At 42.3% G+C, this 57,671-nt stretch carries 49 protein-coding genes (1 of these 49 cut by a window edge); 36 read left to right on the top strand and 13 right to left on the bottom strand.

Going from position 1 to position 57,671, the window contains the following annotated elements:
* Nucleotides 1–84: 84 nt before the first annotated feature.
* Entirely contained in the window at nucleotides 85–837 is a 753-nt protein-coding gene (gene mlaA, locus ABWP91_RS10420; protein WP_353243214.1) for a phospholipid-binding lipoprotein MlaA, read from the top strand.
* 546 nt (nucleotides 838–1,383) lie between these two features.
* Here the strand turns inward: mlaA and fadL are convergent.
* Nucleotides 1,384–2,673, bottom strand: coding sequence for a long-chain fatty acid transporter FadL (gene fadL, locus ABWP91_RS10415; protein ID WP_353243213.1), 1,290 nt, complete (start codon nucleotides 2,671–2,673; stop codon nucleotides 1,384–1,386).
* A gap of 353 nt (nucleotides 2,674–3,026) precedes the next feature.
* On the opposite strand from fadL, the gene ABWP91_RS10410 reads away from it, so the two are divergent.
* From ABWP91_RS10410 to sixA, 4 genes are all read left to right on the top strand, one after another.
* Nucleotides 3,027–3,323 carry a YfcZ/YiiS family protein gene (locus ABWP91_RS10410; protein ID WP_353243212.1) on the top strand — a complete coding sequence of 99 codons (297 nt, stop codon included), beginning with the start codon at nucleotides 3,027–3,029 and terminating at the stop codon, nucleotides 3,321–3,323.
* A gap of 273 nt (nucleotides 3,324–3,596) precedes the next feature.
* Nucleotides 3,597–4,916, top strand: a complete 1,320-nt coding sequence (gene fadI, locus ABWP91_RS10405; RefSeq protein WP_353243211.1) for an acetyl-CoA C-acyltransferase FadI — start codon at nucleotides 3,597–3,599, stop codon at nucleotides 4,914–4,916.
* Nucleotides 4,916–7,105, top strand: coding sequence for a fatty acid oxidation complex subunit alpha FadJ (fadJ, locus tag ABWP91_RS10400; protein ID WP_353243210.1), 2,190 nt, complete (start codon nucleotides 4,916–4,918; stop codon nucleotides 7,103–7,105). The genes fadI and fadJ overlap by 1 nt, the downstream gene beginning before the upstream one ends.
* 312 nt (nucleotides 7,106–7,417) lie before the next feature.
* Nucleotides 7,418–7,900, top strand: coding sequence for a phosphohistidine phosphatase SixA (sixA, locus tag ABWP91_RS10395; protein ID WP_353243209.1), 483 nt, complete (start codon nucleotides 7,418–7,420; stop codon nucleotides 7,898–7,900).
* A gap of 21 nt (nucleotides 7,901–7,921) precedes the next feature.
* Here the strand turns inward: sixA and smrB are convergent, their stop codons facing one another.
* Nucleotides 7,922–8,467, bottom strand: coding sequence for an endonuclease SmrB (smrB, locus tag ABWP91_RS10390; RefSeq protein ID WP_353243208.1), 546 nt, complete (start codon nucleotides 8,465–8,467; stop codon nucleotides 7,922–7,924).
* Nucleotides 8,468–8,686: 219 nt separating this feature from the next.
* Between smrB and hutI the strand changes: the two genes are divergently transcribed.
* From hutI to ABWP91_RS10335, 11 genes are all read left to right on the top strand, one after another.
* Nucleotides 8,687–9,925 carry an imidazolonepropionase gene (gene hutI / locus ABWP91_RS10385; RefSeq protein ID WP_353243207.1) on the top strand — a complete coding sequence of 413 codons (1,239 nt, stop codon included), beginning with the start codon at nucleotides 8,687–8,689 and terminating at the stop codon, nucleotides 9,923–9,925.
* Between the two features lie 302 nt (nucleotides 9,926–10,227).
* A complete protein-coding gene (gene hutC / locus ABWP91_RS10380; protein ID WP_353243206.1) occupies nucleotides 10,228–10,959 on the top strand; it encodes a histidine utilization transcriptional repressor HutC in 732 nt (243 codons plus the stop codon).
* A 336-nt stretch (nucleotides 10,960–11,295) separates the two neighbouring features.
* Nucleotides 11,296–12,966, top strand: a complete 1,671-nt coding sequence (hutU, locus tag ABWP91_RS10375; protein ID WP_502935806.1) for a urocanate hydratase — start codon at nucleotides 11,296–11,298, stop codon at nucleotides 12,964–12,966.
* A 12-nt stretch (nucleotides 12,967–12,978) separates the two neighbouring features.
* Complete coding sequence (gene hutH, locus ABWP91_RS10370) at nucleotides 12,979–14,511, top strand: histidine ammonia-lyase (protein ID WP_353243204.1); 1,533 nt, start codon at nucleotides 12,979–12,981, stop codon at nucleotides 14,509–14,511.
* A gap of 90 nt (nucleotides 14,512–14,601) precedes the next feature.
* Nucleotides 14,602–15,993, top strand: a complete 1,392-nt coding sequence (locus ABWP91_RS10365; RefSeq protein ID WP_353243203.1) for an L-histidine transporter HutT — start codon at nucleotides 14,602–14,604, stop codon at nucleotides 15,991–15,993.
* A 212-nt stretch (nucleotides 15,994–16,205) separates the two neighbouring features.
* Entirely contained in the window at nucleotides 16,206–17,138 is a 933-nt protein-coding gene (prmB, locus tag ABWP91_RS10360) for a 50S ribosomal protein L3 N(5)-glutamine methyltransferase (protein WP_353243202.1), read from the top strand.
* A gap of 113 nt (nucleotides 17,139–17,251) precedes the next feature.
* Entirely contained in the window at nucleotides 17,252–18,340 is a 1,089-nt protein-coding gene (gene aroC / locus ABWP91_RS10355) for a chorismate synthase (protein WP_353243201.1), read from the top strand.
* A 173-nt stretch (nucleotides 18,341–18,513) separates the two neighbouring features.
* A complete protein-coding gene (locus ABWP91_RS10350) occupies nucleotides 18,514–19,317 on the top strand; it encodes a TSUP family transporter (protein ID WP_353243200.1) in 804 nt (267 codons plus the stop codon).
* Between the two features lie 17 nt (nucleotides 19,318–19,334).
* Complete coding sequence (locus ABWP91_RS10345) at nucleotides 19,335–19,883, top strand: elongation factor P hydroxylase (protein WP_353243199.1); 549 nt, start codon at nucleotides 19,335–19,337, stop codon at nucleotides 19,881–19,883.
* 27 nt (nucleotides 19,884–19,910) lie between these two features.
* Nucleotides 19,911–20,183, top strand: coding sequence for a YfcL family protein (locus ABWP91_RS10340; protein ID WP_353243198.1), 273 nt, complete (start codon nucleotides 19,911–19,913; stop codon nucleotides 20,181–20,183).
* 69 nt (nucleotides 20,184–20,252) lie between these two features.
* Nucleotides 20,253–20,771, top strand: a complete 519-nt coding sequence (locus ABWP91_RS10335; RefSeq protein WP_353243197.1) for a GNAT family N-acetyltransferase — start codon at nucleotides 20,253–20,255, stop codon at nucleotides 20,769–20,771.
* A 35-nt stretch (nucleotides 20,772–20,806) separates the two neighbouring features.
* Here the strand turns inward: ABWP91_RS10335 and mnmC are convergent, their stop codons facing one another.
* Entirely contained in the window at nucleotides 20,807–22,846 is a 2,040-nt protein-coding gene (mnmC, locus tag ABWP91_RS10330; RefSeq protein WP_353243196.1) for a bifunctional tRNA (5-methylaminomethyl-2-thiouridine)(34)-methyltransferase MnmC2/FAD-dependent 5-carboxymethylaminomethyl-2-thiouridine(34) oxidoreductase MnmC1, read from the bottom strand.
* Nucleotides 22,847–23,048: 202 nt separating this feature from the next.
* Between mnmC and fabB the strand changes: the two genes are divergently transcribed.
* On the top strand, nucleotides 23,049–24,263 hold the full coding sequence (gene fabB / locus ABWP91_RS10325) for a beta-ketoacyl-ACP synthase I (protein WP_353243195.1): 1,215 nt from the start codon (nucleotides 23,049–23,051) through the stop codon (nucleotides 24,261–24,263).
* Nucleotides 24,264–24,453: 190 nt separating this feature from the next.
* Entirely contained in the window at nucleotides 24,454–25,296 is an 843-nt protein-coding gene (locus ABWP91_RS10320) for a hypothetical protein (protein ID WP_353243194.1), read from the top strand.
* A 46-nt stretch (nucleotides 25,297–25,342) separates the two neighbouring features.
* On the opposite strand, the gene ABWP91_RS10315 is transcribed toward ABWP91_RS10320, so the two are convergent.
* The gene (locus tag ABWP91_RS10315) at nucleotides 25,343–25,804 is read right to left on the bottom strand and encodes a hypothetical protein (RefSeq protein ID WP_353243193.1); all 462 of its coding nucleotides are present in this window, start codon (nucleotides 25,802–25,804) and stop codon (nucleotides 25,343–25,345) included.
* Between the two features lie 185 nt (nucleotides 25,805–25,989).
* On the opposite strand from ABWP91_RS10315, the gene ABWP91_RS10310 reads away from it, so the two are divergent.
* Nucleotides 25,990–26,250, top strand: coding sequence for a hypothetical protein (locus tag ABWP91_RS10310; RefSeq protein WP_353243192.1), 261 nt, complete (start codon nucleotides 25,990–25,992; stop codon nucleotides 26,248–26,250).
* A 64-nt stretch (nucleotides 26,251–26,314) separates the two neighbouring features.
* Here ABWP91_RS10310 and ABWP91_RS10305 read toward each other — a convergent pair whose 3' ends face one another.
* From ABWP91_RS10305 to ABWP91_RS10295, 3 genes are read right to left on the bottom strand one after another with little or no spacing between them, the layout of a single operon-like run.
* Nucleotides 26,315–27,823, bottom strand: a complete 1,509-nt coding sequence (locus tag ABWP91_RS10305) for a tripartite tricarboxylate transporter permease (RefSeq protein ID WP_353243191.1) — start codon at nucleotides 27,821–27,823, stop codon at nucleotides 26,315–26,317.
* A gap of 11 nt (nucleotides 27,824–27,834) precedes the next feature.
* On the bottom strand, nucleotides 27,835–28,266 hold the full coding sequence (locus ABWP91_RS10300) for a tripartite tricarboxylate transporter TctB family protein (protein ID WP_353243190.1): 432 nt from the start codon (nucleotides 28,264–28,266) through the stop codon (nucleotides 27,835–27,837).
* Between the two features lie 11 nt (nucleotides 28,267–28,277).
* On the bottom strand, nucleotides 28,278–29,252 hold the full coding sequence (locus ABWP91_RS10295) for a Bug family tripartite tricarboxylate transporter substrate binding protein (RefSeq protein WP_219247153.1): 975 nt from the start codon (nucleotides 29,250–29,252) through the stop codon (nucleotides 28,278–28,280).
* Nucleotides 29,253–29,564: 312 nt separating this feature from the next.
* Here ABWP91_RS10295 and tctD point away from each other — a divergent pair, with 312 nt between their 5' ends.
* Both tctD and ABWP91_RS10285 read left to right on the top strand, forming a co-directional pair.
* Nucleotides 29,565–30,233, top strand: a complete 669-nt coding sequence (tctD, locus tag ABWP91_RS10290; RefSeq protein ID WP_353243232.1) for a transcriptional regulator TctD — start codon at nucleotides 29,565–29,567, stop codon at nucleotides 30,231–30,233.
* Nucleotides 30,230–31,660, top strand: a complete 1,431-nt coding sequence (locus ABWP91_RS10285) for a sensor histidine kinase (RefSeq protein WP_353243189.1) — start codon at nucleotides 30,230–30,232, stop codon at nucleotides 31,658–31,660. The genes tctD and ABWP91_RS10285 overlap by 4 nt, the downstream gene beginning before the upstream one ends.
* A gap of 41 nt (nucleotides 31,661–31,701) precedes the next feature.
* Here the strand turns inward: ABWP91_RS10285 and ABWP91_RS10280 are convergent, their stop codons facing one another.
* Together ABWP91_RS10280 and ABWP91_RS10275 are read right to left on the bottom strand one after the other, a co-directional pair.
* Nucleotides 31,702–36,369 carry a tetratricopeptide repeat protein gene (locus ABWP91_RS10280; protein ID WP_353243188.1) on the bottom strand — a complete coding sequence of 1,556 codons (4,668 nt, stop codon included), beginning with the start codon at nucleotides 36,367–36,369 and terminating at the stop codon, nucleotides 31,702–31,704.
* Nucleotides 36,370–36,734: 365 nt separating this feature from the next.
* On the bottom strand, nucleotides 36,735–37,655 hold the full coding sequence (locus ABWP91_RS10275; RefSeq protein WP_353243187.1) for a DMT family transporter: 921 nt from the start codon (nucleotides 37,653–37,655) through the stop codon (nucleotides 36,735–36,737).
* 101 nt (nucleotides 37,656–37,756) lie between these two features.
* Here ABWP91_RS10275 and ABWP91_RS10270 point away from each other — a divergent pair, with 101 nt between their 5' ends.
* The 11 genes from ABWP91_RS10270 (at nucleotide 37,757) to ABWP91_RS10220 (ending at nucleotide 48,564) form a co-directional block, all read left to right on the top strand.
* Nucleotides 37,757–38,578, top strand: coding sequence for a helix-turn-helix transcriptional regulator (locus tag ABWP91_RS10270; protein ID WP_353243186.1), 822 nt, complete (start codon nucleotides 37,757–37,759; stop codon nucleotides 38,576–38,578).
* A gap of 78 nt (nucleotides 38,579–38,656) precedes the next feature.
* Nucleotides 38,657–39,793 carry a 4-phosphoerythronate dehydrogenase PdxB gene (pdxB, locus tag ABWP91_RS10265; protein WP_353243185.1) on the top strand — a complete coding sequence of 379 codons (1,137 nt, stop codon included), beginning with the start codon at nucleotides 38,657–38,659 and terminating at the stop codon, nucleotides 39,791–39,793.
* A 79-nt stretch (nucleotides 39,794–39,872) separates the two neighbouring features.
* Nucleotides 39,873–40,883 (top strand): aspartate-semialdehyde dehydrogenase, encoded by a 1,011-nt coding sequence (locus tag ABWP91_RS10260; RefSeq protein WP_353243184.1) that lies wholly within the window; start codon nucleotides 39,873–39,875, stop codon nucleotides 40,881–40,883.
* Nucleotides 40,883–41,698, top strand: coding sequence for a tRNA pseudouridine(38-40) synthase TruA (gene truA / locus ABWP91_RS10255; RefSeq protein WP_353243183.1), 816 nt, complete (start codon nucleotides 40,883–40,885; stop codon nucleotides 41,696–41,698). The genes ABWP91_RS10260 and truA overlap by 1 nt, the downstream gene beginning before the upstream one ends.
* Nucleotides 41,699–41,763: 65 nt before the next feature.
* Nucleotides 41,764–42,450, top strand: a complete 687-nt coding sequence (locus ABWP91_RS10250) for a DedA family protein (protein ID WP_273839202.1) — start codon at nucleotides 41,764–41,766, stop codon at nucleotides 42,448–42,450.
* A gap of 104 nt (nucleotides 42,451–42,554) precedes the next feature.
* Entirely contained in the window at nucleotides 42,555–43,526 is a 972-nt protein-coding gene (gene accD / locus ABWP91_RS10245; protein ID WP_353243182.1) for an acetyl-CoA carboxylase, carboxyltransferase subunit beta, read from the top strand.
* Nucleotides 43,516–44,805, top strand: coding sequence for a bifunctional tetrahydrofolate synthase/dihydrofolate synthase (gene folC / locus ABWP91_RS10240; RefSeq protein ID WP_353243181.1), 1,290 nt, complete (start codon nucleotides 43,516–43,518; stop codon nucleotides 44,803–44,805). Before accD ends, folC begins: the two co-directional genes overlap by 11 nt.
* A 5-nt stretch (nucleotides 44,806–44,810) precedes the next feature.
* Nucleotides 44,811–45,458 (top strand): cell division protein DedD, encoded by a 648-nt coding sequence (dedD, locus tag ABWP91_RS10235; RefSeq protein WP_353243180.1) that lies wholly within the window; start codon nucleotides 44,811–44,813, stop codon nucleotides 45,456–45,458.
* A gap of 178 nt (nucleotides 45,459–45,636) precedes the next feature.
* Entirely contained in the window at nucleotides 45,637–46,140 is a 504-nt protein-coding gene (gene cvpA, locus ABWP91_RS10230) for a colicin V production protein (protein WP_206082374.1), read from the top strand.
* 14 nt (nucleotides 46,141–46,154) lie between these two features.
* Nucleotides 46,155–47,672 carry an amidophosphoribosyltransferase gene (purF, locus tag ABWP91_RS10225; protein ID WP_219247176.1) on the top strand — a complete coding sequence of 506 codons (1,518 nt, stop codon included), beginning with the start codon at nucleotides 46,155–46,157 and terminating at the stop codon, nucleotides 47,670–47,672.
* A gap of 319 nt (nucleotides 47,673–47,991) precedes the next feature.
* The gene (locus tag ABWP91_RS10220) at nucleotides 47,992–48,564 is read left to right on the top strand and encodes a UbiX family flavin prenyltransferase (protein ID WP_353243179.1); all 573 of its coding nucleotides are present in this window, start codon (nucleotides 47,992–47,994) and stop codon (nucleotides 48,562–48,564) included.
* Between the two features lie 13 nt (nucleotides 48,565–48,577).
* On the opposite strand, the gene ABWP91_RS10215 is transcribed toward ABWP91_RS10220, so the two are convergent.
* Both ABWP91_RS10215 and ABWP91_RS10210 read right to left on the bottom strand, forming a co-directional pair.
* Entirely contained in the window at nucleotides 48,578–50,101 is a 1,524-nt protein-coding gene (locus tag ABWP91_RS10215; RefSeq protein ID WP_353243178.1) for a hypothetical protein, read from the bottom strand.
* Between the two features lie 213 nt (nucleotides 50,102–50,314).
* A complete protein-coding gene (locus tag ABWP91_RS10210; protein ID WP_353243177.1) occupies nucleotides 50,315–51,223 on the bottom strand; it encodes a TIGR01777 family oxidoreductase in 909 nt (302 codons plus the stop codon).
* A gap of 344 nt (nucleotides 51,224–51,567) precedes the next feature.
* Between ABWP91_RS10210 and yfcD the strand changes: the two genes are divergently transcribed.
* The 4 genes from yfcD to ABWP91_RS10190 all read left to right on the top strand — a co-directional run bounded on the left by yfcD (nucleotide 51,568) and on the right by ABWP91_RS10190 (nucleotide 55,238).
* A complete protein-coding gene (gene yfcD / locus ABWP91_RS10205; RefSeq protein ID WP_353243176.1) occupies nucleotides 51,568–52,110 on the top strand; it encodes an NUDIX hydrolase YfcD in 543 nt (180 codons plus the stop codon).
* 237 nt (nucleotides 52,111–52,347) lie between these two features.
* Nucleotides 52,348–53,583, top strand: coding sequence for a M24 family metallopeptidase (locus ABWP91_RS10200; RefSeq protein ID WP_353243175.1), 1,236 nt, complete (start codon nucleotides 52,348–52,350; stop codon nucleotides 53,581–53,583).
* A gap of 18 nt (nucleotides 53,584–53,601) precedes the next feature.
* The gene (locus tag ABWP91_RS10195; protein WP_219247190.1) at nucleotides 53,602–53,799 is read left to right on the top strand and encodes a DUF3311 domain-containing protein; all 198 of its coding nucleotides are present in this window, start codon (nucleotides 53,602–53,604) and stop codon (nucleotides 53,797–53,799) included.
* The gene (locus ABWP91_RS10190) at nucleotides 53,796–55,238 is read left to right on the top strand and encodes a sodium:solute symporter family protein (RefSeq protein WP_353243174.1); all 1,443 of its coding nucleotides are present in this window, start codon (nucleotides 53,796–53,798) and stop codon (nucleotides 55,236–55,238) included. Before ABWP91_RS10195 ends, ABWP91_RS10190 begins: the two co-directional genes overlap by 4 nt.
* A gap of 47 nt (nucleotides 55,239–55,285) precedes the next feature.
* Here ABWP91_RS10190 and ABWP91_RS10185 read toward each other — a convergent pair whose 3' ends face one another.
* The gene (locus tag ABWP91_RS10185) at nucleotides 55,286–55,936 is read right to left on the bottom strand and encodes a DUF3313 domain-containing protein (protein ID WP_353243173.1); all 651 of its coding nucleotides are present in this window, start codon (nucleotides 55,934–55,936) and stop codon (nucleotides 55,286–55,288) included.
* 191 nt (nucleotides 55,937–56,127) lie between these two features.
* Nucleotides 56,128–57,671, bottom strand: the 3' portion of a protein-coding gene (pta, locus tag ABWP91_RS10180; RefSeq protein WP_353243172.1) for a phosphate acetyltransferase. 601 nt of this gene lie beyond the right edge of the window; 1,544 of the gene's 2,145 nt are visible here — the last part of the coding sequence; the start codon falls outside the window, past its right edge; it ends in the stop codon at nucleotides 56,128–56,130.

Raw genomic sequence — 57,671 nt, 5'->3', positions numbered from 1 at the left:
ATTTTTTTCGCCTTATTATTATCAAATTCGTGAATATTGTGGAAAGTGCCATAGCAGGACGGTGCAGGGAATGGAGAGGGTGTTATGAAGTTTCGCATGACTAGCGTTTTTCTAGCGGGTGTATTAATTGCAGGTTGTGCAAGTAATATTGACCCAGATACGCAAGAACGTTCAGACCCATTAGAGGGTTTTAACCGAGCAATGTTTAATTTCAACTACAATGTTTTAGACCCTTATGTCTTAAGACCTGTTGCTGTTGCTTGGAATGATTATGTTCCTATGCCTGCGCGTAATGGCTTATCGAACTTCTTTGTTAACCTTGAAGAGCCCGCAAGTATGCTGAATAGTTTCTTGCGTGGGGAAGTGACTCAAGGTTTTAAACACTTTAACCGCTTCTTCCTCAATACAGTCTTTGGCATGGGGGGCTTGATTGATGTGGCAACAATGGCTAACCCACAGCTAGCGAAAGATGATCCTAAACGTTTCGGTAATACGCTTGGTTATTATGATGTCGGCTATGGCCCGTATGTCGTTTTACCCGGATATGGGAGTGCGACACCACGCGAGGAAGGTGGGGATTTAGCGGATGGTTTATACCCAATGCTGAGTTACCTGACATTCTGGATGTCCGCCGGTAAATGGGCGCTTGAAGGGATAGAAACAAGGGCACGATTGCTGGATTCCGATGGATTACTTAAAAACTCGTCAGACCCGTACCTGATGATGCGTGAAGCTTACTTCCAACGGAATGATTTCTTATCAAATGGCGGCGTATTGAAAGCAACTGAAAACCCAAATGCGGCTGCGATTGAAGGGGATCTTGACTCGATTGATTAATTTAGTGAATTGACTCAGGAAGGTTTATCACTCTCTTGTTTGTATTAAAACGTGAGAGTGATAAATTAACAGCTAGTCATTATCTCGCTTTCCTCGTTGGGTAACGGTGTCAATCAAGGCTATCACCCCTAACACTCCAATAAATCCGACTGTAAATAATGTCCCCATAAAACCCCCTACGTTTTTGTCATTGTGGCCTCTTTTGTACTTTTACTGCGAATGTATCGCACTAATAATACAGTTTGATGAATGGATACGTATTTTTTGTGTATCTGTATTCTAAAATACGTGTATAGATTGTGCTTGCAAATAAGAACATTCAGAGAAAGAAAGGTAATCTAATGAAATATAAAAGGAATTATCTTAAAAGAAGCTTATAAGGCTAATTTTCAACGTGAAAACAGCTATTAGAATGTAAATTATTCAGTTAACAATTAATTTACATATGTGAATGGTAATGTGTCAAGATAAATTTATGATAGGGCTGTTTTTTGATTAGTAGAGCTATCAGGGAGTTGCCTCCCCGATAGCTAAGTATTCGGTTTATTAGAATGCGTAGTTAAAGTTCACGCCATATAACCAAGCAGAGCCTTCAGATTTGAAGTGAGTCATTGTTCTAGGATCTTGTTCTACCAATCTCTCATTTATGTTCACTTTTTTACCATGCATGTAAGCAATACCAACGTCAACAGATGCATTTTCATTAAATGCATAAGTTGTACCCGCACTTAACCAATAGCGGTCTTGGTCGGGAATTGAGATTGAACGATATTTAGCAGGCACAGGGCTCTCATCATATGCAATACCTGTACGGAAAGTCCAGTTATCATCATAGAAATAGGTTGTACCAATCGCTAGGCGCCATGCATCATCAAAGTTTTCTGCTTTATGAAAGAGCTCTTTCCCGTCACTTTTACGATAAGCAGTAAGGTCTTTAAATTCACTCCAACCTGTGTAAGCAACGCTATAATGCAATGCCCATTTTGGTGCAACTTTATGATAACCTGAAAATTCCCAGATATCAGGAAGATTAAGGTCTAATTTACCTTTTTCAGTTGCTCCGCCAGTACCACCTGCCATTAGAGGGAGGTCATTAGAGAATTTCCCTTCTTCGAATTTAACTTTAACTTTTGAACGATAAGTTAAACTTAAGCGGTTGTCTTGGTTGAATTCATATAAGACTCCTGCATTCCAGCCATATCCCCAATCATCACCTTTTAGTTTTGCTACAGTTGAGCGATTACTGATACCAGGAATATTTGACAATGGAGGGTTTTGAGATAAAACCCCCGCATGACGAGTGATTTCTGCATCTGCGTAGACTGCATTGGCACCAAGTCCAAAGCTAAAGTTGTCATTTAAACGGTATGCACCACTTAAATTCAAATTAACTGTTTTTAAGTCTGTTTTACCACCAACAGATCCTGCTGCGTAATCTTTTGGAAAATCCGTTGCTAAACCGAAGTTAGTCGTCATAGACGTACCAACGGCCCATTTATCGTTGATTGGGAAAATAAAATGCGCATTAGGAACGAGCGCATTAGGCGCAATATTGTTTGAAGTAAACATATCACTATCACGCCCTTTAATATCAACCGTCGGGTCAATATACACCGCGCCTACAGACAGAGATGGTCGGTCAAATAGCATCATCGCAGCAGGGTTACGGCTCCCTTCACTTGCGTTGTCGCCCATCGCACCGGCACCCGAAAATGCGCGTCCCAGTGCGGATGTAGAATATTCATTTAGTAAGAAACCCGCCGCGCCGGCGTTAGAAGATACAATTGCCACTGCTATTGCTAAAGCTGATTTCGAAAACAGGTTTTTCTGGCTCATGACCAAAACCCTCTTATGTTTTATTTTAAATAAAGCGACTTCTATCGCAAGAAGCGCAGAATTGTAGGGTCCATTGCCGTCATGACAAATCAGACCAGTTACTAGAGTATAGGTCTGACCACCTGATATGTTGCAAGCTTGTTTTGTATTTATTGTGACTTCGTTTTCAAAAATGGGATGTATTTAACAAAATGGCAACATGAAGTGACTATTTTGGAGCAATAAATAATCAAATACGGGGTAAGATCAAACTTATGTTTAATTATTAGCAATAAGTTTTGATACATACTGGTTTTTACCACTTTTTCAGCGTTATGATAGCCACTTAACAGTTTGTTTATTTGGAGAGTAAAATGACTGATGCGATTAACCGTTGTAGTGCGGATGAAACAGCAGCTTGCTGTTGTGTGGATGTAGGCACGGTGCTGGACAATAAAGACTGTACTGCGTCGTATCAGCATGTTTTTGCCACCCAAGGTGAAGCGGAATCCATGTTGAAGATGCTCACAGAAAAAGCGAAGTCTGTTGAGTCAGATCCTTGTGTGATTAACCATACTTTTAAACAAGTTGATGGTGGTGTTGAACTGAGCGCAGAATTTAGTTTTAGCTGTGAAGCAGAAAGTCTGATTTTTCAGTTAGGCCTTCGTTAATCAAACGTTTGAATTCATTAAGTGAACCCTTTTATTGTGATAGCCCCTTTTATTGGGCTACTAAGTAATAGAAGGGTTTTTTATATTCGTTAGAACCTTCCCTTTCTTTTTAGCACTATTTTTATGCCAACTTGCGTGCGCGCTCCCATTTTTTAGTCAATGCAATTGATAATTGTGAAAGTTATGTTAACAATCATTACAGGTCAGACCTCTTCCGGCCCATCATGAAAAAATTAACAATAATTTTTTATTTATGCTTTTGCAGGAGCGACCATGAATCAATATTCCCACCATGGTGATAGTACATATTCAACAAAAGAACGCATTGCCATTGTCAGTGGTTTACGTTTACCGTTTGCAAAGCAATCAACTGCGTATCAAGGCATAGCAGCTGTGGATTTAGGCAAAGCGGTTGTCGCTGAATTATTAGTTCGTAGCGATTTAGATAATCAGTTGATTGAGCAACTTGTTTTTGGCCAAGTGGTTCAAATGCCTGAAGCGCCCAATATTGCCCGAGAAATTGTGCTTGGTACTGGGATGAGTGTTTCAACAGATGCTTACAGTGTGTCAAGGGCGTGTGCGACAAGTTTTCAAGCCATTGTGAATGTGGCTCAAAGTATGATGGTTGGGGATATTTCTGTTGGGGTTGCGGGCGGGGCAGACTCTTCTTCGGTTTTACCGATTGGCGTTTCAAAAAAATTAGCGGCAACGTTACTTGCACTGAGTAAGGCAAAGTCGGTTGGGCAAAAATTATCGCTTATTACAAAACTACGGTTAAAAGACTTAATGCCAGTTGCGCCTGGCGTTGCTGAATACTCGACAGGGCTTCGCATGGGGGATACTGCGGAGCAAATGGCAAAAAGCTACCATATTACGAGAGAACAACAAGATGAGTTAGCTCATCGCTCGCACGTCCTTGCTGCGAAAGCGTGGGAAGGTGGCTTATTAAACAATGAAGTGATGACGGCGTATATGCCACCTTTTAAGCAATCCTTTTTGCAAGATAACAATGTACGGGGTAATTCCGTTTTATCTTCTTATGCTAAATTAAAACCTGCATTTGACCGCAAGCATGGCAGTGTAACTGCGGCGAATAGTACGCCTTTAACAGACGGTGCAGCTGCTGTGTTGATGATGACAGAATCAAGGGCAAAAGCATTAGGTTATACCCCACTAGGTTACATTCGTAGCTATGCTTTTAGCGCAATTGATGTATGGGAAGACATGTTATTGGGACCATCTTATGCAACGCCTATCGCATTAAAACGTGCAGGGTTATCTTTACAGGATCTCACACTAATTGATATGCATGAAGCCTTCGCAGCTCAAACATTGGCTAACGTTAAAATGTTTGGCAGTCGCCAATTTGCACAAGACAAATTAGGTTTAAAAAATGCCATTGGAGAGATAGACATGGACAAATTTAATGTCCTCGGCGGTTCTATCGCTTATGGACACCCGTTTGCAGCTACTGGTGCAAGGATGGTGACACAAACATTGAATGAACTGCGCCGTCGTGGTGGTGGCTTTGGTTTAACAACTGCTTGTGCTGCGGGTGGTTTAGGTGCAGCTATAATTTTAGAGGTGGAATAATGACACAAAATTCTACTACGGAATTGGTGATGGATAAGGCACCGCAAGCTTTCTCATTAGAAATTTATGATGAAAATGTAGGGGTGATTTTCATTGATGTTCCAAATGAAAAGGTCAATACACTGAAAGCTGAATTTGCTGAACAATTTCTTGCCATCTTACAAAAAGCGCAATCCACTTCGGGGTTAAAGGGGTTAGTGATTGCCTCGGGTAAAAAAGATAATTTTATTGCAGGTGCCGATATCACCATGATTGCGCATTGCGAATCAAAAGCGCAAGCCAGTGAATTATCAAAAGCAGGGCATATATTATTTGATAAAATCGATAATTACCCATTACCGATTATTGCTGCTATTCATGGGGCATGTTTGGGTGGCGGTTTAGAGTTGACATTAGCTTGTCATGCAAGGGTTTGCTCAAATGATGATAAAACACGCTTAGGCTTACCTGAGGTTCAGTTAGGCTTATTACCTGGCTCTGGTGGTACGCAACGCTTGCCTCGCTTAATCGGTATTCCCCATGCACTGGACTTGATGTTAACGGGGCGTCAGTTAAAAGCTAAACAAGCGCTTAAATTGGGTCTTGTTGATGATGTTGTCCCTGAGTCAATTTTATTAGATGTTGCCGTTAAAATGGTTAAAAAAGGTGGTATTCAGAGGCCAGCTATTCATTGGCAGCAACGCTTATTGAGCAGTAAATTACTTCGCAACCAAGTATTTAATGGTGCAAAACAAAAAGTATTGAGTAAAACCAAAGGCCATTACCCTGCGCCAGAAAAAATTATTTATGCAGTAAAAACGGGGATGAACCAAGGGTTATCTGCAGGGTTTGCAGAAGAGGCCAAAGCATTTGGTGAGTTAGCGATGTCCCCAGAGTCAGCTGCATTACGCAATTTATTCTTTGCTGTTACTGCATTGAAGAATGAAACTGGTGCACAGGCTAAGCCACTGAATGTTAACCAAGTCGGAGTATTAGGCGGAGGGTTAATGGGCGGGGGGATTGCCTATGTGAGCGCAACGCAAGGAAAAGCGTCTGTTCGAATTAAGGATATATCAGAAAAAGGCATTGCTCAGGCCTTGAAATATAGCTGGGACTTATTAACCCAACGCGTCAGCAAACGGCGGTTATTGGCACGCGAACGTGCCGCAATAATGGCTAAAATATCAGGCACGTTGAATTACCAAGGGTTAGAAACTGCCGATCTTATCATTGAGGCTGTTTTTGAGGATTTAGCCCTGAAAAGAAAAATGGTTTCTGACGTTGAAAAAATGACGAGAAAGGATGTTATTTTTGCATCAAATACATCTTCGTTACCTATTCACCAAATAGCTGATAATGCCCAACATCCGGAACGTGTCATTGGTTTACATTATTTTAGTCCCGTCGATAAAATGCCATTGGTTGAAGTTATTCCACATAAACAAACGGATGAAACAACGATTGCTACAGTAGTCGCATTCGCTAAGCGGCAAGGTAAAACGGCTATTGTGGTAGGTGATGATGCAGGTTTCTATGTTAATCGAATTCTTGCCCCTTTTTTATGTGAAGCCGCGCAATGCCTGATTGAAGGTGAGTCAATTGATCATATTGACAGTGCATTAGTTGAATTCGGTTTCCCAGTCGGACCATTTAATTTACTCGATGAAGTTGGTATTGATGTCGGGACCAAAATTTTACCTATCTTAGTTGAACGGTTTGGCGAAAGGTTCAAAGCGCCAGATATCCTAGATAAAGTGGTTAAAGATGACCGTAAAGGTAAGAAAAACAGTAAAGGTTTTTATGAGTATGGTCATTCCTCTCCTAAGTTACTGTTTTGGAAAAAATCCAAAAAACGCCAAGTGGATAAAGCAATTTATTCCCTCATAGGTATCACGCCGGACAATAAGTTAAGTAAAACGGATATTGCTCAGCGTTGTGTGATGATGATGCTAAATGAAGCGGCTCGTTGCCTTGATGAGAAAATTATTCGCAGCGCAAGGGATGGTGATGTTGGCGCCGTCTTTGGTATTGGTTTCCCACCATTTTTTGGCGGTCCGTTCAGGTATATGGATAATTTTGGCATCACAAAAATGGTCGAGACACTAAAAGCGCTTGCAACACGCCATGGTGATAAATTTCAACCGTGTGATTTATTGTGTCAAATGGCAGAGAACAACCAAACGTTTTATTCAGCTGGCCAGCAAGAATAGTGATAGAGGGTTAGGTTAAAGGGAATTACATGATAAGCTAACGATACAATTGAATTTAAAAGAAAATTAAGCCTGAGCTGAATACGAGCCTATTCAGTTATCAGGCTTTTTTAATCGGTCAATTTAATTAACTGGAGTTATGTTTTGATAAAAGCACGTTAAAATATCAATAAAAAGTCATTTAAATCATTTTAATTGTCGACCATTTAATGCAGAATCATTTTTCACCCCAACTGATGGTTACTTTTACAACAATTATCTTAACAAAAAGAATAGCCACTTTACGTAAGTAGGCTACTCAGATGGTGGATTATGCAAGTTTATATTATGCGTCACGGTGATGCGGCGTTACATGCACCAAGCGATGCCGAAAGGCCATTAACACAAAAGGGAATAGATGAGTCAATATTAATGGCTGAGTGGTTGAAAAACCACAGTATTGAGATTGACACGGTATTAGTGAGCCCTTATCTAAGAGCCTTACAAACTGAAAAAACGGTAGGTGAACACCTTAGACTTCCATTGCAAAATGAAGTTTTAGCGCAATTAACGCCAGGTGGAAATGCGGCATTCGTTGCTGATCATATACGTGATTTAGCCGTGACAGGTGCAAAGGCAATCTTGGTGGTATCCCATTTGCCTCTAGTGGGCTACTTGGTGTCAGAACTTTGCCCGCAGAAAGAACCGCCGATGTTTACAACATCAACGATTGCATGCATTGAATTAGATTTGGCTCATCTAAAAAGTAATGTTGAATGGATGCTAAGTCCATCTCAGTTATTATTTGCTAAATAAATTATTCAGTAAACAGAGCACTTAACGGCGAGTGCTCTCTTCAGTTTCAATCAAAAGTAGTAAAGCTGCATTGCCACCCCATTCTTTAGGCGCTTGATGGAATGCAATAATATCAGGGTGTTGTGCGAGCCATAGTGGTGTTTGTTGCTTCAATATGTGTTTACCATGCCCATGCATGATGCATGCACAATAGACATTTTCACGTTTACAAGCGGCTATCAGCGCGCCAATTTCTTGCTTAGCTTCCATTTGAGTCAAACCATGTAAATCAAGGAACAGCTCAGGTGTATAGTCCCCTCGGCGTAATTTTTTTAGCTCATAAGGGTTAGAATCAGGTTTTAAATAGCGAGTTGGACCTTCATTGTCGAGCTGTGGCTGAAATTCATCCGAAAAGTAGAAAGATGCATCAACTTGTTCTTGTTTTATTTTTTTATCAGAAGGTTGCGTGACTTTCACTCGCACGGGAGCATGCAGGACTTGATCCTGATTAATTTTTTTTGCACCACGAATTGCTTCTTTAAATAGATGAATTTCATCATCTTTTAGTCCAAATTTATTTTTTGTCATTTTAGTAATATATGCACAGTCATTTTTGCTGGTCTCTAGTGTAACCTATTTTAAAGAGGGATGGAGACAAAAGCATTTTTTAGCGTGACATAACAAAATTGTCACCTTTTGAGTCACAGAGATTGACAAATGGGGGATAACTAGTCTAATTGTATATACATATCTATACCATTATTTTTCAAACTAATAAATCAACCTGCCACGACAATAGGAAAACTGATGTTATTTAAAACGCTACCACAAGATGTGATCTGGCGTCATGGTCGTATTGCGACAATGGATTCAGATCGGATTGAGCCTTATGGGCTCATTGAAAATCATGACCTTGTCGTTCGCGATAATCAAATTATTGCGATTTTACCGTCAGAGAAAATTGAACAAAATCAATGTCAGATTATTGATTTAAAAGGAAAACTAATTACTCCTGGTTTGATTGATTGCCATACCCACTTAGTCTTTGGTGGTGACCGTGCCTCTGAATGGGAACAGCGTATGAATGGTGTTTCATACGAAACGATTAGTGCGCAGGGTGGTGGAATTAATTCAACTGTTCGTGCCACAAGGCAAATGAGTGAAACAGAATTATTTGAAAAAGCACAGCCAAGGTTAGATGCACTGATCCGCGAAGGTGTGACAAGCATTGAAATGAAATCAGGTTATGGCCTTGATTATCAAAACGAAGAAAAACAATTGCGAGTCGCAAAAAAATTGCTTGCAGAATATCCTATTTCCATCTCTTCAACGCTGTTATCTGCTCATACGGTTCCGCCAGAATTTAAAGGTAAGCCAGACGAATATATTGACCTTATTTGCCAAAAAATCATGCCCGAATTATGGAATAAGGGGCTATTTGATGCTGTTGATGTGTTTTGTGAAAGTGTTGGCTTTTCTCTTAAACAAAGTGAAAAATTATTTGCTGCTGCCCAGCAATTAGGCATACCGGTGAAAGGGCATGTTGAGCAATTATCTAATCTCGGCGGTAGTGAGTTAGTTGCACGTTATCATGGTCTATCGGTTGACCATATCGAGTACCTAGATTTAGCTGGAATTAAGGCTCTCAAAGAAAGTGGAACAGTCGCTGTATTGTTACCTGGTGCATTTTATTTCTTGCGAGAAACTAAGCTGCCACCGATTGACTTATTACGTGAACACCAAGTACCAATGGCGATATCGACAGATTTTAATCCAGGAACTAGCCCATTTGCATCCTTACGCCTGATCATGAATATGGCGGCGGTATTATTTAAATTAACACCAGAGGAAATCTGGGCTGGAGTGACCCTCCATGCAGCAAAAGCCTTAGGTAAAGAATACACTCATGGTCAGTTAAAAGCTGGTTTTGCCGCAGATTTTATTGTTTGGGATGCTAAAGAGCCTGTAGAAATGATTTACGAGCAGGGGAGTAATCCGATGTACATGCGAGTCTATCAAGGGCGTATTACACACCATAACCAATAATATTGATAACCGTTAGCATAAAAAAAGACATTTAAATTGGCGTGATAATCGCCATAATTAATTAATAAAGTTCTTATTGCCGTATATAGTGTAAGTGGTCACTATATACAGGCAGTATTTTGTTTTTTATTTTTTATTAAGCATTATTGTTTAATCACACAACGAACGTGTTTTAAAAATGATGAATTTTATTCGCGACTGTCAGGATGACGATATCCGATAGCACTAAGGCCGTGTTGCGTAATGATGATTAAAATAGCATGCGCACATTCAAGATTTTAATGACTAATTTGGAATGAACAGTGACAGCCGAACAAAAAAATAAACTAGGAACGCCAGTTCCACTCTATTTGCAAGTTAAGCAATCAATTATTGAAAAAATACATACCGCGGAGTGGCGTACGAATGATCGTATTCCCTCTGAGTCTGAACTTGTTTCTCAATTTCAATGTAGCCGAATGACGGCTAATCGTGCTTTAAGAGAATTAACAGCGGAAGGGTTGCTTGTTCGTTTACAAGGCGTCGGGACGTTTGTTGCTGAGCCGAAAGGGCAATCAGCATTATTTGAAATTCACAGTATTGAAGCTGAAATTATTGCAAGGAATCACAAATATAGCTGTCGAATTATTAAACTCGAAGAAATTCAAGCATCTGCTGCGCTAGCAAGTGAGCTTAATATTCCCACTGAAACCCCTGTTTTTCATTCGGTCATTATCCATATGGAAAATGATGTACCAGTCCAAATTGAAGACCGTTATGTGAACGCGTTAGCTGCTCCTGATTACCTTAAGCAAAATTTCTTGTCGATCACACCTCACGACTATTTATCACAAGTGGCACCATTGACTCAAGGTGAACACATAGTTGAAGCTATTGAGGCCGATGAGCGCTCAGCAAGGTTGCTACAAATAAATGTTGGTGCTTCGTGCTTATTGATTACTCGACGTACATGGTCACAAGCTTATATTGTGACAAGCACGAAATTATTGTTTCCTGGGAATCGGTATAAGCTTAAAGGCAGTTTTTCCTCTTAACCCATTTATTTATAAACGGAATTTTGTTTAAGGCAAATTTCCGTTTTACCCTCCACTAAACACAATTCATCATTTTTAATCCTCTACTCACTAAGTGTGAATTTGTTGTGAAATAAATGTGATCGCATAGGCAAATTTAGAAGAAAAAAATAGCGATTATAAAAAAAACAAAATCCTTATCAGTATGTTTTATCAAATAAAAAATCATTTTTATATCAAATTTTTTTAATTTTTATGTTAAAAAATGGATTGATCGTACATGTATATACAACTATATCTATATAAACATGAATGGTATCCAATGATTCGATGAAAGAGGGTATACAAGTGACAGCAATGAATAATAAATACAGAAATATCGAAATTAGAGCGCCGCACGGAAATACATTAACGGCAAAAAGTTGGCTGACGGAAGCGCCAATGCGAATGTTAATGAATAACCTTGATCCTGATGTTGCTGAAAACCCCCATGAGTTAGTGGTATATGGCGGAATTGGCCGCGCAGCACGTAATTGGCAATGCTATGACCAAATCATTGAATCACTAAAACAACTTGAAAATGACGAAACGCTGCTTGTGCAATCAGGCAAACCTGTTGGTGTATTTAAAACGCATTCGAATGCTCCACGCGTATTAATTGCTAACTCAAACTTAGTTCCGCACTGGGCCAACTGGGAGCATTTCAATGAGCTCGATGCGAAAGGTTTAGCAATGTACGGGCAAATGACGGCGGGGAGTTGGATTTACATCGGCAGCCAAGGAATTGTGCAAGGGACATATGAAACGTTTGTCGAAGCTGCTCGTCAGCATTTTAATGGTGATTTAACAGGGCGCTGGGTGTTAACTGCAGGCTTAGGTGGAATGGGGGGAGCTCAGCCATTAGCTGCTACATTAGCAGGGGCTTGTTCACTTAATATTGAATGCCAACAAAGCCGTATCGATTTTCGTTTAAGAACTCACTACATTGACGAACAAGCAACTGATCTTGATGATGCACTCGCACGTATCGAAAAATACACCTCACAAGGTAAAGCCATTTCTATTGCACTGTGTGCAAATGCTGCAGAAGTTCTGCCTGAACTGGTTAAACGCGGAGTAAAACCCGATATGGTGACTGATCAAACCAGTGCTCATGACCCACTAAATGGCTATTTACCGATTGGAATGACATGGGATGAATATCGGGAGCAAAGCGTAACAGACCCTCAAGGCACTGCACTTGCTGCGAAAAAATCCATGGCTGAACACGTCAAAGCGATGTTAGCGTTTAAAAAACAAGGTATTCCAACGTTTGATTATGGCAATAATATTCGCCAAATGGCATTGGAAATGGGCGTCGAAAATGCATTTGATTTCCCAGGCTTTGTTCCTGCATATATCCGTCCGTTATTTTGCCGTGGAATTGGTCCATTCCGTTGGGTGGCTTTATCTGGTGACCCTGAGGATATTTATAAAACCGATGAGAAAGTTAAAGAATTATTAGCAGATGACAAGCACTTACATCGCTGGTTGGACATGGCACGTGAGCGTATTAGCTTCCAAGGGTTACCTGCACGTATTTGCTGGGTAGGGCTAGGCGATAGAGCAAAACTCGGCTTAGCATTTAATGAGATGGTTAGAAGTGGTGAAGTTTCAGCACCCATTGTGATTGGGCGTGACCATTTAGACTCAGGTTCTGTCGCCAGTCCAAACCGTGAAACAGAATCGATGAAAGATGGCTCTGATGCCGTATCAGATTGGCCATTACTCAATGCATTATTGAATACAGCAAGTGGTGCTACGTGGGTTTCACTACACCATGGTGGTGGCGTTGGTATGGGCTTTTCACAACATTCTGGTGTCGTCATTGTGTGTGACGGAACAGATGAAGCGGCTGAGCGAATTGCGCGTGTACTTCACAATGACCCTGCAACAGGGGTTATGCGCCATGCGGATGCAGGGTATGAGATTGCAATTGATTGTGCTAAAGAAAAAAACCTTAATTTACCTATGATTAAAACTCGCTAAGGAGTGCCATTAATGACTAAATTAACTATCCATCCAGGAAAAATGACACTCGATGAGTTACGTATTGTTTTCCAACAAACAGTGACCGTTTCCCTCGATAAACGCGCACAGGCTGCGATTGAAAAAAGCGTTGCAACCGTTAATAAAATTATCGCGGAAGATAAAACTGCATATGGTATCAATACCGGTTTTGGCCTACTTGCAAACACCCGCATAGCCACGAAAGATTTACAGTCATTACAACGTTCTATAGTGATGTCCCATGCGGCAGGTGTTGGTGACCCACTTGATGATGAGCTGGTTCGCTTGATTATGGTTCTAAAGATCAACAGCTTAGCAAGAGGGTTTTCGGGGATCCGCCTTGAAGTTATTAATGCGCTAATCGCATTAGTGAATGCACAAGTTTATCCGTTCATTCCAGCCAAAGGCTCTGTTGGTGCATCGGGGGATTTAGCGCCTTTAGCCCATATGAGTTTGATTTTATTAGGGGAAGGTAAAGCACGTTTTGAAGGTAAATGGATTTCTGCGAAGAAAGCACTGGAAAAAGCAGGCCTGTCGCCATTGAAATTAGAGGCTAAAGAAGGTTTAGCGTTATTAAATGGCACACAGACTTCAACGGCGTTTGCGCTTAAAGGGTTATTTGAAGCAGAAAAATTACTGCTTTCAGGCATTGTTTGCGGTGCATTAAGTGTTGAAGCTACTTTAGGTTCACGTAAGCCATTTGACCCACGCGTACAAGAAGTTCGCGGGCAAAAAGGTCAAATCGATGTGGCTGCCATGTTCCGTGAAATTTTATCGCCAACGAGTGAGTTAGCTAAATCCCACGAAAACTGCATAAAAGTGCAAGACCCATATTCGCTGCGCTGCCAACCGCAAGTGATGGGGGCATGTTTAACACAAATTCGCCAAGCGGCAGAAGTCATTTTAATTGAGTCGAATGCGGTGTCAGATAACCCGCTGGTCTTTACTGATAATGGTGACATTATTTCAGGCGGGAACTTCCACGCAGAGCCTGTCGCGATGGCGTCAGATAATATTGCTCTTGCGCTGGCTGAAATTGGTGCATTGTCAGAACGCCGGATTGCATTATTAATGGACACGCATATGTCTCAATTACCACCATTCCTAGTCAATAATGGTGGAGTGAATTCAGGCTTTATGATTGCACAAGTAACTGCTGCTGCATTAGCAAGCGAAAACAAAGCGTTAGCGCACCCATCTAGTGTTGATAGCTTACCAACCTCTGCAAATCAGGAAGATCACGTATCAATGGCACCTGCGGCGGGTCGTCGTTTATGGGAAATGGCAAAAAACGTTACGGGTATCTTGGCAATAGAGTGGTTATCTGCTTGTCAGGGCATGGATTTCCGTGAAGGGTTAAAATCCAGTGAGGCACTTGAAACAGCACGTAAAACACTGCGTGACCAAGTCGCTTACTATGATAAAGACCGCTATTTTGCTCCTGATATTGAAGCGGCAATTAATCTCATTAATCAACATAAACTTTCAACATTGTTTACGATAGGGACCGTCTTCCCTAAATAGCACATCAAGCAAATAAAAGGTGGCCGGCAATGTATCGGCCGCCTGAAGTATTTATCTGCACGACTAATAAAATAATACGAAGGATAAATCATGCAAAGCACATCACAACTTGCGCGAGGGCTTTCTGCGCGCCACATCCGATTTATGGCTCTCGGTTCTGCGATTGGTACAGGGCTATTTTACGGTTCAGCAAAAGCGATAGAAACTGCAGGCCCGGCGGTCCTGCTGGCTTATATCATTGGTGGCGCAGCCGTATTTATGGTGATGCGTGCACTCGGTGAAATGGCCGTTCACCGCCCACTGGCGGGGTCTTTTTCCCAGTATGCAAGCCACTATTTAGGCGCTAGAGCTGGCTTTTTTGCTGGATGGACTTATGTATTTGAAATGCTAATTGTTTGTCTCGCTGATGTCACGGCGTTTGGCGTGTATATGAAACTGTGGTTCCCAGAAGTTGAACAATGGATTTGGGTGCTCAGCATTATATTTTTTATCGGGGCGATTAACTTATGCCACGTAAAAACCTTTGGTGAAATGGAGTTTTGGCTCTCCATCATCAAAGTAGTGGCCATTATCGCTATGATAGTGGGCGGTGCAGCAATTATGTTGTTTGGTTTTGGTCAGGCAGCAGATCACGCAGTGGGTGTATCTAACTTATTTATTCATGATGGGTTTATGCCAAATGGAATAGGTGGGGTGATTGCATCATTTGCCGTGGTGATGTTTGCGTTCGGTGGGATTGAGGTTATTGGTATTACAGCAAGTGAAGCGAAAAACCCCGAAACGACAATCCCAAGGGCCATTAACGCCGTACCAATTCGTATCTTACTCTTTTATGTCCTGACGTTATTTGTGTTGATGTGTATTTACCCATGGAACCAAATTGGCCAACAAGGTAGCCCATTCGTCCAGATTTTCGATAGCTTAGGGATACAGTCCGCTGCAAATATTTTGAATGTGGTGGTGATCACCGCGGCGATATCAGCGATCAATAGCGATATTTTTGGTGCAGGGCGCATGATGTACGGGATGGCGCATGAAGGGCAAGCCCCGAAAGCCTTTACTAAACTGACAAAAAATGGTGTGCCATGGATGACAGTGCTTGTAATGGTGGGCGTTCTGTTAGTGGGTGTCGTCTTGAACTATGTTATTCCTGATGATGTGTTTGTTGTGATCGCATCCATTGCGACATTCGCCACCATTTGGGTGTGGTTGATGATTCTGCTGTCACAATTTGCGATGCGCAAAAAAATGTCGCCAGAAGAAATAAGTCAATTGAAATTCCCTGTGCCGATGTGGCCTGTGGCACCCATTCTCGCGATCGCTTTTATGGTATTTATCTTTGGCGTGCTTGGCTATTTCGAAAGTACTCGAATTGCCTTGTATGTTGGTATCGGTTGGTTAGTACTATTAACTATCGCTTATGCGTTATGGGTTAAAAAGCCTGCAAAAGAAACTAAAGCGCTCGTCCAGAGTGAAAGTTAATCTCGCCATTTTTCTCTGATTGTTTTGGTCTTTTCATTCATGCCCTTTAGCGTCTTAAAGGGCATTTTTGTATCAAATCGCTATTCAATGGTACGATTTAGCCATTTTGTTAATTATTTTATTGCATTAATCTGCTGATTTGTCTTTCACTTCGTGGCAAACTTTAGCTATTCGAATTTTCCCTTTCAAAAATCACGCTGGAGAAACCCTTCTTGGAAAAGATCTTCGTTGATGAAGCTGTTGCAGAACTTCATACCATTCAGGATATTTTACGTTGGACGATGAGTCGTTTTAATGCCGCCAATGTATATTATGGCCACGGAACCGATAACCCGTGGGATGAGGCGCTGCAATTAGTGTTGCCAACGCTTTATTTACCTCTAGATCTGCCGGATGAACTTCTCTCATCGCGCTTAACACCCACTGAACGTCACCGTATTATTGAGCGTGTTTTGCGCCGCATTAATGACCGTATTCCCGTGGCCTACTTGACCAACCGTTCATGGTTCTGCGGCCATGAGTTTTATGTGGATGAGCGCGTGCTGATCCCGCGTTCACCAATTGGTGAGCTAATTAATAACCACTTTGTTGGGTTATTAGCAGATGAACCACAGACTATTTTAGATTTATGCACCGGCAGCGGCTGTATTGCTATTGCGTGTGCTTATGAATTTCCTGATGCAGAAGTGGATGCGGTTGATATTTCTAGTGATGTTCTTGCTGTTGCCGAGGAAAATATTGCTAATCATGGTTTAGATCACCGTGTGATACCAATCCGTTCAGATTTATTCCGTGATATGCCAGAGGTAAAATATGACCTCATTGTCACCAACCCGCCATATGTAGATGCCGAGGACATGGATGACTTACCAGAGGAATTCCGTGTTGAACCTGAACTTGCACTTGCTGCGGGCAGTGATGGTTTAAAACTTGTTCGCCGAATTCTGGCAAATGCGCCACGTTTCCTTACTGAAGAGGGGATTTTGGTGTGTGAAGTCGGTAACAGTATGGTGCATCTCATTGAACAATACCCTGAGATCCCATTTATTTGGTTAGATTTCGAATACGGTGGTGATGGCGTATTTATGTTAACGCGTGAACAGCTGGTTGAGCACCATGCGCATTTTGCTTTATATATTGACTAATCAATAGTTGCACGATGGATTAGTATAGGGTAATCAATAAGAACAACATAACAACATCATCATTCATAACCACATTCTTGGTATTCAAGAACGGCTTAAAATAGGAAACTCCGATGGCTGGAAATTCAATTGGGCAACTGTTTCGTGTGACAACATTTGGTGAGTCACACGGCGTGGCATTAGGTTGCATCGTCGATGGCGTACCTCCGGGGTTAGCACTGACAGAAGCTGATTTACAAATCGATTTAGACCGTCGTCGTCCTGGCACATCGCGCTATACAACAGCGCGCCGTGAACCTGATCAGGTCAAAATTCTTTCAGGTGTGTTTAATGGTATCACCACAGGGACAAGTATTGGTTTATTGATTGAAAATACCGACCAACGTTCACAAGACTATGGTGCAATCAAAGATGTCTTCAGACCGGGGCATGCGGATTACACCTATGAGCAGAAATATGGCCAACGGGATTACCGTGGTGGTGGGCGTTCATCAGCACGTGAAACTGCAATGCGTGTTGCCGCTGGTGCGATTGCAAAAAAATACCTGCAAGAAAAATTAGGCATTCAAATTCGCGGTTGCTTAACCCAAATGGGCCCTGTTGAGTGTGAAATTAAAGATTGGTCAATCGTTGAAGAAAACCCATTCTTTTGTCCTGATCCCAGCAAATTAGATGCCCTTGATGAATTGCTGCGTGGGTTGAAAAAAGAAGGCGATTCGATTGGTGCGAAAATTACCGTTGTTGCTGAGCATGTTCCTGCTGGATTGGGCGAACCTGTATTTGACCGATTAGATGCGGATATTGCCCATGCACTAATGAGTATTAATGCGGTTAAAGGGGTAGAAATTGGCGATGGCTTTGGCGTTATTGGCCTGAAAGGCAGTGAAAACCGCGATGAAATTACCCGCGCAGGTTTTACGTCAAACCATGCTGGGGGAATTTTAGGCGGGATTAGCAGCAGCCAACCTATTATTGCCCATATTGCTTTAAAACCGACCTCAAGCATTACAGTTTCAGGTAAAACATTAAATCGAGATGGTGAAGAAGTGGATATGATCACCAAAGGCCGCCATGACCCTTGTGTGGGGATCCGCGCGGTGCCAATTGCCGAAGCGATGCTGGCGATTGTATTAATGGATCATTACTTGCGTCATCGAGGCCAGTGTGCTGATGTGACTCCGGCAATGCAACCGTTTGAATAAAAATAAAAAATAGCTACTGTTATAAGGGGAGCGGATCAGTTAGTCGCTCTTCCAATATGAAGGTTTGGATGATGCCTCCTTAAACATACCTCATCTGGGCTGTGATATCGCAATGCAAATTTGCGATAGATTGCGCATTAACATCATGATATTTCTCATTTTTGGATTGAAAAATGGATTGGCTAACCGCCGTTGCACCTGAAGTTTATGCCTTGCTTTTCTTTGTTGCACTTTTTGCCGGTTTTATCGATTCCATCGCAGGCGGTGGCGGGTTATTAACGATACCTGCGCTGTTGTCTGTTGGTATCACACCTGTTGAAGCGTTAGCGACCAATAAACTCCAAGCCGTTGGGGGCTCATTTTCTTCCACCTTATATTTTGTTAGGCGTAAAGCGATTGACTTGCGAGAGCAAATTTTCCCCTTCATTATGACAATGTTTGGTGCGATGCTCGGGGCGATTGTTATTCAAATGATTGATACCGCCTTTCTTAAGCAGTTGCTTCCCGTATTGGTTATCTGTGTTGGCCTCTATTTTTTATTAACACCATCAATCGGTGTGCAAGATAGACAGCAACGTGTGAGCATGCCATTTTTTGGCATTGCTATTGGTATGACTCTGGGCTTCTATGATGGCGCATTTGGGCCGGGTACAGGTTCATTTTTGGCATTAGGTTATGTGTTACTGCTCGGTTATAATCTGGCAAAAGCCACTGCTCATGCAAAATTACTCAACTTTGCCTCCAATTTCGGCTCTTTAGTGTTTTTTATTATCGGAGGTCATGTTCTTTGGATGCTCGGTTTTGTTATGCTGGCGGGCCAAATGATTGGCGCACGATTAGGCGCTCGTTTGGTGTTAACTAAAGGACAAAAACTGATCAGGCCGATGATTGTGGTGATTTCGTTATTGATGAGTATTAAATTACTCCACGATAGCCATGGTGATGTGATTAAAGCTTGGTTCCTCTCATTATTTTAAGATGATTTAAATTATTCATGAGTAAACATAATTATCAGGATTTGATTGATATTTTTGATGGATGTTTTGGTGAAACCTATAACACCAAGCTGGTAAAAGGGGATGATGAACCCATTTATTTACCCGCCGATGAGGCCGTTCCTTATCACCGTATTGTGTTTGCCCATGGCTTTTTTACCAGTGGGTTACATGAAATTTCTCACTGGTGTATTGCGGGTGAAGCCAGACGCCAGCAAGTGGATTATGGTTACTGGTATTGCCCTGATGGGCGTGATGAAAAAACGCAATGTGAGTTTGAAGTCGTTGAAATAAAACCTCAAGCCCTTGATTGGCTATTTTGTGTTGCGGTAGGTATTCCTTTTAATGTCAGTTGCGATAATTTGGAAGGGGATTTTGAACCCGATCGCATCGCATTTATGCGCAAAGTTCATGCACAAGTGATGACTTATTTGCAAAATGGTATTCCTGAGCGCCCATTATGCTTTATTAATGCGTTACAATCGTTTTACAATACGCCTCCACTTTGTGCAGAAGACTTTCCTTATCCGGAAGACATTTTTGCCTGATTGACACATTTAAAGTAAGGATTAAGCATGCTTGCGGATTTAGAAACACGCATACTGACAAAAATTGATGATATGGTTGAACACGCTAGCGACGATGAATTATTCGCAGGCGGTTATCTGCGTGGTCACTTAACCCTTGCTGTGGCTGAACTGGAAGAAGAAAACGAAACCAGCTCAGAAGCGTTGTATCAACGCGTTGAAGAAAGCATTCAAACTGCCATTAAAGCGGGTGAGTTAACCCCCCCTGACCAAATTTTGGTTTTAGGTATGTGGAAAAGTTTATTAAATAACGCAATTTAATTTTCTGTATTATCAATTGAAAGCGGGGAAACCCGCTTTTTTGTTGGCCAAGTTTTGTGATGAGTAAACATGATGGTGCATATTCGTTTAGCTACATCGGCAGATGCCAAAGACCTCCCTGCGGTTGAAGCCTCCGCTGGGCAGGCATTCACGAGTATCGAAAAATATAAATGGCTTGCTGAAGGTGATGGGCAAACAGAGCAAGATCACCTTGATTTTATTGCCAAGCAATTAGAATGGGTGGCGGTGAATGATAGTGGTAGACCCATTGGTTTTATTAATGCTGAATACCATCATGATAGCCTGTTTATTTGTGAGGTTTCGGTTTGCCAACAATGGCAAGGGCAGGGGCTGGGTAAACAACTGATCAAGCAGGTTTTGGATGCGGCGTTGGCGCGTAATATAGCGACTGTAACGTTGACCACTTGTTGCGATGTACCTTGGAATGCACCTTATTACCAACGCTTAGGCTTTGAAATAATTGATGAAAGCCAACTAACTGACGCACTGCGTGATATTTTACAAGCTGAAATCGACTCAGGGTTCAAAGCAACAGACCGCTGCGCGATGGCAATTCAATTAACTTAAAGCAGGCTTAAATTTATAGGCCTGCCAGTTGGTTGTTAGTAAGGTATTTTGACGGGGCGGCCTACTCGCAATTTTTTTACCCAAAAACGATTTGGGTTCAATTCCCCCAACGTTTCATCATCTAATGGTAGAGGCTGTCCAAAAATCTGCGAAGCAAGAATTTCCGCACACAGTGGGGCTGTGGATAGCCCCCTAGAGCCCAGTGCACCAAAGATAAACAAGTTTGGGTAAACGGGCGCTTCCTCAATAGACTGGTTTTTTGCAATTTTTGCCTGCAAATTATGATAAGCGGCTAAATGCTGCTCATAATTTGGCACATTTCCCAAAAGTGGAAAATGGTCACGTATGACACAACGAATGCCTTGGCGCGATTGTTGCTGTGAAATGTCAATTTCATGAGGCCATGAAACATCGGGTAAATTATCAATCAGCTTTTGGTGGTTAGCTTGCTGTTCAGCTTCATTGTAGTCTAAATCGAGGTAGTCACGTTGATAGCTGGCGCCTAAACAATGTTGCTTGCCTGTATTGTCCGCAGGGGTTAAATAGCCCTCAAAACACAGCACATTTTTAAGCTTTTGCAGCGTTGGGTTGGTCGGAATATGGCTAACTTGCCCCCGTACCGCGTTAATAGGTAAATTAATAGTTTGAGAATATTGGCGCAGTTTATGGCCATTTGCAATAATCACCGTTGAGTGTACACGTGTTAGCTCGTTTTGTTCTGGTGTTATTATCTTCAATTGCCAGTCGCGTTCGTTTTGCACTAATGCCGTGACATCATGATTGAAATAGAACTGAACACCTTGGTGTTGCAGATAATGAGATAAGCCCTCGCACAGCTCAGCAGGGCACAGCCAGCCACCAGATGGATAATGAATACCATCGTAATTGACATCGACGCCACAAATATCATTCAGTTGCTGGTGATTTTTACCCACAGCAAAATCGTCAGGCCAATCCGTATCTAGCATTCCTGCAATTTTACGGGCGATTTTTTCGTTATAGGCTAACTGGGTAACGCCACACCATTGACCATCAAAGGGAATTTCCAAGGTGGCAAGCTGGTGGTAAAAGCGTTTAGCAAATGGGAAAGCACTGACAAAAAAACGTTCGAGAGGGTCATTCGCGCCTGTTAATAAAGGGTAAATAGCGCCTTGGCGGTTACCCGATGCATTTTGGGCAACATTGTCATCTTTACAATACAGTGTGACGTTGGCACCGCGTTTCATAAGAAAGTAGGCGGCAGTTAAACTGGCAAGCCCACCACCAATAATGGCAATATCATGCGGGTTATCAGCAGGTTGCCTTTTATTCCACGGCATTGAATTCTGGTGAGTGTTCTCAGTTAATGTGCCTGTTAACATTTCTCGTTTTTGCCCAAAGCCTTTGGCTTTTTGCAGTGTAAACCCTGCTTGTTGCAATCTACGTTTGACAAAACCAGCCACGGTAAATGTGGAAAAAGTTGCACCTTTTCGTGCCAGTTTTGCCATTGTAGCGAACAGGTGTTCACTCCACATTTGTGGGTTTTTAGAAGGTGCGAAACCATCCAAAAACCAAGCATCTATCTTATTGTTTAAATTGTCTTTAATAAGCGATATTTGCTCATTAACATCCCCAAACCATAAATCTAATGTGACACCACCATTTTCCAAAATAATTCTTTGGTTACCCGCTAATGCAGGTGGCCAGTTCTCACATAATTCGGTTGATAGCGCTGAAAGTTCAGGCCAGCAGTGATGCGCAGCAATTAAGTCCGCTTTAGTTAGGGGGAATTGTTCAAAACTGATGAAATGTAACCGCTTAAGGGGGGATTGTAGATTCTGAGCTTTAAACTGCACAAATGACTGCCATAAAACGAGGAAATTCAAACCTGTACCAAACCCGGTTTCAGCAACCACACAGGTTTCACCAGAATGTGTCTTAAAACGCTCAGGGAAATGATTTCCGTGCAAAAAGACATGGCGGGACTCTTCTAACCCATTTTGGTTAGAGAAATAGATATCTGCAAATTGCTCAGACATGGGAGTGCCTTCATCATTCCAGCTAAGGCGTGCGGTTTGTACTGCGCTCTTTTTCACGATAAAGCCTATGATCACCAAATAATCGCTAAATTTTACCGCTGATAGTCGTGTAAGGCTACTGTCATAAAAAAGTGTTATTACTGCCGTAGAGAAAAAAATACAAAAATTTACCCTGATCGGACTTGTTCAGCGTACAAGTGTAAGCTAAAGTGACACCCTGTAATCCCGCAATCATATAATTATAGACATGAGGTAACGAATGAAGCGTGCAGTCATCACTGGTCTAGGTATTGTTTCCAGCCTTGGTAATAACCAGGAAGAAGTACTGGCTTCTCTGAAGGAAGGTCGTTCCGGGATCACTTTCTCAGAAGAATTCAAAGAGGCAGGGCTTCGTAGCCATGTCTGGGGTAATGTCAAAAATTTAGATCCCAAAGACCTGATCGACCGTAAAATGTACCGTTTTATGAGTGATTGTTCCGCGTATGCTTACTTGTCTATGGAACAGGCGATTGCGGATTCAGGTTTAGCTGAAGAACAAGTTTCGAATTTACGTACGGGTATTGTTGTTGGTTCAGGCGGTGGTTCTCCACGTAACCAAGTCGCAGGTTCAGACGGTATGCGTGCTAAAGGTCTACGCGGTGTAGGTCCATATATGGTAACTCGCGCAATGGCATCCGGTATTTCTGCTTGTTTAGCAACACCGTTTAAAATTAAGGGTGTTAATTACTCAATCAGTTCTGCTTGCTCCACATCTGCGCACTGTATCGGCCATGCGGTTGAATTAATTCAACTGGGTAAACAAGATGTGATTTTCGCCGGTGGTGGTGAAGAGCTGAGCTGGGAAATGACCTGTGAGTTCGATGCCATGGGCGCACTGTCAACTAAGTACAATGAAACGCCAGATAAAGCATCAAGAACGTACGATAAAGACCGTGATGGTTTCGTTATCGCAGGCGGCGGCGGCATTGTTGTCGTTGAAGAGTTAGAACATGCATTAGCACGTGGTGCGCACATCTACGCTGAAATCGTGGGTTACGGTGCAACATCTGACGGTGCTGACATGGTTGCTCCATCTGGTGAAGGCGCTGTGCGTTGTATGCAAATGGCAATGCAAGGTATTGATAAAATTGATTATATCAATACGCACGGTACATCAACACCTGTCGGTGATACGAAAGAGTTAGAGGCCATCCAAGAAGTATTTGGTGATAACTCTCCAGCTATCTCTGCAACGAAAGCAATGAGTGGCCATTCACTGGGTGCTGCGGGTGTACACGAAGCTATCTACAGCTTATTAATGTTAGAACACGGCTTTATTGCGCCAAGTATCAACGTTGAAAACTTAGATGAGAAAGCAGCTGGTTTGAATATCGTGACTAAACCAACGGAACAAGCGTTGAATACAGTGATGTCAAACAGCTTCGGCTTTGGTGGTACTAACGCCACATTAGTGATGAGCAAATATAAAGCGTAATAGCAAATAGTTTACTCAACCTAATAATAAAAACGAGAACAGTAGTTCTCGTTTTTATTTGTGTCTAAAATAATATTTTTTATATCATAAGTATGATTTTCATTGATTAAGTAAATAATCGGAAATTTAAATATAAAAAAATAAATTTATGTCATTCTGTTTTTTTATAAAATAGGGATGTAAAATATAAATGGGAATTAGCTCTTATTTTTCAAATGTAAATTATCGGGTAATGCAGGTTCTAAATGAAAGTTCGTCGCGAGCAGTAAATCAGTATAATAAAAAGCCAAGTGAAAAAGGATTAATTGATACAATCAAATTTGTTAATAATAAAATTCATTTTTATAGAATATATGATGACTCCTATTCAACAAGCCCCGATGTGAAATTGAAACTAGATAGAAAAGCACGATTTTTAAAACAATTGCATGCGGTTTATTCGGATAGAGATATTACAAAAGATACAGACCGTACCAATATATTAAAAACGTTTAATGTTAATTATGAAAGTGCCAAAAATTGGAATGCAGCCCATTATGACTGTACGAAAAAAGAACTAACGCAAGAAGTGCTTGAGAGTACAATTTTTGATAAAACCAAGAATAAACTATTTAACATCACTAGCATTAATGCTGACTTTTCAGACTCAGTATTAGATGGAGTTCAATTATCTTTAGCAACTAATACTAATTTACTCCATGGTAAGTTTGAAAATACACAGTTTAAAAATTGTGAAATTGAGATGCCATTTGATGAGAAAGCAAATTTTTATTTTAAGAATAGTACATTTGATAATTCAACATTAAAAATTAAATTTGATGTGGATAACGCGATAAAAAATTATCTTAAGTTTGGGAATCAATGGGATGAGTTTGAAAAGGAAAGTCAAATACTCAAAATTATTAATTCAATAAGTGATGAAGAAATAAAAATTGATTTAATTAATCAATTTAATACTTATAATAAGTTAGTTAAAAAAGGGATAAATAGTGCAATTCAAAATAATTTGAGAAGTAATGTAAAATATTGTTAACCACTTTTTATTCGAAATGGCAGTATGATTTGCTGCCATTTTTTCATTAATCACCCCCGCCGCCATCACCCCCGCCAGAATCTGATGAAGAACAGTCTGAACTTGAGCTCTCTGTCGAGCAGAAATTGCTACTAGTACGGTGGTTATCATCATTGGATGAATTATCATAATAGGGAGGAGTATAGCTTGAGTTGGCGTGGCTGGAGTTTGCTTTTTTCGTTGTGTCCTTTACATTTTTACGCACTTCAAAAATTTGGCTTTTTCCCTTTGCCCAGCCAATGGTCACCAAACTGGTGTTTTTTCTTACACTAACATGCAGCATTTTTCCGCAGAAAATATACATTTTACCAACGGATTTTATTTGAATATAACCGCTATCTTTTTCCGTGATAATGACAGGGTGTTGGCTGTGGATCACGTAGTTATCACCGTGAATATCAACTGTGCAGGTATGGGCTAACGGTTTAGGTTGAACATTAAAAAGAACAAAAAACAATCTATCAAGCATAGCGTTTATTATTTTGATGAGTGAGCTTTATACGCTAATTGATTGATGTGATAGTGCCAATCGTCTTTATCTGATTAAACATTTACAGTCGTCAATTCGAATAATAAAACATCATTTTATGAAATTATTGCTATCACGTTAGTGCGATGATATTAGCGTAAATAATGTTAACCAGAGGCACTAAGATGAACTTCACAAGATGCAAAATTTGGAAAAATGACTTAAAAATTTTAGGTGGCGCTTTAATTAACAGTATTAAAAGCCTATTCGCAGTCAAAATTAAATGTGTATCTAATAATAACACGCTGTTTCCGCCACTTGTTAAACACCCTAAAACACCATTTCCTATGCCAATGCCAGAATCAAAGTATGTCTATTACGGCGAAATCGCACACAATAAAAAAGTTGTATTGCTGAATTACACACAGCTTCCTATTGATAGATAAACAAAAAAATGCCCCGAAAGCAACCTGGGGCAAAGTTTTACAGAGAAGGTACTCGCAGGGCGAGCTAAGAGAGTGTGTGTTGCAGTTTACGTTTGCGAATGCGTTTAATAATCGGTGGTAGCACCAGTACCAATACCGCTAGAACTAATAAGCTTTGTGAAATGGTGCTGCTCCATAGGATATTGAAATCACCATTACTAATAGACAGCGAGCGGCGCAGGTTTTGCTCCAACATTTCGCCTAATACAAAACCTAAAATTAACGGGGAAAGGGGGAAGTTCATTTTCCGTAAAATAAAGCCAAATACCCCCAGCCCCATCATCAATAACAAGTCAAATGTCGTGCTGTGAACCGCATAGACGCCTACGGCTGAAATACAGGCGATAGCAGGGACTAAAAACCACAGCGGCACAGTCAACATACGGGTGAATAAGCCAATTAACGGGATATTCATGATAAGCAACACCACGTTGGCAATCAGCAAAGCAGCAATCAGCCCCCACACGATGTCCGGTTGCTCGGTGAACATTCCTGGCCCCGGCGTGATGTTATATAGGGTTAATGCCCCCATCATGACTGCCGTTGTCCCCGAACCCGGCACGCCAAGAGTTAGCATCGGAATAAATGACCCACATGCAGAGGCGTTATTAGCCGCTTCTGGTGCAGCAACACCGCGCACATCACCGTTACCAAAGTCACCTTTTTCACCACTGATTTTTTTCTCCGTCATGTAGGTGATGGCGCTGGCAATTGTCGCGCCTGCCCCTGGTAATACCCCGACGAAGAAGCCAATAAATGATGAACGTAAAGTAGGCCCCGCACAGGCTTTGGCTTCTTTGCGGTTAAACAACATGCGGCCTGTTTTACGGATTAAACCTTGCCCTGTCGTCGTACTTTCTAGCATCAGCAGAATTTCGCTGACGGAAAACAAACCAATCACGACCACGATAAATTGCACGCCATCTGATAAGTGCACGCTATCGAATGTAAAACGGTATTCCCCTGAGTTGGCATCTACCCCGACAGTGGCAAGAGACAACCCAATTAACGCCGCAAGTAGCGATTTAATTGGGTTTTGGCTCATCATGCTACCAAGGCAGGCGATGGCAAATACCATCAGTGCAAAGTATTCAGCAGGCCCAAAGGCGAGTGACCACTGGGCAAGTAATGGTGCGAACAGAATAATACCGACGATAGCGATGGTTGAACCAATAAAGGAACTTACCGCTGAAATTGACAGCGCTACGCCACCTCGGCCTTGTTTTGCCATCGGGTAGCCATCTAACGTGGTCATTATCGCGGCGGCATCACCGGGCACATTCAGTAAAATAGAGGAAATACGCCCGCCATATTCACAGCCCAAATACACGGTGGCGAGTAAAATCAGTGCGGATTCAGCAGGCAGTTTTAAGGCAAAGGCAAGTGGCAGCAAAATCGCTACACCGTTAATGGGGCCTAACCCCGGTAACATGCCCACGACAGTGCCAATAAAGCAGCCGATTAAGGCAATCAAGATATTTTGAGGAACAAGGGCGACCTCAAAACCTTGCGATAGATACATCCAAGTTTCCATATTGTCGCTCCTTAACTCAGCAGGCTGCCAATGGGCAGAGTCACGTCCAACAGCTTATCAAAGGCATAGAAGAGGAAAATGCCAAGGACAGGCCCCGAAATCACCGCAGCGATGGGGGTTGCGCCAAATAACAGCGCGACGCTGATGGTCAATAAACTGGTGGCGATGGGAAAGCCCAACCACTCAAATGCCCATGCATAAATCACTAAGGATAAAATCAATAATGCAAGGCGGCGCAGTACATAAGGTTTTGGCCACTCAACGGCTTCTTGCTTACCAAACAGCAGGGCAAGCGCACACATCGCCATTAAGGAGAGTATGGCAACCGGAAAAGGGCGGGGGCCTAGTGGTTCATAAGAGAACTCGCTTTGGATCCCCCAGCCAATATAAATTCCGATGACACACAATATCAGCCAGACTAGGGCAAATATGCGTTGGCTCATCGTCGGCTCCGTTATTTGGCTAAACCAAATGCACGGGCTTGCTCACGATATTGCTCGATTTCTTTTTTCACATAGCTATCGAGCTCTTGCCCCGTTAAGTTGTATTCAAATAACCCACGCAGTTCGCGTTGTTTTTTGAATTCGTCGGTTTGTTGCAGTTTTTGGAAGGCTTCAACCCATTGGTTATAATCCGCATCAGAGACTTTGGGCCCCATATAGAACCCGCGAATAATCGGCCAAACAATGTCATAGCCTTGTTCTTTGGCAGTTGGAATATCCGCTAAACCATCACCTAGGCGTTTGTCTGCGTACACGGCAAGAATGCGAATTTTGCCTTCATTGATATACGGGGTCATTTCGCTGATATCCCCCGATAACACTTGAATATGGTTGCCCAATAATGCGGTTAAGGTTTCCCCGCCGCCTTCAAAGGCAACATAGCGCATTTTGCGTGGGTCGATATCAATGGCTTTGGCAAGTAATGCAGTCTTCATCCAGTCTTGGCTACCAATAGACCCCCCCGCGCCGAAGACAATGCTATTAGGGTCTTTTTTAAAGGTATCCATTAAATCTTTGAGGGATTTATACGGGGAGTCAGCCCGTACCGCTATCATGCCGTAATCGCTCCCCACACTGGCGAGCCAACGCACATCGTTTTCGTTATAACGGCCAAATTTACCTTGGGCTAAATTAAGTAGCGAGCCACCCGAAAAGGCGACAATGGTGCCGGGTTCAGCAGGGCGCTGTGCCACGATGGCATTGTAGGCAACTGCACCAATTCCACCCGGCATGTAGGTCACTCGCATCGGCTTTTCAATTTCTTTGGTTTCCAACATGGAAACTTGGACTAACTTACAAGTTAAATCAAATCCACCCCCCGGTTTGGCAGGGGCGATACATTCAGTCCGCTCAGGAAGCGCAACTGCGGAGTTTATACCAACTAAAAATATTGCTGTTGCTAAGGTGTTTAAGGTGAACTTTTTCATTCTTTATTTCCTTACTAAGCCAATAATTAGAGGAACAAATTGTGGATTTCTTATTGTGTTTGCGAGCTCATCATTGGCTGAGGAAGCTTTCATTTACCTTTCATTAACAAATAATATTATTTTTATGTGATATATATCAGATTGTTTTATATTTTCGCTTCTTTGTTATGTTAATTTAATGTTAATTTAACGCTATTAACGTACTTGTAACGTGATAGTTGTGATGAACACAGTAAAAATGATGACAACTGCTTTTCATTCATGATGGGTGATGCCAACGTATACCAATAAGTAATAATAATGAGTGTGCGTATGCGAATTTTATTGGTTGAAGATCATGATGAATTATCGTTGTGGTTACAAAAAGCGTTAACGTCGTCAGGGTTTGCCGTGGATGTTGCACCTGATGGTGCGATCGCGGACCAGCTGCTACAGACAGAAAATTACACCCTAGTCGTTCTGGATGTATCACTTCCGCGAATGAACGGGCTTGAAGTATTGGCGCAAATGCGAAAACGTCACCAAGAAATGCCAGTTTTATTGTTAACAGCGAACTCCGACGTGGCAGACCGCGTGCAAGGGTTGAACGCAGGGGCGGATGATTACCTCACCAAACCATTTGATATTGCGGAGTTAGAAGCGCGAATTCGTGCACTGTTAAGGCGTAGCCAAGGGCAGGTGAATGAACCTCAGCGTTTTGGTTCGCTGTGTTATCACGAAGAAGGTTATTTTTTATTATGCCAAGAGCCATTAGGGCTTACGCCTAGGGAATATGCGGTATTAAATACCTTATTTCATCGGCGAGGACGACCTGTTTCAAAAACACAATTATTTGAGCAGGTTTTTTCGTTGTCAGATGAAGCCAATTTACAAAGTATTGAATTATATGTGCACCGCGTGAGAAAAAAATTAGCGGGCTCAGACATTAATATCAATACGTTACGCGGATTGGGATACCGATTAGAGCAGTGTAGTGTATGAAATTAGTCTCTCATCCACGCTCTCTCTTTCATCAGTTGCTGCTTTTTTTCGGTATCCCGCTCATTTTATTGGGCAGCGTTTCCGTGTATACCCACTATTACAGTGCGAAATATGCGTCTAATTTGGCCTATGACCGCACACTTCTAGCTTCTGCACGTACGGTTGCAGAAAGGTTGCAAGTTACCGATGGTCACTTATCGGTTAATGTACCCTACGTGGTGCTTGATAGTTTTGAATTGAATAATAACGATAGAATTTTTTACCAAGTTATTTCCCCTGAGGGGGAAACCATTTCGGGTTATGATGACCTGCCTCCCATCCCCCCTTATTGGATGCGTTCCCAGCACTATACGGCGCTGGTTTACTTTTATGACGCGGAATACAAAGGCTTACCGATACGCATCGCCACATTTTATCAACCCATTAATGAAGGTGGGATTGCGGGAATGGTGGAAATCCGTGTGGCAGAAACCGTCTATTCACGGCAAGATTTAGCCAATCAATTATTAATATCCGCATTAATGAGCCAAGGAACTGTGGTGTTTTTAACCTTGTTGCTTGCCTATATTTTATTGAGTAAGCTTTTGACTCCGTTGAAAAAGCTATCAAACTTGATGTTAGGGCGCTCAGCAAATGATTTGACGCCATTGCCGAACCTATTGCCGTGGTCGGATTTATCACCGTTAATTGAGGCGCTTAACCGTTATATATCGCGATTAAAACGCATGGTAAGGCGCCAAGAACGTTTTAGTGCAGATGCTTCTCATCAATTAAAAACACCATTAACCGTGTTAAAAACCCAAGTATCCGTTGCCATTAATACTGAAGATGAAAGCCAGCGCCAACAAAGCTTACAAGCGATCAATCAAACGCTGGATAACACCATCGTACTGACGGACAGGCTTTTGCAATTATCCCGCTTAAAAGCCCATGAAAAATCGGCAGTTAGCCAATACAGGGCGATTAACTTAGTGGAGATTGTGCATCAAGCCTGTTTTACTCGACTCGGTCAGGCGGAAAGCCAGCGAATTGATTTGGGTTATGAAGGGCTTGATACAGCTTGGATTAAAGGAGAACCTATTTTGCTCGCTGAGATGTGCGCCAATTTAATTGATAACGCGATTAAATATACCCCAGAAGGCGGCGTGGTGACTGTGCGAGTGGTAAATGATGAAAACTCTCAGCAGCTTGTTTTAGAGGTTGAAGACTCTGGCCCTGGTATCCCTGATGCGAAAATTAGCCGCTCCATGGAGGCGTTTACGCGCTTGAATAATGCATTAGGGAAGGAGGGGGCAGGGCTTGGCTTAGCGCTGGTAAAAGATATTGCTAGTTACCATGATTCAGAGCCGCAATTATTAAAAAGTGAATCATTGGGGGGGTTGCTTGTGCGGATAGCTTTTACAGCGAGTCATGCGCCAAATCGTTAAAAAATAGGGCGCTATTCATTGAGCGCCCTTATTTCTACCATCTATTTTTTCAGTGCACTAAAATCCCATTTTTGTAAGGCATTGATGGAGTCTTTGTCTTGGTATTTAGCCCCTAACTCAAGGTAATCATGGGCTTTTTGCATATCTTCTTTGCTTTTGGTACCAATCCAACCGTTATAGTACATATAGGCAAGTTTGTATTTTGCCATAGCATGGTGAGCCCCTTGTTCTAAGTTGGTCATATCATAGTACTTGGCTGCTCGGACGTAATCTTTTGGCATGCCTTGGCCGAAGTAGAGCATATCTCCGGCTAAGTGTGCGGTATTACTGTCATTTTGTTGGGCGCCTAAATCAAAATAATACAGGGCTTTTGCAAAATCCTTTTCAAGTCCACGCTCGTTATCTTTACGGTATAGGTTACCTAAAATATTGTAGGCTCTTGGGTAGCCATTTTTCCCAGCAAGTTCATAATAGTAAATCATTTTTTGCGTGTCTTCAGGGACCATTTCGCCTCGTGCGTAATTTATCCCTAACGAGAACGCAGCCATTTTATCGCCCGCTTCAGCTTTCACACGCTTCGCTTCAATTTGGTCGACAAAACGGCCATATTTCTGGAAGTCTTGTTCTTCTTTAAAGCGTTTATCAATTTCTTGCTTATCTTCCGCTGAAAGGTTATTCAGCAACTCAATCTTGTCAGTGTCTTTTTCCAATTTTAACGCGATGTAATACGCGTGTTTGGCATCATTTTTACGAGTGTAGGCATCATAGAGGCTATCAAGGGCATATTTATCGTTATATTTCAAGGAGATTTCAAACCATTCAATGGCTTTATCGAGGTCTTGCTCAACGCTACATTCACCTTCGAGATAGAGGTCGCCCATGGCACGAGATAAATCCTCAGGTTCTTGAATATAGCTTCTATCCGTATTTTTCTCGAACTTGCCTTTTTCCAACCATTCTTTCAGGTAGGTGCTTGCTTTATCCATATCCGCATTACGGCTATTGGAACAGTAGCGCCCTGGGGAATTTATTTCATAGAGCATTTTGATTGCCCCCATATCCCCTTGTTTATAGGCCTGTTCCAGATACTCTAACGCTTTTTGTGGATCACTACTGGCGTAATAATGATACAAACGTTTGAGGGCGTCAGGGCGGTTTTGGGCTTCACTTTCCAGTAAAGCAAAGTATTTCTTATCATCTTTGCTACGATTAAGGTCGTTCTTTTCGCTGCGAATACCTTTTTGGTACAAGTTCGCTAAGGAATTAAACGCTTGTTTTGAAAGTTCGCCATCAGTAGATTTCATCCCCTCTTGCAGGTATTGGATAGCCGTGTTGTATTCGTCAGACTCGAAGAGGATGCTGCTATCATACAGGTAATCACCTGCGAGCTGCACTTTAGAGAACAGGTCACTCCTTGCTGCACCATCAAGGTAATTTTGGCGTTTTGCTTGGCTACTTTCGGTCACATTGTCTAGAGATGGGTAAACCGCAAGGTTACCGCCTGCGATGGCTTTTTTGTACCAAAGTTGCGCGGCTGAGGCGCGGCCACGGGATTTATACCAATCCCCTAATTGACCAGCGGCCGCCACATCGCCATTTTGTGCAGGGACGACGGTGGTGTCATACAGTTTTGTGTATTCTTCAACACGGCTCGGGTTAGAATACTTTCTCAAGTAAACAATGGCTTCATCCCAATTTGGTTCAACAATCAGCGTTTTCTTATCGGCTGAAAGCTCGCCCATATACAGTATTTCACTGTACAGAATGATGGCGTTATCGTTTCCTTCATCACTGGCCATTTTCAAGTATTTCTTGGCTTGCTGGCGGTCTTCTTTCACACCGTTACCATACAAATAGGCACGGCCAACCTTGTATTTTGCGGTTGCATTTTCATTTAGCGTTTTCATGCCAATATCAAAGTCATCCATGTATTTGATATATTCGTTTCCCCAACTCCCTGATTTTAGATAGTATTCACGGGCTTTTTGGCGATTAGCTTGGACTAACGGACTACCATTTAAATATTGGTGAGCCAGTTCGCGGGTATAGTTTTGACTACCAAGGGCGGCGAGTTGGTCATAATAACCAATGATTTTGCTTTTATTCGCACTCAGAAGTTCGGTATTTTCATTATAATAGTCAATCAGCTCTTCAAGTGCCGTTTCATTATTCAGTTTGGCGCTTTTCGCTAAGTATTCCAGCCATTTTTGCTTATCGACTTTTTGCCCATAATTTCCGAATTTATACGCATTGGCGAGGGTGCGAATCGCATCAGCGTCATTGTTCTTTGCATTGGCCTGAATGGTAATAAACGAGGCTCTTGCTTTTTCAATTTCTCTCTTACGTGATTTTAAAAAACTGAAATCAGGGTCGGAGATTTTGTTGTAATACTCCATCGCGAGGTCATAGTTTGCATCTTCCCCGTAATCCCCTTTTTGGTAGATTTCACCCAGTTCATATAAGCAGCGGTTACTGCCTAATGCTGCACAACGTTTATATTGTGGGACGAGGTCATCGGGTGTTAACCCAGAGATGGCTTGGAAGCGGTCTTTATAATAAGCCTTATCATTGATGTAATTCACGCGGTCAAGGTTTTGCACAATGTATAACATTGCAGATGTGCTGCCTAAATCTGCCGCGTTTAAAATAGTCTCGTAGTAAGGTTTGAGTTCGTCATTGGTGAGCGCGCTAACATTCTTTAGGTTTGTGAGTTGGGTTATACCATATTGATAAGTGATATCTGCGTCTTTACCAATCAGTGGCTCGATCAATTTTTGTGCTTCGGCATTTTTCTCATCGACCGCTACGTGAACCAGTAATGTTTTAGTATCACGACGGTTTAGGCCTGTTTTAAAAAGAATATCATAGGCCATGACAAGTTCTTCGGGGGTTAACTCGGATTTCGCACGAGACGAGCTCAGTAAATCCACCAGTATATTGGCGATGGTATCGGTTTCAGTGGGTTGATATTTAAGCAGGGCAGCAGCGTAATAGACACGGCCGTTATAGTCGTATTTGCTTGCTTTCTCATACAGTTCAAAGGCTAACTTTTTATTGCTTTCTGCATCTTGGCGCAGTAAATAATCCGCATAATAATGCGCTAATGCATCATTATCACGTTCAATCACGTCTTTTTTTAAGATATCGATAATCGTTTTTTCATCCACAAATGCTTTAATATCATAACGATAGTATAAATGGACTAACATGCGATCTGCGGTGGATGGGTAGCCCCGTGAATCTAAGTTATCTTTCAGTATTTGTGTCGCTTTTTCGAGGTTTTTTTCAGTGCCGAAGCCATTAATATAACCACGAGCTAGCTGCATTTGTGTTTCATAACTTGGCTGAATGTGGTTTGCTTTTACTGTTGCCTCAAAAGATTTTTCTGGTGAATATAATACACTGCCTTCCGTGCCATAAACTTGGCTGGCAAGGATTTGTGCCTTTGCTGAGTTTGGGTACTTCTTCATTAACTCGGGTAAATATTTTTCCACTGTCTCATTGAGTTTTTTCGTCGGAAAATCATAGTCAGAGATAGCGCGTTGGGTAATGGTAATCAGCGCTTCTTGATGGCCAATATCGGCGGCAGCGGCTAAATACTTGTTGGCTAAGGCATCATCTCGGTCAACAGAACTAAAAGTAGTACCTGAATAAGCGCGATAAGCTTCATACATTGCATCTGGGTATTGCTGGTCAGCAGCCTCGGTGAGCGCTTTAATTTTTTTATTATCAGCAAGGTAACTTAGGTACAGTGCTTTGGGTTTCTTTTGTTGTATCAGAGGGCGCAAATAGGCCATGGCGCGCAATTCACTGCGTTTGACGCCTTCACCCTCACTGTATTTATGATAGAGCGTGTAAATGGCGTATTCTTCACCTTTACTGGCTCTTTCTTCAAGATTGGCGAGGACTTGTTGTTTTTCTTCAGCCGTTTGCGAACCGTATAGTGATAAAGGCGCTGGCTCTATATCATTGCTTTGGGAAATAAAATCTAACGTAGAGGAATAAGACATGCGCTCGTATTTTTTCGCCAATGCAGGGTTTGGTGCAATCCCATCGCCACCGTTTTCATAAATAGTGGCTAGTAGCATCGCAGGCAATGGGAAATCTTTGCTAACCAGCGGCGTTAAGATTTCAACGGCCTTTTTATTGTCTTTATCAAATTGATGGGCAATATAACCCAGCGCAAATTTTGATAAGTTGGAGCCTTGATCAGCGGCTAAGGTAAAGTATTGGCGTGCCAGTTTAATATCTTGAGGAATTTCGTCGTATCTGTCCTCCATGTACACGCTACCCACTAACTCTTGCGCTTCGATAACGCCCAAATCCGCGGCTTTAGTTAGTGACGTGAGACCGCTTCTATCTTCTGGCGTATCATCCATCTCACGGTTATAGCGGTAATAACCGAGGTTATAGAGTGCATTCTTATTATTAGCGTCAGCGGCTTTGATTAAATAACGCTGCGCAGCTTCATCATTAGGCTCAATACCAATTCCATCTTTATACATCATGGCTAAGGCATACGCAGACTGAGGATCGTTATCGGCGTTTTTTTGGAATTGCTCAACAGCGGCTTTAGTATCACCTTGTTGATATAAGTCGTACCCAGCTTGGGCTGAGTTGGATTGGCTTGATGAATTGATAAAATAAATACCAGCTGCAATAGCTATTATTATCAACGCAAACAAACCCATCTTAAGCTGCTTAGTCATGGTTTTTCCTTGTCATGGCTTATCAGATTGTTTGCCACGCTCCTGTGTTTAGTGCATACCCTAGATTGATACTACTAAAGAGGTATTTTGTTTGGCTTAAGTCTAATTGCTTATGGAGAAGATTCAATCGGATTTTGTCTACAATGCGCAAGAAGATGGCTTTGAGCTTACCAATGGCAGGGAAATAATGAATAACTGAGTGATGTTAAAATGTCACAAAGCATTAAGACTGACAAAAAAGAGTCGAAAAAAATGAGGATGTGAGAAAAAGAGATAGATTATTTTGAGAGGGACTATTCAAACATAGCCCCACAATGTGGGGCATATGAGTGACGACATTGCTTTATTGCTTTTGTAATTCTATTTTACTGGCAACTATCCTTTTGAACCACCTTTTTTTCACGGCGGAACATTTGTGTGAGTGGGGTACGTAACTGCTGCGCTAGCATCACACCCAGTAATACCACGCCTCCACCGATTAAATGATAGCTTTTTAGCTCTTCACCCAAGGCGAAAATAGCGATAATTGCCGTGAATACTGGGGCTAGATTCATAAATATGGACGTGGTGTTTGCCCCTAAACGCATCACACCTTGGATCCATAAAGCGGGTGCGATAATGGAGGCGGCAATCCCTGCAAACACAACTAATCCAATGTTGTGGCTATTTAGGGCCACATCATCCGCCATTAAGAAGTTAGGCAACAGTAAAATGACGCCAAAGAAAATTTGTACATAGAGCGAATCCCAGCTAGAGAGCTGAATTGACCAACGTTTAGTGAGTACGCCATAGAGGGCGTAAGCCGCAGAGGCAACAATCATCATTAACTCGCCTTGGCCTAATCCGTGGGAGAGTAATGAACTTGGATTGCCTTGACTGACCAACCACAATAAGCCAAACAGCGACAACGCAGAGCCTAGAACGATACCAACTGTTGGGATCACGCGCAGAACAAAAATACTGATAATGACCGTTAATAATGGGATCAGCGAGTTCATAATCCCCATAAACGTGGCACTGACACTGTGAGCGGCATAATAGGCTAAGCTTTGGTATAGCATCATCCCGAGCGCCCCTAAAATGGCTAATTGCCACCAATGTTTCATCACCACTTTGTGGTGGCGCAGTACTGAGCGCAGAACAAAGGGGGTCATAACGACTAACGCAAGTGCCCAGCGGTAAAAGGAAATTGCCGCAGGATCAATAGCAGTGGACGCTGCTTTGTTGACAATGGCATTGATTGACCATAACAAAACCGCAATTAGCGGAAAAAGCAAATTCTTCATTAAAACATTCTCCCATATCGAATGTGATCTAGTATACATCTGACCGATTTTTTATATATACTGATAACCAGACAATCGATAACGCTTTTCAGACAGGTATCATGGGAAATTCAAAATTAGATATTTGGCAAATTAGTGAATGCAATATTATCGAGCCTGAACTTATTGCATTTCGCCACGAACAAACCGCTGCACTTACCGAATACAAATCACATTCGCACCCCTTTGGGCAGATGCTGTATGTGGTGTGCGGTATTATGGAAATGGAAGTGGCTGGAAAGCACTACTTAGCGCCGCCTGAATTTTGCATCTGGATCCCCGCGAATATCCCCCATGCTAGCTTTAATAAAGAAAGTGTCAAATTTCGTATCGTGGATTTCTCACATGAATATAATGATGTGTTAGCTCAGCGCCCATGTGTGGTTCGTTTAAGTACGATATTTCAATCTATTATGACGGATATGTACCAGCGAGGTGTTGTTCAACCCGAAACGGAACAAGATTTACGCCTTGCCCATGTCCTGATTGATCAATTTTCACTTTCCCCATGCCAAGATACCTATTTGCCCGCCACCAAGGACAAATTTTTAGCACCGATTTTACAAGAGCTGCAAAACGACCCCGCCGATAACACTACGCTGGCGGAATGGGCAAAACGTTATTATACCTCAGAGCGCACGTTATCAAGGCGTTGCCAACAAGAACTCGGTATGTCATTTAGTGAATGGCGGCAACGCTTACGCTACTTACATGCCGTCGCTGGCTTAGAGCGCGGAAAAAGCGTGTATGAAGTGGCGTTGGATGTGGGATATAGCTCCGCATCGGCATTTATTGCTATGTTCCAACAAATTTCTGGGGTGACACCTGACCGGTTCCGTGTGAAAGAATTCGCAATGGACGATAACTTTAGCCTAGAGCGCTAACTCTCGTAGGCATCTGGGGTAAACCGTGGCAAAATATTGTGATACAGAGCAAAATTACCAATCATTGGGGCACACAGCGTGAAAATTTTAGTTGATGAAAATATGCCTTATGCTCAGGCACTGTTTAGTGAGCTAGGCGACGTTAAAGCTGTACCGGGACGTCCAATTCCTGAACAAGAACTCATTGATGCAGATGCATTAATGGTTCGCTCCATCACCAAAGTCAATGAATCACTTCTGAACAAGACGCCGGTTAAATTTGTTGGCACTGCAACTGCGGGCTTTGACCACGTGGATACAGCATGGTTATCCAGCGCCAATATTGGTTTTTCTTCTGCGCCGGGCTGTAATGCCATTGCGGTGGTGGAATATGTGTTTTCGGCTTTATTGCTGCTCGCTGAGCGTGACAACTTTGATTTACGTGATAAAACGGTTGGGGTCATTGGTGTTGGCAATGTGGGGGGGCGTTTAGCCACACGCTTAAAGGCATGGGGCGTGAAAACGGTTTTATGCGATCCGCCACGTGCAGCAAAAGGCGAAGAAGGGCCATTTGTGGCTTTTGATGAGCTGCTTGCTCAGGCTGATGTGTTGACTTTCCATACCCCGCTGAATATGGCAGGGGAAAACCAAACTTTCCATTTGATGGATAAAACCCGCTTAGAAAACTTGCGCGAAGGCACCATTTTAATCAATGCTAGCCGTGGGGAAGTGGTTGATAATAAAGCGTTATTGGCTATACTTCAGCAAGGAAAGAAAATAAGTGTGGTACTGGATGTTTGGGAGCCAGAGCCTGACTTAAATACCGACCTGCTCCGTTTAGTCGATATCGGTACGCCACATATTGCAGGCTATACCTTAGAGGGCAAAGCACGAGGAACGACGCAAGTTTATGAAGCTTACTGTCAGTTTCTCGGCAGATCGGCGCACGTTACCCTCTCATCGCTACTGCCAAAACCCGATATCAGCGAATTGACTTTCAATGGTAAATTAACGCAAAACCAGCTCAAAAGGTTAGTGCATCTAGTGTATGATGTGCGCCGTGATGATGCTGCATTAAGAGCCGTTGCAGGCATCAAAGGTGAATTTGATAAACTGCGCAAAAATTACCAAGAGCGCCGCGAATGGTCATCCTTGAATGTGATTTGTGATGACCCGCAAACCGCCACCTTGCTCACCGAGCTCGGCTTTCAGGCGCGTTTAATTCACACATCATAGATTTTAGTAATATGAACATCTGATTAAATGACTTCAATTATTGAGGTCATTTAGTTTTTTATTTTTTAGAGGAATAGCCATGACTGAAGGTTGGAATATTGCAGTATTGGGGGCAACCGGTGCTGTGGGTGAAGCGATAATTTCACTGTTACAAGAAAGAGAATTCCCAGTCGGTGAGCTGTATTTACTGGCCAGTGAGCGCAGTGCGGGAGAGAGCGTGCGTGTTAATGGCAAAAGTATTCAAGTTATCGACGCCAAAGATTTCGATTGGTCACAAGCCCAAATGGCCTTTTTCGCGGCAGGTGAAGCGGCTTCGCTGCAATATGCAGAGTCCGCAGCACAAGATGGTTGCATCGTGATTGATACTAGCGGCGTATTTGCCCAAGAACCTGATGTGCCATTAATTGTGCCGGGTGTGAACCCGCAAGTATTAGCGGATTACCGTAACCGTAATATTATTTCGTTAGCGGATAGCGCCGTTAGCCAGTTGTTAACAGCCATTAAACCGTTAGTGGATGCCGCCGGTTTAGGCCGAATCACATTAACCAATATGTTGTCTGTTTCTAGCTACGGTAAAGCAGCAGTCGATGAACTTGCAGGGCAAAGTGCACGTTTATTAAACGGTATTCCCGCGGAAGAAGGGCGTTTTAGCAAGCAATTAGCTTTCAACATGCTGCCATTGTTGGCGGATATGGATAGCAGCGTGGCGCACGAACGTCGCTTAGTTGAACAAGTGCGTAAAGTGTTGCAGGACGAGGGTTTACCTGTCGCGGTTAGCTTTATTCAATCCCCTGTTTTCTATGGTAATGCGCAAGTTGTCCATTTAGAAACGCTACGCCCAATCAGTGCAGAAGAAGCGAACGATGAATTTGAACGTTTTGACGATATTCAGGTCTCAGAAGAGGGCGATTATCCAACGCAAGTAACAGATGCATCAGGTAACGACCTGCTCAGTATTGGTTGTGTGCGTAATGACTACGGTATTCCCGAAATTTTACAGTTCTGGTCAGTGGCAGATAACGTGCGTTTTGGTGGGGCATTAATGGCGGTTGAAACGGCGGAAAAACTGGCTCAGGAGCTGTTTTACTGATGTCCGAGTCAACAAAGCTGCACCGTATCGCATTAGGAATTGAATACAACGGCAGTCGGTATTTTGGTTGGCAACGCCAACAAGAAGTGAAGAGTGTACAGGGCTGCCTTGAGGAAGCTTTGTCGAAAATTGCTGCTGAACCGATTGGCGTATTTTGCGCGGGGCGAACAGACGCAGGCGTTCACGCGACAGGGCAAGTGGTGCATTTTGAAACCTCGGCCGAGCGTAAAGAAGCGGCTTGGACGATGGGGGCGAATACTCACTTACCGCCAGATATTGCGGTACGTTGGTGTCAACCTGTAAATGATGAGTTTCATGCACGTTTTAGTGCAACGGCACGCCGTTATCGCTATGTGATTTTTAATCACCGTTATCGGCCCGCTATTTTATCCAGTGGTGTAACTCATTTTCATTATCCATTGGATGAAAAACGGATGCATGAAGCGGCGCAGGCACTGATTGGTGAGCGTGATTTCACTTCATTCAGAGCTGTCCAGTGTCAGTCTAGAACACCTTGGCGTAATGTTATGCATGTCAATGTGAGCCGCCACGGGAATTATGTGGTGGTTGATATTAAAGCCAATGCGTTTGTTCACCATATGGTGAGAAATATTGTTGGTAGTTTGCTGGAGATTGGCTGTGGCAATCAAGATATTGATTGGATGGCTCATCTTCTTGAATTAAAAGACCGAACTAAAGCTGCCGCCACGGCAAAAGCGGAAGGGCTCTATTTGGTCAGTGTGGATTATCCAGAGAAATTTGCGCTCCCAAGTAATGTCATGGGGCCGCTTTTTCTTGACGATGAACTGATGTAAATCGACGTTAACTTTATCTCATAATTACTGCAAATAGCACGGATGCTATTATTAATGAGGATTATATGGAATTTATCAGTTTTATTATCGACTTTATTTTACATATCGATGTGCACCTCGCTGAACTGGTCAGAGATTATGGCACGTGGGTATATGGTATTCTATTCCTGATCCTATTTTGCGAAACAGGGTTAGTGGTCACCCCATTTTTGCCGGGGGATTCGTTATTATTTGTCGCGGGCGCCATTTCGTCCTTAGACAGTAATGACCTCAATGTACATTTAATGGTGGCGTTAATGATTACTGCGGCGATCATTGGCGATGCAGTAAACTATACGATTGGGCGTATTTTTGGGGAAAGATTATTTAAAAATCCAGATTCAAAGATTTTTCGTCGAGTCTATTTAGATAAAACCCATGCGTTTTATGAAAAACACGGTGGTAAAGCGATTATACTGGCGCGTTTCGTGCCGATAGTCAGAACTTTTGCACCTTTCGTTGCAGGAATGGGCAAAATGTCTTATCGTCACTTTGCATTTTATAATGTGACGGGCGCATTTATTTGGGTATTATTATTCACTTATGCAGGGTATTTCTTCGGTGAATTACCGTTCGTACAAAAGAATTTGAAATTACTGATAGTCGCGATTATCTTTGTTTCAATTCTGCCGGGCGTGGTTGAAATTATTCGTCATCGCCGAATTGCAGCAAAAGAAAAGCGTGCGGCAGCGCAAAAAATCGATAACCACTAAGTGGTTTAAAAAGTTTTTATCTACAGTGAGATATCATTGTGGTTTAATGGCAAAAAATTACATACTGGTGATAACCAGAGTGAATCAGACAAAAAGGTCCATTAATGAGCTGGATTGAAAAAATTTTAAAGAAAGGTAACTTGACCCAATCTCACAAAGCCAATATCCCAGAAGGGGTTTGGACTAAATGCGATAGCTGTGGGCAAGTTTTATACGGTGCTGAATTAGAACGCAATTTATCAGTGTGTCCAAAATGCGACCACCATATGCGTATCCATGCCCGTCAGCGCTTAGAAACTTTCCTTGATGAAAATTCTACGACAGAACTTGGTAGCGAACTTGAGCCAAAAGATATTCTCAAGTTCAAAGATTCAAAAAAATACAAAGACCGCATTACCGCAGCACAGAAAGAAACTGGCGAAAAAGATGCAATGATCGTGATGAAAGGGACCTTAAAAGGGATGCCTGTCGTCGCTGCTGCGTTTGAATTTGCTTTTATGGGCGGTTCAATGGCCTCCGTTGTGGGTGCACGTTTTGTTCGTGCGGTAGAGCAAGCACTGGAAGATAACTGCCCACTGGTGTGTTTCTCGTCAAGCGGTGGTGCACGTATGCAAGAAGCCTTGTTATCACTGATGCAAATGGCGAAAACCAGTGCGGCTTTAGCAAAAATGCAAGAGCGCGGTTTACCGTACATCTCCGTGTTAACTGATCCAACCATGGGCGGTGTTTCAGCAAGTTTAGCCATGTTAGGTGATATCAACGTGGCAGAACCGAAAGCGTTGATTGGTTTCGCAGGTCCGCGTGTTATCGAACAAACTGTGCGTGAAAAACTGCCACAAGGTTTCCAACGCAGTGAATTCTTACTGGAAAAAGGCGCCATCGATATGATCGTTCGTCGCCCTGAAATGCGTGATCGTCTGGCTGAAATTTTGGCGATGTTAACCAACAAACCAAGTTTCACTGAAACGCCAATCATTGTGGCAGAAACGGTAGAAATCGACCTGAATGCCATTGATGAGATCAATGCCGAAGAACCAGAAAAGGATCCTGCAAAGCATAAAAAAGATGATGAGTAATCTAATCATTCCTACAGCCAAGTCTCCTTTGGAGGCTTGGCTTTCTTATCTCACCGACCTGCATAGCCAAAATATTGACATGGGGTTGGAACGAGTCGGCCAAGTTGCTCGGCACATGAACCTGACGCAACCTGCTCCTAGAGTTATCACCGTTACAGGCACCAATGGAAAAGGCACCACTTGCCATACGCTGGAATCTATTTTGATGGCAGCGGGGTTAAAAGTGGGGGTGTATAGTTCTCCGCATTTAGTGCGCTACACTGAACGTGTACGTATTCAGGGGCAAGAACTTACTGAGTCCGATTTCTGCGAGGCTTTCGCCACTATTGAAGCGCAGCGTGAAAATATTTCGCTCACTTACTTTGAATATGGCACGTTGGCTGCACTACAATTATTTAAGCAAGCTAAACTAGATATCGTTATCTTAGAGGTGGGCTTAGGTGGGCGTTTAGATGCCACCAACGTGGTGGATGCAGATATAGCGGCCATTACCAGCATTGCACTCGACCATACCGATTGGCTGGGTTCTGACCGTGAACATATCGGCCATGAAAAAGCAGGTATTTTTCGCCAAGGCCATTACGGTGTGGTGGGTGAGCCTGATATGCCTGACTCGATTGGGCAATATGCTGATAAAATTGGCACGATGCTGTTCCGTCGTGGCGTCGATTGGCAATACAGTGAGCAAGCAGCGAGCTGGTCTTGGCAAAGTTCACAACGTGAGTGGCATAACTTGCCATTACCGAATGTACCACTGGCAAATGCTGCAACAGCGTTAGGCGTGATTAGCTGTTTACTGCAAATTGATGCGGATATAGCAAAAAAAATCACAGATACTGCTATTCATCAAGGTTTGCAATCAGCCCAATTACCAGGGCGTTTCCAAATTATTGGTGAGAAGCCATTAATGATTTTGGATGTGGCGCATAACCCTCACGCAGCAGGGTATTTAGTCAGCAAATTAGCTGGCTTACCTGTGGTTGAAGGTCGCCGTATTCGTGCAGTTGTTGGAATGCTTGGCGATAAAGACATTAAAGGCACCCTTGAGTGTTTATCGCAGCAGGTGACAGATTGGTATCTTGCGCCGCTGACTGAATTTAGAGGGGCTGACGTGACTCAGTTGAGCCAACATGTCGCTAAAGCCCATATGTTTGATTGTGTTGAAAAAGCGTGGCAGCAAGCCTGTGTTGATGCGCAAGAACAAGACGTGATTGTGGTCTGTGGGTCATTCCACACCGTCGCTCATGTCATGATGTTATTAGAAAACCAAAAAGGATAGCGCTGGTGGCTAGTAAATTTCAAAATCGTCTTGCTGGCGTCATTGTTCTGGTTGCCGCAGGGGTCATCGTACTTCCTGCGCTTCTTGATGGCGATAAGAAATATAATGAAAATGAATTTGCGGCCATTCCTATTATCCCGAAACCGGGTGATGAAGAAGATATCGAAGCGATTGCACCATTAGCACATAATAGCGCGAGTGCTTCTTCGGAAGGGGCTTCTGAGGCCATGTTATCAGAGGCAATTACCCAGCAGCAAAATGAACAAGTGGCGGCAAATGTCCCTGCGACAGTCGAGCCAATAAAACCTGAGCCGAAGCCAGAACCAAAACCAGAACCAAAACCAGAACCTAAGCCGGAACCAAAACCACAGCCGAAACCTGAACCGAAACCAGAGGTGAAACCTGAGCCCCAAGGCAAAGCGTTTGTGGTTCAAGTCATTGCATTGAATAATGCCAGCAAGGTTGAGGAGATTGTGGCGAAGTTACGGCTATCGGGTTACCAAGTGTATACCGTTCCAGCGAAGCCCGTGAACAATAAACTCACGCGTATTTATGTCGGGCCAGAGGCCTCAAGGGAGAAGCTAGAAGCTGCTCTTCCTGAACTTAACGCGATTACAGGGACAAAAGGGATAATTCAAACATTTAAACCCTAATAAATAGACACAATAATCCCTAAAAGGTAAGGGGATTTAGTAACTTACTGCGGCGATTATGATTTTTTCTTTTCGCCGCTATTTTTTGTAAATTGATAGAAAAATGGTTACGCAAACGTTTTCGTTTTCTGTTAGAATGCACTTCGCTGATGTCGTGAGTGCAAATTTTGGATGAAATATGGTCTGGATAGATTACGCAATTATCGCCATTATTGGCTTCTCGGCACTGGTTAGCTTGATCCGTGGTTTTGTTCGTGAAGCACTATCACTGGTGACATGGGGCTGTGCTTTTTTTGTCGCAAGTACATTTTACCCTTATTTAGCGGACTACTTTACCCGCTTTGAGGATGTACTGGTGCGAAATGGCATTGCTATCGCCGCATTATTTATTGCCACATTAATTGTGGGCGCGGTGGTGAACTATGTGATTAGCTCTTTAGTGCAAAAAACGGGTTTATCAGGCACAGATCGTGTTCTGGGGATTTGCTTCGGTGCTCTGCGTGGTGTGTTGATTGTATCGGCTTTGTTGTTCTTTCTCGATACTTTTACACCACTTCCTCAAAGTGAGGATTGGCAGCGCTCAGAATTTATTCCACAGTTCAGTCATATTATCAGGTGGTTTTTTGACTACCTGCAAAATGCGTCAAGTTTCCTACCGGAGAACATCTCTCCGTCTGGCTGATGAGGAAAGACCAAATGTGCGGTATTGTCGGGATCGCTGGTGTTACACCAGTTAACCAATCAATTTATGATGCTCTAACAGTGCTTCAGCACCGTGGGCAAGATGCAGCAGGTATTGCCACCATTGATGGCAAAAATAATATTCGTTTACGTAAAGCGAATGGCCTTGTGAAAGATGTGTTTGAAACGCGTCATATGCTTCGGTTACAAGGTTGCATGGGGTTAGGGCATGTTCGTTACCCAACCGCAGGCAGTTCCAGTGCTTCTGAAGCGCAGCCTTTTTACGTGAACTCACCCTTTGGTATCACACTTGCTCATAATGGTAATCTGACAAACGCACACGAACTCACTCGGAGTTTGTTTGAAACGGCACGCCGCCATGTCAATACGACCTCGGATTCTGAGATTTTACTCAACGTGCTGGCGTATGAGCTGGACAGATTTGACCATTTCCCCCTTGAGCCAGACAACGTCTTTAGTGCAGTGGCTGCGATGCACAAAAAACTGCGTGGCGCCTACGCTTGTGTCGCCCTGATTATCGGTCACGGCATGTTAGCGTTCCGTGACCCACACGGTATTCGCCCGTTAGTATTAGGCCGCCGTATTACCGAAAATGGTGAACATGAGTACATGGTTGCCTCTGAAAGCGTCGCGCTCGATACTCTTGGTTTTGAGTTTTTACGTGATGTCGCCCCGGGTGAAGCCGTGTATGTCACAGAGAAAGGCCAATTATTCACACGCCAATGCTCTGACAACCCACAATTGACACCATGTATTTTTGAATACGTCTATTTTGCTCGCCAAGATTCCTTTATCGACAAAGTGTCGGTGTATAACGCAAGGCTGCGTATGGGGCAAAAACTCGGTGCGAAAATTGCGCGTGAGTGGGAAGATCTTAACATCGATGTGGTGATCCCAATCCCAGAAACCTCTTGCGATATTGCCTTAGAAATCGCTCATATCCTGAATAAACCTTATCGCCAAGGTTTTGTTAAAAACCGTTATGTTGGCCGTACGTTTATCATGCCGGGTCAACAAGAGCGTCGTAAATCGGTGCGTCGTAAACTGAATGCTAACCGTGCTGAGTTTCGTGACAAAAACGTGTTATTAATCGATGACTCTATTGTGCGTGGCACAACATCTGAGCAAATTGTTGAATTAGCACGCGAAGCGGGTGCTAAGAACGTCTATTTTGCCTCAGCAGCGCCGGAAGTACGCTTCCCAAACGTGTATGGCATTGATATGCCAAATGCGAACGAGCTAATTGCTCATGGCCGTGAAGTGGATGAAATTCGCAAATTAATTGGCGCAGATGGGCTAATTTTCCAAGATTTAACGGATTTAGTAGCAGCCGTTCAAGAAGAAAACCCAGAGATTACCGAGTTTGAATGTTCTGTCTTTGATGGCATTTATGTCACCAAAGACATTGACCAAAGTTATTTAGATTATCTGGAAAACTTGCGCAAAGACGACGAGCTGAAGTTGAAAGATAAGAGTGAAGTCGAGGATTTGGAAATCTACAACGAAGGCTAAAATTCTCGTCATAGTTTGAACTACAGCTTTGTTGGCTTCACAAATTCGCCCTAGTCACGTAGTTATCTACGCTCCTAGGGGCTCATTTGTTTGCCGCCTAGCTGTATATTTAGAGAATTGTTCCTGCCGTCTTGCGACAACCTAAAATCTTGAGAGGATTAAGGTTGGCATTTCTAGGCTGCCATTAAACTCAAAATAAAATTTATTTTTGCTTTGTAGCAAACAACATTTCTAGCATGTTGATTATTCTAATCGACGCCAACAACCGCACGTAATTTAGTATATAATCTTCAGAAATTACCGTGGATTGGGCAGAGAAATGAAAAAACTGATTATTGGGTTAACTGGGGCGAGTGGTGCAATTTATGGCGTCAGGTTGCTTGAGGTCCTGAAACCTGTCGAACAGGTTGAAACCCATTTAGTGATGAGCGCCGCTGCCCGCCAAACATTAGCGCTAGAAACCCAATACAGCGTGAAAGACGTGCAGCAACTTGCTGACCACAACTACGATAGCCGTGATATTGCAGCGGCCATTTCATCGGGGTCATTTCGCACCGCAGGCATGGTGATTATGCCTTGTACCATGAAAACCCTTTCTGGCATTGTTCATAGCTATACTGACACCTTAGTGACAAGGGCGGCGGATGTCGTGCTCAAAGAAGGCAAGAAATTAGTCCTTGGAGTACGTGAAACACCACTGCATGTCGGGCATTTGAAATTAATGGTGCAAGCGGCTGAAATGGGGGCGGTGATTATGCCACCCATGCCAGCGTTTTATCATCAACCACAAACTATTCAAGATATTGTTAACCAAACGGTGAACCGCGTTCTTGACCAATTTGATATTGAACTTGAGCAGGATTTATTTAATCGCTGGCAAGGTGCCAAATAAATTAAGACAGTATTTATACTTGGCTATTAAGTGTTTTTGAGCCAAACATAACACTAGGGTCAGTATTAAGATTAAAATTACCCACAGAGATATCAGCTGCAACAGGGTAAATATTGCCTTTATTATCAATAAAAATGTCCTCATCCGTTTTTTTCAATAGTGCTAGGTTACTCTGTATAACTTGATGAAGGATCGGGGTAACAATGTTCGACGAATAGATGGTTTTTTGCTTATGGTTATTGGATTTGGTGTAATGAAATGCTAATGTGACGAGGTGATTTTCCTTGTCAAAATGACGGTGTACAATGCGATAGGTTTTATTTTTTGGTATCAAATTTTTGAATGATTTTCTTTTGAATACGGCCTCAAAGTTATCTAATGCCAGTAATTTGTTTGTTTTTAAATTGCTATCAAAAACCTTTTTTTTATTATATTTATCTGAACTTGGGGCTGTTCTATTAAGTTTAATAAATGAGAGTTGATAATTAGAGTCGCTGTCTTTTATAAATTTATATTCCTGATGTTTATCCATAAAATTTTTTAGGAAGCTAGTGAATTCATCGAAGCTATTAGATTTGTAAATACCTTCATTTGGGTCAAAGAATTGATAGGTTTCATTTTGTTTGCTTTTCTTAACATTAATTGCACAAGCATGGTTTGGGCTTAAAATAATGTGATTTTGGTTTTTATCTGTTTTAATAAAATTTATAAAATCATCTAATTTTGTTATTCTATTTTTTACTTTGTGTAGTCTTATATTAGTGGACAAGTTTTGTTTTTTGTTGACGTCCTCCCATTCTTTTTCTATTTTTTTATATTTTTCAATATACATTGAAAGTATTAGTCTATTAATTTTCTGTTGATTAGATTCGATATCATCGCTTGAGTTAATAATACTGTGTGTTTCTTTTTTTGTGTCAGTTCCTGAACTTGATGCATCAGTTGAATTTAAGGTGTATAAATTTTTTGCATATTCTTTCTTTTCTAATAACAGTGATGCGATAGTTGCCTTTTGCATTCTATCTTCAGTACATACACAATTTTTAAGGTTTTCACCCAAGGCTAGATCTATTAGTTTGAAAAAATTTGGCTCTCGAAGTATTGGAGAAGATAATGGAATGGGCTGCGATAAATTATTATTGTTTACTGAATTGCATCGTAATTTTTGTATATAAAATATGTCCTTGAGAAGTTGATTTCCCTGTTTAATGACATATTTTTTTTCTGTGTACTTTTTATAATCTGAAACGGATGTCATGGCTAAATCACAACGTTTTTTTTGTATCATCGCGTTGTTAGTTTTAACATTATCTAAGTATTTATTGTAAATATCGATATAGTCTTGCTCTAAACCTTTATCACTATAGTGTAAGAATTTAACAGAGGCACCATAACAAAAGCCGGCGAAAGATTCTTTTGAATTTGAAATTTTTAGAATGTTTTCTTGGAAAAACCTAGAATGATCTTTTTGTAAAAAATTTAAAAATTTTGATTGGGTAAAGGGTATTTTATTTAATGAAGTTGTTTTAGCAGGCATGATGGCATCCTTAATTTATCTAACGAATAGATACCATACTTATGTTTTCAATTTGTATCTTTCAAATCTCAATGATTTTGTATTTATTATATGTAATAGACATAAATGTAGATGATTTGCATAAAGCATCTGTATAGGAATGTGTAGCCGCCATCTCGTCATGTCTATCTCGAGATGGTAAAGATATGAGTATACTAGGAGCGCTAAAAGGGATTAGCTTTCTTTGGCAACCAATAAGTCTTCTAATGCAATTTTCAATTCAATAAATTCGAATTCAAATCCGGCTTCTTCTAAACGTTTAGGTATGGCTTGCTGCCCACCTAATACTAAAGCGGCGGATTCACCTAAAATAGTTTTGATAACAAACGCAGGCGTGCGGACAAAAGAAGGGCGGTTGAGTACATCCCCTAAAATAGCCGTGAACTGGTCATTATGCACAGGATAAGGACCAGTCATATTGAAAGGGCCTGAAAGTGTTGGGGTTGTGAGTAAAAAGTAAATGGCATTGACCATATCGTTGATATGTATCCATGGCATGTATTGTTTACCATGACCAATTGGGCCACCAGCACCCATTTTGAAAATGGGCAGGATTTTACCTAATACACCGCCATTGGGGGATAAGACAAGGCCTGTGCGTAATAAACACACACGTGTTTTGTCGGACGCGGCATTTTCAGCAAGGGCTTCCCAATGTTGAGTGAGTTGATGGGTGAATTCGTCATGGGGTTGTTCGTCTTCAGTGACAACAACTTGGCCTTGGTCGCCATAGTAACCCACAGCAGAGCCCGATAAAAAGACGGAAGGGGGTGTTTCGCTAGCGGCAATAAGTTCAGCGAGTCGCTGGGTGATTTTCCAACGGCTATCACAAAGGCGTTTTTTCTGCTCATCAGTCCAACGTTTTTCAGCAATGGGTTCGCCAGCTAAATTAATAACGGCATCGAATTCATTGAGATTATTAACATCATTTAACGTTGTCCAACATTCAACAGCCTTACAAAAGTGGCTATACACTTTTTGTGGCGAACGGCTTAATACAGTGACCTGATGATCAAGGGCGATTAATTTTTGAACCAGAGGGGTGCCGATTAACCCTGTGCCGCCTGTTATGAGTATTTTCATTGCCATCCCCGTCATATTTCAAACCGCAGCGTTGTTGTCTGCACTCAGTGATTTAATTGCTATTGTGCTAAGTTATCGCGCTAATACAATGTTTCCATAGGTTTTATGATTTAACTATAGCACCTGTGAGCACAAATTGTGTGATTTGCCTACGTTATCGCAAAAAAGACAAAAGCTCTATGAGCAATGTGATAAGAAGTGTTTATTTGTGATAGCAACCAAATGAAAATTGGGCTAGGATCGTCGGCTAAGTACGAGTTAAAGCCCGTTGTATTGTCTGACATGTCGTGGCAATCAATCTATGACATAAGCTATTTTTAGCTTAATTATAAAAGGTTTACAGGATGGAACAACAAACCGAAGTCGTTGAATGGGTCGATATTGTCGATGAGGATAATAGCGTTATTGCTCAGGCAACCCGCAGCCAAATGCGTGCTGAAAATTTACGGCATCGTGCGACGTATATTGTTGTGCATGATGGGATGGGGAAAATCTTAGTTCAACGACGTACTGACATTAAAGATTTCCACCCTGGTTTTTTAGATGCCACAGCAGGTGGTGTTGTTACCCAAGGTGAAAATATTCTGGATTCTGCAAAACGTGAAGCGGAAGAAGAGCTGGGGATCGCTGGCGTACCATTTGCAGAGCATGGCCATTTTTATTTCGAAGATGAGCATTGTCGCGTATGGGGTGGGTTATTTAGTTGTGTTAGTCATGGCCCATTTGCACTGCAAGAGTCTGAAGTGGCAGAGGTGAGCTGGTTAACACCAAAAGAAATCAGTGCTCGTTGTGATGAGTTCACCCCAGATTCATTAAAAGCGCTTTCGTTATGGCTGACGCGCAACAATGAATCCGAAAAAGCCATCACTTGTGCTGAAAACTCATAATCACTCAGATTTAAATCGTAAAAGGACTATTTTCTGTAGTCCTTTTAATTTTTTCACCAAAATTCAAATCTCTAGCAAGGTTAATTTTTGACTAATATATAACTATTAGTTATATCCAACTTGCACCTTACACGATGTATTCATTTCAACTCTCGATATAATAAGCGAACTTATTATTTCGCTTGTCATATTGTGAAATTATTTAGCGATACAGAACGACGGATTGAGAAAATAACAATGAAAAGTCATAAAACAGAGTCACTTTTAAAACAACAACACCTTGAAAATGTTACAAATAAAGCTCGGGAAATTATGGAGCGGGAAGGGGTTGAAGCGCTAATTGCGACAGTCGGGGATAATTTTTATCACTTAACAGGCTTTGCAAGCTTCTTTATGTATACCTTTAGGCAAACAGGCTCTGCGATAGCTGTGATTTTCCGTGATCCCACCGTGAAATCACTGGTGATCATGAATGAGTTTGAAGCGGCAAACTTAAGCTTGGAAATGCCAAACGCACAGATTAAAACGTTCCCAATTTGGGTGGATGTTGACGACCCTTATAACCCTGATAATGGCAAGGTGGTGAAAGCAAGGCCGATCAATAGCCCAATTGAAACCATTTTTAACTTATTAAAAGACGCATTATCTGAAGCTGGCGTGTATGGAAAGCCAGTTGCGATTGATCTTAACCAAATTACCTACACGGGTAAAAACTGGTTAGACAAAGTCATTCCAGAACTGAATTTGGTTGATTCTTCAACGCTTTTTAATGAGTTACGCATGATCAAAAGTGAATGGGAAATCAATCATCTGAGAAAATCAGCCCAAATTACTGAGGCAGGCATTGAAGCCGCTAGCCAACTGATCCGTGTTGGTTGTACATCAGCAGAATTAACCGCCGCTTTTAAAGCCAAAGTCATGTCGTTTCCTGAAACCAATTACAGTCGTTTTCATTTAATTTCAGTGGGAAGTGATTTTTCCCCAAAAATGTTGCCAGAAAATGTGCCAGCAAAAGAAGGGGACTTAATTAAGTTTGATTGTGGCGTCGATGTAGCGGGATACGGTGCTGATATCGCACGTACTTTTGTGGTGGGTAAACCGAATGACAAAGTTAATGGGATTTACCAAACTATATTAAAAGGCCATCAATATATGCTAAGCCGTATTGCACCCGGTGTGGCGTTAAGCGATGTATTCAATGAAACGATGGCATTAATTCGTTCATCAGGTTTACCACATTATAACCGTGGTCATTTGGGGCATGGAGATGGCGTATTTGTTGGTTTAGAAGAAGCGCCCTTTGTTAGTGCAGCCACTACTGAAGTGTTCCGCGCAGGGATGGTCATGAGCTTGGAAACGCCTTATTACGGTATTGGTGTGGGCGGTATTATGATTGAAGACATGTTACTGATTACAGAGGATGGCGTTGAAATGTTAAGCCATTTACCTCGCGAATTGGTTTCTCTCAAATAATAAAAATAAGGACTTTTTATGAGATGGTATCACTACCTCGTTATTTTCCCGATTCTGGCGTTAACCGTCGGGATCTATTATGCCAATGAGGTTGAACCCTTTGTCATGGGGCTGCCTTTTTTAATGTTTTGGATTGTGGCATGGGTGATTGTGACAGCGCTCGTCATGTTATTAATTAATGTGTTAGACAGTAAAAACCTTAAGGAAACGTCATGAGCTCCGCATTAATTATTATTGCCGTTTTTTTCCTTTTCAGTGTTTATTTGGCGATTAGGGCCAAAAAAGGAAAAACGATGGACCATGAAGGATGGTCTGTGGGGGGGCGAAGCTACGGAGCGTTACTCGTTTTCCTGCTCAGTGCAGGGGAAATTTATACCACCTTTACCTTCCTTGGGGGCAGCGGCTGGGCATACGGTAAAGGGCCTGCCATTCTCTATACCCTAGCGGTTAATGCCTTTATGGGTATTTTTCTATACTGGGTGCATCCACGTGTTTGGCGGTTTGCAAAAGATAATGACGTCAGAACTATCTCTGAATTATTTACTAAGAAATATAACAGTCAAGGGCTCGGGTTATTAATTAGCTTGATTTCCATTGCGGCGATGGTGCCATTGTTTGTTCTGCAACTGAAAGGCCTTGGTATTATTGTTTCGCAAGCCTCCTATGGGGCTATTCCTGCGGATATGGCCATTTGGATTGGGATTATTGCGGTCACGCTGTTTGTGATGATTTCAGGTATTCATGGTTCAGCTTGGACATCCGCACTGAAAGATTTAATGATCTTAATTGTCGTGGTGTTTATTGGAATTTATATTCCGCTGCATTATTACGGTAGCTTTGGCGATATGTTTAAAGCGATTGATACCGCCATGCCAAGCTTCCTAACCTTCCCAAAAACAGGGCTGAATATTCCGTGGTATATTTCCACAATATTCCTATCTGTTGTGGCGTATTTCTGTTGGCCTCATTATATGGCGGCGGTATTTACGGCAAAAGATGAAAAATCCCTCAAGCGAAATAGTATTTTAATTCCAGCGTACAGCTTAATTATGCTATTTGCCTTTTTTGTCGGTTATGCGGCGATATTACAAATTCCACACCTTGAAGGCTCTGCGGTGGATTTATCGCTGTTTGAAATTTCGAAAGAAACGTTTTCGCCTGTTGTGGTTGGCTTTATCGGCGCGGCGGGAATGTTAACGGCATTAGTACCCGGTTCTATGTTGCTGTTAACAACGTCAAATATGTTAGCGGGCGTGGTACAAAAAGCGGTAGGCGCGAGTGAAGAAAAACGCCAGTCTGGTGTGTATGCACGCTATATGGTGCCATTAGTTGCGCTGGTGAGCTTGTACTTTATTTTCCACAGTAACGACACATTAGTGGCAATAATGTTGCTCGGTGTGAATATTGTGGCGCAATTTTTCCCTGCGTTATTGATGAGTTTTAAACAACATAACCCAATGACATCCGCGGGTGCGATTTGTGGTATTGCAGCGGGGGTATTATTCCTTGCGATTACCTATATTGAAAAAATATCTTTAGCCCAGCTCTTCCCATGGCTAGGGGAAGGCTTAAGTTTTATGAATATTGGTATTGCTGCATTTATTCTGAATATTATTGTTGCGGTGGTTGTTTCGTTATTCACACGAAAAAAATAAAATAAAATTAGGGTGGTGAGCTAAATTCGCCACCCTAATTTTGATATTTACGCGTTAGGTACGACCTCATCAGCAATGGTATCAATGGCCTCTTTTAAATCTTCCAATGTAATTGTCTGCTCCGTATTGCTCAATTGTGTGCCTTTATTCTTACGAATGGCCTCATATAAAGGTGTATGAGTGACCGAGTTTGTGACTTTCCATTCAAAATAAATATTGGTGTCAGCATCACGGCTACCTACAGCTAATTGCGTTCCTGCCACAACCAGCATCACCGGTAATGCCTCGTAAAATTTAAAATCTTCAGGCGTAGCATCAACAGAGGTGATAATGCCCTCAAAACGTAAGATTTCAGGTCCTGAATGTTGGGTTAATTCGAAGTGTTTTTCCAACTCATGCTGGATTTGTTGGTTAGTATAGTTAAGCAAAATGGTTGTAAACTTATCACCCATTTTATTATTTTTATTCAATGGTTTGAATTCAATGGGTGTGAAAATAAGTTTTTGCTTTTTTGTCGTCTCCAACTGTGCGGCTTTCCAGGCTTTAATGATATTACTTGAAGGGGTTTTGACCTCTTGAAGCTGTTCATAATGCGTCAAAAAATCTGATTGTTCTGTGGTGTTAGGTACGCGACTTGAACAGGCTACTAATGTAGAAATAAGACAGGTTAATAAAATGATTTTTACTAAGTGATTCATATTTTGCTCATTATTTATAGGGATGAATATAAATTTTGGGCAATGCTATCATCACAAAAATTGATAAAGTTTATAAAAAATGCGATTATTTAGTTATTGATAGTCACCTAGAAAATTAAGTAATAATGACTGGCTAGAGGCATAAAATAAAGCGCCCAAATGAGCGCTTTATTTGATAAAAAACGAAATGATTAGTTAGCTTCGTTCTGTACCGCTTGGATTGCAGTTAATGCAACGGTATAAACGATATCGTCAACTAATGCCCCACGGGACAAATCATTGACTGGTTTGCGCATACCTTGCAGCATTGGACCGATTGACACGAGGTCAGCCGAACGTTGTACTGCTTTATAGGTGGTGTTACCCGTGTTCAGGTCAGGGAAGATAAACACGGTTGCTTTACCTGCAACTGGGGAGTTAGGTGCTTTTGATTTCGCCACATCAGCCATTACCGCCGCATCGTACTGCAATGGACCATCAATCATCAGGTCAGGGCGTTTTTCTTGCGCTAGACGGGTTGCTTCACGCACTTTTTCGACATCACTACCTGCACCTGAATCGCCTGTTGAGTAAGAGATCATTGCAACGCGTGGGTCGATACCAAAGGCTTTTGCAGAATCCGCAGATTGGATAGCGATTTCAGATAATTGCTCTGCTGTTGGGTCTGGGTTGATTGCACAGTCACCATAAACAAAGACTTGTTCAGGTAACAGCATAAAGAACACAGAAGACACCAAGGAGCTACCTGGCGCTGTTTTGATCAACTGAAGCGGTGGGCGGATGGTGTTCGCGGTGGTGTGTACAGCACCTGAAACTAAACCATCAACTTCGCCTTTTTCGAGCATTAATGTGCCCAGAACCACGTTGTCTTCCAGTTGTTCACGAGCAACAACTTCGGTCATACCTTTACTCTTACGCAGTTCGACAAGGCGAGCAACGTATTCTTCGCGGACTTTAATTGGGTCAACGATTTCAATACCCGTGCCTAATTCAATGCCTTGTGCAGCGGCAACTCGGCGGATATCGTCAGGGTTACCTAATAGAACGCATGTTGCGATACCACGCTCAGCACAGATAGAGGCAGCTTTAACGGTACGAGGCTCATCACCTTCAGGTAGAACAATACGCTTGCCTGCTTTACGTGCTAATTCAGTTAATTGATAACGGAACGCTGGTGGTGATAAACGGTTCGGACGTTCGGAGTCAGCCACTAAGGATTCAATCCAATCGCTGCTAATATGACGTGCCACGTAGTTTTGAATTTTTTCAATACGTTCATGGTCATCCGCAGGGACTTCTAAGCTAAAACTTTGCAGATTCAAGGAAGTCTGCCATGTGTTGCTTTTCACCATGAAAACAGGCAAGCCTGTTTCGAACGCTTGTTCGCATAATTGGCGAATTGGCGCATCGATGTTGTAGCCACCCGTTAACAGAACGGCACCAATTTCGACGCCGTTCATCGCGGCTAACGATGCAGAAACCAGCACGTCAGGGCGGTCTGCTGAAGTCACTAACAATGAACCTGGGCGGAAGTGCTCAAGCATATGTGGGATGCTACGTGCGCAGAAGGTGACAGATTTAACGCGGCGTGTTTTGATTTCGCCTTCGTTAACAATTTCTGCACCCAAGTGTTTTGCCATATCGATTGCACGCGTCGCGATTAAATCGAAGTTCCATGGAATGGATGCCAGCACTGGCAGGTTTAGCGCAGAAAGCTGTTTCGGATCGAGGTTTG

It is taken from the genome of Providencia sp., from assembly GCF_040396775.1.
GTDB lineage: Bacteria > Pseudomonadota > Gammaproteobacteria > Enterobacterales > Enterobacteriaceae > Providencia.
The sequence above is the reverse complement of the archived record's forward strand: the minus strand, read 5'-3'. Positions and strand labels throughout refer to the sequence as shown.

What these genes read in the sequence shown, in the direction of transcription:
- mlaA (WP_353243214.1), top strand. Translation starts at nt 85, where the DNA reads ATGAAGTTTCGCATGACTAGCGTTTTTCTAGCGGGTGTATTAATTGCA.
- fadL (WP_353243213.1), bottom strand. Translation starts at nt 2,673, where the DNA reads ATGAGCCAGAAAAACCTGTTTTCGAAATCAGCTTTAGCAATAGCAGTG.
- ABWP91_RS10410 (WP_353243212.1), top strand. Translation starts at nt 3,027, where the DNA reads ATGACTGATGCGATTAACCGTTGTAGTGCGGATGAAACAGCAGCTTGC.
- fadI (WP_353243211.1), top strand. Translation starts at nt 3,597, where the DNA reads ATGAATCAATATTCCCACCATGGTGATAGTACATATTCAACAAAAGAA.
- fadJ (WP_353243210.1), top strand. Translation starts at nt 4,916, where the DNA reads ATGACACAAAATTCTACTACGGAATTGGTGATGGATAAGGCACCGCAA.
- sixA (WP_353243209.1), top strand. Translation starts at nt 7,418, where the DNA reads ATGCAAGTTTATATTATGCGTCACGGTGATGCGGCGTTACATGCACCA.
- smrB (WP_353243208.1), bottom strand. Translation starts at nt 8,467, where the DNA reads ATGACAAAAAATAAATTTGGACTAAAAGATGATGAAATTCATCTATTT.
- hutI (WP_353243207.1), top strand. Translation starts at nt 8,687, where the DNA reads ATGTTATTTAAAACGCTACCACAAGATGTGATCTGGCGTCATGGTCGT.
- hutU (WP_502935806.1), top strand. Translation starts at nt 11,296, where the DNA reads ATGAATAATAAATACAGAAATATCGAAATTAGAGCGCCGCACGGAAAT.
- hutH (WP_353243204.1), top strand. Translation starts at nt 12,979, where the DNA reads ATGACTAAATTAACTATCCATCCAGGAAAAATGACACTCGATGAGTTA.
- ABWP91_RS10365 (WP_353243203.1), top strand. Translation starts at nt 14,602, where the DNA reads ATGCAAAGCACATCACAACTTGCGCGAGGGCTTTCTGCGCGCCACATC.
- aroC (WP_353243201.1), top strand. Translation starts at nt 17,252, where the DNA reads ATGGCTGGAAATTCAATTGGGCAACTGTTTCGTGTGACAACATTTGGT.
- ABWP91_RS10350 (WP_353243200.1), top strand. Translation starts at nt 18,514, where the DNA reads ATGGATTGGCTAACCGCCGTTGCACCTGAAGTTTATGCCTTGCTTTTC.
- ABWP91_RS10345 (WP_353243199.1), top strand. Translation starts at nt 19,335, where the DNA reads ATGAGTAAACATAATTATCAGGATTTGATTGATATTTTTGATGGATGT.
- ABWP91_RS10340 (WP_353243198.1), top strand. Translation starts at nt 19,911, where the DNA reads ATGCTTGCGGATTTAGAAACACGCATACTGACAAAAATTGATGATATG.
- ABWP91_RS10335 (WP_353243197.1), top strand. Translation starts at nt 20,253, where the DNA reads ATGATGGTGCATATTCGTTTAGCTACATCGGCAGATGCCAAAGACCTC.
- fabB (WP_353243195.1), top strand. Translation starts at nt 23,049, where the DNA reads ATGAAGCGTGCAGTCATCACTGGTCTAGGTATTGTTTCCAGCCTTGGT.
- ABWP91_RS10320 (WP_353243194.1), top strand. Translation starts at nt 24,454, where the DNA reads ATGGGAATTAGCTCTTATTTTTCAAATGTAAATTATCGGGTAATGCAG.
- ABWP91_RS10315 (WP_353243193.1), bottom strand. Translation starts at nt 25,804, where the DNA reads ATGCTTGATAGATTGTTTTTTGTTCTTTTTAATGTTCAACCTAAACCG.
- ABWP91_RS10310 (WP_353243192.1), top strand. Translation starts at nt 25,990, where the DNA reads ATGAACTTCACAAGATGCAAAATTTGGAAAAATGACTTAAAAATTTTA.
- ABWP91_RS10305 (WP_353243191.1), bottom strand. Translation starts at nt 27,823, where the DNA reads ATGGAAACTTGGATGTATCTATCGCAAGGTTTTGAGGTCGCCCTTGTT.
- ABWP91_RS10300 (WP_353243190.1), bottom strand. Translation starts at nt 28,266, where the DNA reads ATGAGCCAACGCATATTTGCCCTAGTCTGGCTGATATTGTGTGTCATC.
- ABWP91_RS10295 (WP_219247153.1), bottom strand. Translation starts at nt 29,252, where the DNA reads ATGAAAAAGTTCACCTTAAACACCTTAGCAACAGCAATATTTTTAGTT.
- tctD (WP_353243232.1), top strand. Translation starts at nt 29,565, where the DNA reads ATGCGAATTTTATTGGTTGAAGATCATGATGAATTATCGTTGTGGTTA.
- ABWP91_RS10285 (WP_353243189.1), top strand. Translation starts at nt 30,230, where the DNA reads ATGAAATTAGTCTCTCATCCACGCTCTCTCTTTCATCAGTTGCTGCTT.
- ABWP91_RS10280 (WP_353243188.1), bottom strand. Translation starts at nt 36,369, where the DNA reads ATGACTAAGCAGCTTAAGATGGGTTTGTTTGCGTTGATAATAATAGCT.
- ABWP91_RS10275 (WP_353243187.1), bottom strand. Translation starts at nt 37,655, where the DNA reads ATGAAGAATTTGCTTTTTCCGCTAATTGCGGTTTTGTTATGGTCAATC.
- ABWP91_RS10270 (WP_353243186.1), top strand. Translation starts at nt 37,757, where the DNA reads ATGGGAAATTCAAAATTAGATATTTGGCAAATTAGTGAATGCAATATT.
- ABWP91_RS10260 (WP_353243184.1), top strand. Translation starts at nt 39,873, where the DNA reads ATGACTGAAGGTTGGAATATTGCAGTATTGGGGGCAACCGGTGCTGTG.
- truA (WP_353243183.1), top strand. Translation starts at nt 40,883, where the DNA reads ATGTCCGAGTCAACAAAGCTGCACCGTATCGCATTAGGAATTGAATAC.
- ABWP91_RS10250 (WP_273839202.1), top strand. Translation starts at nt 41,764, where the DNA reads ATGGAATTTATCAGTTTTATTATCGACTTTATTTTACATATCGATGTG.
- accD (WP_353243182.1), top strand. Translation starts at nt 42,555, where the DNA reads ATGAGCTGGATTGAAAAAATTTTAAAGAAAGGTAACTTGACCCAATCT.
- folC (WP_353243181.1), top strand. Translation starts at nt 43,516, where the DNA reads ATGATGAGTAATCTAATCATTCCTACAGCCAAGTCTCCTTTGGAGGCT.
- cvpA (WP_206082374.1), top strand. Translation starts at nt 45,637, where the DNA reads ATGGTCTGGATAGATTACGCAATTATCGCCATTATTGGCTTCTCGGCA.
- purF (WP_219247176.1), top strand. Translation starts at nt 46,155, where the DNA reads ATGTGCGGTATTGTCGGGATCGCTGGTGTTACACCAGTTAACCAATCA.
- ABWP91_RS10220 (WP_353243179.1), top strand. Translation starts at nt 47,992, where the DNA reads ATGAAAAAACTGATTATTGGGTTAACTGGGGCGAGTGGTGCAATTTAT.
- ABWP91_RS10215 (WP_353243178.1), bottom strand. Translation starts at nt 50,101, where the DNA reads ATGCCTGCTAAAACAACTTCATTAAATAAAATACCCTTTACCCAATCA.
- ABWP91_RS10210 (WP_353243177.1), bottom strand. Translation starts at nt 51,223, where the DNA reads ATGAAAATACTCATAACAGGCGGCACAGGGTTAATCGGCACCCCTCTG.
- yfcD (WP_353243176.1), top strand. Translation starts at nt 51,568, where the DNA reads ATGGAACAACAAACCGAAGTCGTTGAATGGGTCGATATTGTCGATGAG.
- ABWP91_RS10200 (WP_353243175.1), top strand. Translation starts at nt 52,348, where the DNA reads ATGAAAAGTCATAAAACAGAGTCACTTTTAAAACAACAACACCTTGAA.
- ABWP91_RS10195 (WP_219247190.1), top strand. Translation starts at nt 53,602, where the DNA reads ATGAGATGGTATCACTACCTCGTTATTTTCCCGATTCTGGCGTTAACC.
- ABWP91_RS10190 (WP_353243174.1), top strand. Translation starts at nt 53,796, where the DNA reads ATGAGCTCCGCATTAATTATTATTGCCGTTTTTTTCCTTTTCAGTGTT.
- ABWP91_RS10185 (WP_353243173.1), bottom strand. Translation starts at nt 55,936, where the DNA reads ATGAATCACTTAGTAAAAATCATTTTATTAACCTGTCTTATTTCTACA.